A 57,671-nucleotide genomic window follows, 5' to 3' on the forward strand; every position below is an offset into this window, starting at 1 on the left:
AGCGGAACGGGCTACGAGGCCTGCGGCCTGCGGCCGTTCTCCAGCTCCACGGTGCCCTCGCCGGTCCGCAGCACCCGGCACGCCTCCACGGTGCGCAGGCCCAGGGATCCGAGCAGATGCTCCGTCAGCTCGGCCGGGTCCACCAGCCGCCACGAGATCAGCTCCTCTTCCTGGAGCTTGATGGAGGCGAGCTGCGCGGCGTCGAGCACACCGCCGTCGTAGAGGTACGCGACGAGCGGGGGCCGGCCCTCGCCGGTCGACCAGTCGACGGCGAGCAGCCGGCCGAGCGGCAGGTCGATGCCGATCTCCTCGGCGCTCTCCCGGCGGGCGGCCGTGCGCGGGGACTCCCCCGTGTCGGACTCGATAGTGCCGCCCGGCAGCGCCCAGCCCTCCCGGTAGTTGGGCTCGACGAGGAGCACCCGGCCCTCGGCGTCCCGGAAGAGGGCGGCCGCTCCGGCCAGCACCCGGGGCAGGCTCGCGATGTAGGTGGCGTAGTCATCGGTGGTCGTCACGCCGCAACCCTACCCAGCCGCCCCGGGGCCGGGGATCACTCCTCCGCGGCGCCGCCGCCCGGCGGGCCGTCCTCGCGGTCGCGGTTCCTCGATTCCGCCACCCGGCGCAGGCGGGGGTGGCGGGCCGGGCCCTGTTCGGTGATGGCGTCGCCGACCATGGCCTTGACCGCGTCCCGGAGTCCGTGGAGGGCGTGGTGGCGGACGGGGCCAGCGCCGGGGTCCTCGCGCAGCTCCTTCACCAGGGCCCAGCACAGGAGCAGCATCACGACCACGAACGGCAGCGCGACCAGGATGGTGGCCGTCTGGAGGGACTTCAGGCCGCCCGCGACGAGGAGCACGGCGGCCACGGAGGCCATCAGCACGCCCCAGGTGACCACGAGCCAGGTCGGCGGGTGCAGGGAGCCGCGGCTGGTGAGCGAGCCCATGACGAGGGAGGCGGAGTCGGCGCTGGTGACGAAGTACGTCATCACCAGGAGCATCGCGATCCACGAGGTGACCGTGCCGAGCGGGAGCGCGTCGAGCATCGCGAAGAGCGTGGCCTCGGTGCCCTCCTTGGCCTTGGCTGCCATGTCGGCGACGCCGGTGGAGTCGAGGCGGATCGCGGTGCCGCCCATGACGCAGAACCAGACGACGGTGGCGCCGCTGGGCACCAGGAGCACGCCCACGAGGAACTCGCGGATGGTGCGGCCGCGCGAGATGCGGGCGATGAAGGTGCCGACGAAGGGCGCCCAGGAGAGCCACCACGCCCAGTAGAAGATCGTCCACGCGCCGAGCCACTCGCTGTCGGTGAAGGCGCCGGTGCGGGTGGCCATCGGGAGCAGTTCGTGCAGGTAGCTGCCGATGCTCGCCGGGATCACGTCGAGGATGTAGACGGTCGGGCCGAGGACGAAGACGAAGGTCATCAGGGCCGCGGCGAGCACGATGTTGATCGTGCTGAGCCATTTGACGCCCTTGTGCAGCCCGGAGAAGGCGGAGAGCACGAAGGCGGCGGACAGGGAGCCGATGATGATCAGCTCGACCGTGGTCGAGTCCTCGATCCCCGTCGTGATGTTGAGCCCCTTGGCGACCTGGAGGGCGCCGAGGCCGAGGCTGGTGGCGGTGCCGAAGACGGTCGCGAAGACGGCGAGCAGGTCGATGGCCTTGCCGGGCCAGCCGTTGGCCCGCTCCTCGCCCATGAGGGGGACGAAGGCGGAGCTGAGGCGGTTGCCGCGGCCCTTGCGGAAGGTCGCGTAGGCGAGGGCGAGGCCGGCGATGCCGTAGATCGCCCAGGGGGTGAGGGTCCAGTGGAAGAAGGAGTAGTCGAGCGCGGCGCGGGCGGCGTCGCCGCTGCCGGGGGCCGCGCCGGAGGCCGGGGGCGGGTTCAGGTAGTGGGTGAGCGGCTCGCCCACCCCGTAGAACATGAGCCCGATCCCCATGCCCGCACTGAACATCATCGCGATCCACGCGAGGTTCGTGAACTCGGGCTCCGAGTCGTCCTTGCCGAGGCGGATCCGGCCGAAGCGGCTGATCGCGAGCACGACGCACATGACGAGGAACACATCGGCGGCGATCACGAAGAGCCACGCGAAGTTGTTCAGCACCCAGGCCAGCGCGGTGCTCGACGCGGAGTCGAAGGAGCCCTTGCCCAGCGCCGCCCAGGCGACGACGGCCAGGACGGCGATGACTCCGATGGTGACGACGGTGAGGTCGGGAGTTCCCTCAGTGCCGTCGGCGGGGCCTGCCGACCCCCCACCTGGGGAATCCGGACGTGGCTGTTCCAGTGAATCCGTGCTCATGCGGCCACACTATGCAGGCGTATATCCCTATTTAGGGGTATGCCGCGCCGGGTGTGGCCCAGGCCACCCATGGGCATAGGAGGATCCTCCGGATAGGCTCATGGACGGCGCGACTGCACTGTTCGATAGCAAGGGATTAGCAAGGTGACGGACGGAGCAGTAACTGAGACCGCGCGCGTGCTCATCGCCGCGGACAAATTCAAGGGCTCGCTCACGGCCGTTCAGGTCGCGGAGCGGGTGACGGCCGGCCTTCGCAAGGCCGTACCGGGCGTGGAGATCGAGACCCTCCCCGTCGCGGACGGCGGCGACGGTACGGTCGCGGCCGCCGTGGCGGCCGGTTTCGAACGCCGGGAGGTACGGGTCACCGGACCGCTCGGTGACCAGGTCACGGCCGCTTTCGCCCTGCGCGAGGGCACCGCGGTGGTCGAGATGGCGGAGGCCTCCGGGCTCCAGCTGCTGCCGGCGGGTGTCTTCGCCCCGCTGACGGCGACCACCTACGGCTCCGGCGAGCTGCTGAAGGCCGCACTCGACGCGGGAGCGCGCTCGATCGTCTTCGGTGTGGGCGGCAGCGCCACCACCGACGGCGGTGCGGGCATGCTGGCCGCGCTGGGCGCGGTGTTCCTGGATGCGAACGGTGAACCGGTCGGTCCGGGCGGCGGCGCGCTGGCGGCTCTGGCCTCGGCGGACCTGTCGGGCGTCGACCCCCGCATCAAGGAGATCGACTTCGTCCTGGCGAGCGACGTGGACAACCCGCTGACGGGTCCGAAGGGCGCTCCGGCGGTCTACGGCCCGCAGAAGGGGGCGTCGCCCGAGGACGTGGCGACGCTGGACGCGGCCCTGGCGCACTTCGCGGTGGTGCTGGAGAAGTCGATCGGCTCCCTGGCCGCCGAGGCGGCGGTTTCGCCCGGCGCGGGCGGAGCGGGCGGCATCGGCTACGGGGCACTGCTGCTCGGCGCCTCGTTCCGTCCCGGCATCGAGCTGATGCTCGAGGTGCTCGGCTTCGCGCCGGCGCTGGAGCGGGCCACGCTGGTCATCACCGGCGAGGGTTCGCTGGACGAGCAGACCCTCCACGGCAAGGCCCCGGCCGGTGTCGCGGCGGCTGCTCGCGCGGCGGGCAAGCCGGTCGTCGCGGTCTGCGGCCGCCTGCTGCTCACGCAGGAGGCGCTGGAGGCCGCCGGCATCCGGAAGGCCTACCCGCTCACGGACCTGGAGCCGGACCCGGCGGTGAGCATCCCGAACGCGGGGCCGCTGCTGGAGCGGGTGGCGGAGAACATCGCGGCCGACGTCCTCTGACGAGGCGTCCGCCCTACCCGGCGGCCCGGATCCCCTGACGGGGGTCCGGGCCGTCGGCGTGTGCGGGGCGCCGCCGCTCCGGCTCGGCCGGTACCTGGGGGGTTCCCCTACCCGCCCTTCCACCGTTCCCCGGGCTCCGCCCGGACCCCTCCTGGGGCTCCGCCCCAGACCCCGGTCCTCAAACGCCGGACGGCTGGAAAGACCGAACGCCGGGGGGCTGGAAAGATTCACGCGCCGGACGGGCCGGAAGCCTTGGCCGCCGTGAGGAGCTGGGTGGTGGTGACGATGCGGGCGAAGCCGCCGCCCTGGAGGTTGACCGCGGTGGCGGTGACCAGCTGGTCGGCCGTCAGCCGGGGTGCGTCCGGGCCGGGTTCGGCGGCCAGGTCGAAGGTGTGCGTGGCGTCGAGCGGCACGAGGACGTCGTAGCCCAGGTTCCCGGCCATCCGGGCCGTGGTCTCGACGCACATGTTCGTCTGGATCCCGGCGATGACGAGCTGTCCGACGCCCTGGGCGGTGAGCCAGTCGGCGAGGTCCGGGGTGCCGTAGAAGGAGGAGTTCACGGACTTGGTGACGTGCAGCGCGGCCCGGTCGGCCCGCTCGGCGACGAAGTCCTTGAAGGCGTAACCGGGCTGGTCCGGCGCGAGGACGGAGCCGGCCATGCGGGAAGCGTGCTGCACGAGAACGAGGGGCCGGCCGGTCTCCTGCCAGGCGTCCATCAGCGCGGCGATGTTGTCCTCGGCGGCCGGGTTGCTGCGCGGTCCCCAGAAGTCGGGGTCGTCGAAGCCCTGTTGGACGTCGATGACCAGCAGGGCGCTGTTCGCGGCGATCTCGATGCCGGTCGCGATCGCGGGGCTCGCAGTGGCCGTGGCGGTCGTCGCCGTGGTGGTCGTCGTGGCCGTGGTGGTCGTGGTCGCCGTGGTCGTGCTCTCGTTCTTCATGGCTTCATCCTGGGCGGACGCTCCCCTTCGGACCAGTACCACCCGGCCCCCGAACCGATGGGATCCTGCCAATGTGGCAGATCCGGGCCCGGAGTGGCCCGAAGTCCGGCTCCGCCGCAGGTCGGGGGCCTCGCGGTGGCTTCCGCCGGGGGCTCGGCCCTCCCCTTCGGCGGGGCCTCCGTGGCAGACTCACGGCCATGCACCGCGTTGCGATCGTCGTTCAGCCCGGCATCCGCGCTTTCGACCTGGCCGTCATCACCGAGGTCTGGGGGCACGACCGCGGCCACCGCGGGGTGCCGCCCTTCGAACTGCGGCGGTGCGCCCTCGACACCGGCCCGATCCCGCTCCCCGGAGGGCTGACCCTGACCCCGGACCGCGGACTCGACTGGCTCGCCGACGCCGACCTCGTCGTGGTCCCCGCGCTGGACCGGCCCGGTGACCCGACGCCCGAGCCGGTCCTCGCCGTCCTGCGCGACACCCACGCCCGGGGCATCCCGGTGGCCGCCCTGTGCGCCGGCGCCTTCATCCTCGCCGAGGCCGGGCTGCTGGCCGGCCGCCGGGCCGTGACCCACTGGTCGCTGGCCCCGGCGCTGGCCGGGCGGTACCCCGCCGTGCGCGTCGAGGAGGCCCCGCTCTACGTGGGGGACGACGGGCTGTGGACCTCCGCCGGGGTCGCCTCCGGAATCGACCTCTGCCTGCACCTGGTCCGCGAGGCCCACGGCTCCGAGGCCGCCGCCGCCATCGCCCGCGCCATGGTGACCGGCCCCTTCCGCACCGGCGAGCACGCCCAGTACCTGGACCGGCCGACCCCGGTCGCCGACCGGACCGCCGAGGCGCTGGCCCTCGTACGGGAGCGGGCGCTCGGGCGGCTGCACGAGGCACTGGACGTGGCCACGCTGGCCCGGTGGGCCGGGATGTCCCCGCGGTCCTTCGCGCGGCACTTCGCCGCGGCGACCGGCACCACCCCGCACAAATGGCTCCTGGGTCACCGTCTGGACGAAGCCCGCAAACTGCTGGAGCGCACCGATCATCCGGTCACCGAGGTGGCCCGGCGGGCCGGATTCGCCAGCGAGGTCACCTTCCGCCAGCACTTCACCTCGTACGTCGGCACGAGCCCCCGCGCGTACCGTGCGGCCGCTACCGCACCAGGACCCCCGGGGCCTCCCCCAAACACCGCCGACAGTGTTAGAAATGGCTCATGACCGGACGTTTTGGCCCACCCAGGGGCTCCGGAGGAGCGCCCGAGGACGGGCCCTCGCCCGAGGACGGGTCCCCACCCGGAACCGGGCCCGGACACGAACCGGGAACCGGCCCCGGACAAGGCCCCGGACACGGGCCCGGCAGCAGTCGCGTGCGCCGCCTCGCACACCGCCTCACCCGCCCCCTCTCCCGGCTGTTCTCCCACCTCTCGCTCGGTGCCCGCAGCGTCGCCGGCCAGGTCTTCGCCCTCCAGGCCGTCCTCGTGCTCGTGCTCATCACGGCCGCCGCCTCGGCCCTGTTCTTCCAGGCGCGGTACGACAGCCAGCGCGACGCCCGCAACCGCTCCCTCGCCGCCGCCGAGGCCTTCGCGCACGCCCCCGGGCTCCCGGCGGCCCTGGAGTCCGCCGACCCCACCGCCGTGCTCCAGCCGCTGGCCGAGGACGCCCGCCGGGCGTCGGGCGTCGATTTCATCGCCGTCATGACCACCGACGGGGTCCGGTACACCGACTCCCGCCCCGAGCTGATCGGCCGGCGCGCCACCGGTGACCTCTCCCGCGCCGCGGCCGGACAGGCCTTCACCGAGACGTTCCAGGGGAAGCCGAGCGACGTGGTCCGCGCCGTGGTCCCCGTACGGGACTCCGCGGGCGCGGTGGTCGGCCTGGTCGCCACCGGCATCGAGGTCGAGAACGTCGGCGACGTGGTCGAGGGCCAGCTGCCCCTGCTCCTCGGCGCGGCCACCGGCGCCCTGCTCCTCGGCACCGGCGGCGCCGCCCTCGTCAGCCGCCGGCTGCGGCGCCAGACCCGGGGCCTCGGCGAGGCCGAGATGACCCGGATGAACGAACACCACGAAGCGGTTCTGCACGCCGTCCGCGAGGGCGTCCTGATCATCGACGCCGAAGGCCGCCTGCTGCTCGCCAACGACGAGGCCCGCCGCCTCCTCGACCTGCCCTCCGACGCCGAGCTGCGGCACGTGGGCGACCTCGGCCTCGATCCGCCCACGGCCGCGCTGCTGGCCTCCGGGCGGGCCGCCACCGACGAGGTCCACCGCTCGGGCGACCGGCTCCTCGCCGTGAACGTACGCCCGACCAAGCCCCACGGCGGCCGCCCGTCCGGCACCGTGACCACCCTGCGCGACTCCACCGAGCTCGCCGCGCTCTCCGGCCGGGCCGCGGTGGCCCGCGACCGCCTCCAGCTGCTCTACGACGCCGGCGTGCGCATCGGAACCACCCTGGACGTGGTCCGCACCGCCGAGGAGCTCTCGGAGGTCGCGGTCCCGCGGTTCGCGGACTTCGTCACCGTCGAGCTGCTGGAGCCGGTGCTGCGCGGCGAGGAGCCCGGCGGCGGCACGCACACCGAGATGCGCCGGGCCGCCATCAGCGGGATCCGCGTCGATTCCCCGCTCCAGCCGGTGGGCGACGTCATCCGCTTCGTGGTGCCGACCGCGCCGATGGCGACCGCCCTGGACGCCGGGCGGGCGGTGCTCGCCGCCGATCTGCACGCCGCCTTCGGCTGGCGGGCCCAGGACCACGACGGCACCCGGGTGGCCCTGGACTACGGGCTGCACTCGCTGATCTCCGTACCGCTCCAGGCCCGCGGGGTGGTCCTCGGCATGGCCAACTTCTGGCGGGCCGACACCCCCGAGCCCTTCGACGAGGAGGACCTCTCCTTCGCCGAGGAGCTGGCGGCGCGGGCCGCGGTCTCCATCGACAACGCCCGCCGCTTCACGCGCGAGCACGCGGTGGCGGTGACCCTCCAGCGCAGCCTGCTGCCGCGGGTGCTGCCCGATCTGAGCGCCGTGGACGTCGCGTTCCGCTACCTGCCCGCGAAGGCGGGGGTGGGCGGGGACTGGTTCGACGTGATCCCGCTCGCCGGGGCCCGGGTCGCGCTGGTCGTCGGCGACGTGGTGGGGCACGGGGTGCACGCCGCCGCCACCATGGGCCGGCTGCGGACCGCGGTGCACAACTTCTCCACGCTCGACATGCCGCCCGACGAGCTGCTGGGCCACCTCGACGAGCTGATCAACCGGATCGACCAGGACGAGTCCTCGGCCGACGAGGACTCCGGGGAGGGCGAGTCCTCGGGCGTCACCGGCGCCACCTGCCTCTACGCGGTGTACGACCCGGTGTCCGGCCACTGCGCCATGGCCAGCGCCGGACACCCCGGCCCGGCACTGGTCGCGACCGACGGGCGGGTCGAGTACCCCGAGCTGCCGATCGGGCTGCCGCTGGGCGTCGGCGGGATGCCCTTCGAGGCCGTGGAGCTGCGGCTGCCCGAGGCGAGCCGGCTCGTGCTGTTCACCGACGGGCTGCTGGAGGACCGCGACCGGGACTTCGACACCGGCCTCGACCTGCTGACCGAAGCCCTGTCACGGCCGGACCGCAGCCCCGACCAGGCCTGTGCCGACGTACTGGCCGCGCTGCTGTTCCCGGCGCCGAGCGATGACATCGCCCTGCTCATCGCCGACACCCGGCGGCTCCCGGCCGAGCGGATCGCGGAGTGGGAGGTGCTCCCGGACCCCTCGGACGTGTCCCGGATCCGCCGTGCGGGCTCCGCGCAGCTCACCGCGTGGGGCCTGGAGGACGTCACCTTCACGGCCGAGCTCATCCTCAGCGAGCTGATCACCAACGCCATCCGCTACGGGACCCCGCCGATCCGGGTCCGGCTGCTCCGCGACCGCACCCTGATCTGCGAGATCTCCGACGGCAGCAGCACCTCACCGCACCTGCGCTACGCGGCCACGACCGACGAGGGCGGGCGCGGCCTGTTCCTCGTCGCCCAGTACGCGGAGCGCTGGGGCACCCGCTACACGGACCGCGGCAAGGTGATCTGGGCGGAACTCCCCCTGACGGGCGCGGCCGAGCCGGCGCCCCCGGACGTCGTGGACCTGGACGCCCTGGAGGACCTGGCCTGGTAGCCGGGAGGCCGCCGCGCCCTACGACAGGCTCTGGAGCCGGGCGGCCAGCCGGGCCTTCGCCTCCGGCCATTCTTCGGCGAGCAGGGAGAAGTACACGCTGTCGCGCCAGGTGCCGTCCGGGCGGCGGCGGTGGCGGCGCAGGACGCCCTCGCGCTGCGCTCCGAGGCGGGCGATCGCGGCCTGGGAGCGGGTGTTGAGGTGGTCGGTCTTGAGCTGGACCCGGCCCATGCCGAGGTCCTCGAAGGCGTGGGTGAGCAGGAGCAGCTTGGACTCGGTGTTGACGGCGCTGCGCCAGTACGCGCGCCCGTACCAGGTCCAGCCGATCTCCAGGCGTTCGTCCTCCGGGCTGATGTCGAGGTACGTGGTCCAGCCGACGGCCTTGCCGCTCGCGAGGTGGATGACGGCGAAGGGGAGGTAGTCGCCCTCGAGCACGGTGTCGAGCACGGCGCCCAGCTCCTCCTGGGTCCGGGGCGCGGGGCCGCCCTGCCAGCGCCAGACCTCCTCGTCGCGGCCGCCGGCCTCGTACAGGTCGGGGAGATGGCTCCTGGTCAGCGGCTCCAGGCGGACGTGGCGGCCGGTCAGGACGACGGGGGAAGGCGACTTGGCAGACATGGCGGAAAAGATAATCCCAGTTTGCGCTAGAGACAAGTCACTATTGCTCTAGAGCAATCACCGCATGCGGGCCAGCAGCACCGCCACGTCGTCCTGCGGGGCCTCCGGGAGGAGACGTTCCAGGATCGTGTCGCACAGGGCCTCCAGCGGCTCTCCCGCGCCCCTCAGGGCGCCCGCCAGCCCCTCCATGCCCTCGTCCAGGTCCCGGTCCCGGGACTCGATGAGGCCGTCCGTGTAGAGCACCAGCAGGCTGCCCGGCTCGAGCCGGACCTCCTGCGTGCGGAACTCCCGCCCGCCCGTGCCGAGCGGGGTTCCCGGCGGGCCGTCCAGGAAGGTCACGGCCCCGGCGGCCGTGACCACGGCCGGCGGCGGGTGCCCGGCCCGGGCGATGACGCACGCTCCCGTCACCGGGTCGTGGACGGCGTAGACGCACGTGGCCATCTCGTCCTCGCCGAGGTCGGCCACCACGGCGTCCAGCGAACGGAGCATCTGCTCCGGGGTCACCTGATGCCGCGCCAGGGTCCGTACCGCCGTGCGCAGCTGGCCCATGACCGCCGCCGCGTGGATGCCGTGGCCCATCACGTCGCCGATCACCAGGCCGGTCCGGCCGTCCGGCAGCTCGATCACGTCGAACCAGTCCCCGCCGACGTCGTGGTCGCTGGCCGGCAGGTAGCGGCCGGTCAGCTCCAGGCCGGCGACCTCGGGGAGCACGTTGTTGGTGAGGCTGCGCTGGAGCGTCAGGGCCGCCGCGCGCTGGGTGGTGTACATCCGGGCGTTGTCGATGTTCAGGGCCGCCCGGGCCACCACCTCGTCGATCAGCACGCAGTCCTCGTGGTCGAAGACCTCGCGCCCGCGCACCCGGGTCACCACGACCACCCCGAGCACCCTCCCGCGGGCCACCAGCGGGACCATGCGGGCACAGCCGAGGGTGGCCAGGTACGCGCGCAGCGCGGACGCGCGCGGGTCCTTGATCAGGGCCGGGATGTCGGCGGTGAAGAGGTTCATCGCCACGCCTTCGGTGATGACCTGCTCGTAGGCGGTGCCCGCCGGGATCTGGAAGGTCTGCCCGGCGGTCAGTTTGGCGGTGGGTGCTCCCGGGTCCGGGAAGAGGGAGGCCAGGCGGCGCAGCACGCCTCGCGTCGAGGCCCCGGCCTCGTCCGGGTCCAGTACGGCTTCCAGCAGCTGTACGTCGGCCGAGTCCGCGAGCTGCGGTACCAGCACCTCCACGATCTCCTGGGCCGTCTGCCCCAGGTCCAGCGTGGTGCCGATGCGGGTACCGGCCTCGGAGAGCAGGGCGAACCGGCTGCGCGCCCGCTCCGCCTCCGCCTGGGCGCGCTGCCCGTCGGTGATGTCGATGAGGGAGGCGATCAGGCCGAGCCGCCGCCCGGATCCGTCCAGCAGCGGGGCGTAGGAGCAGGACCAGGTCCGGTCGTGGTCGGGGTCGGCGGGGGTGCGGCCGGTGCGGCGGACGTCCACGACGGCGGAGCCGCACTCCAGCACCTTGCGCATGAGCCGTTCGAGCGCGGAGGCGTTGACCCCGGGCACGACCTCGGTGAGCCGTTTGCCGACGTGCTCGGCGGCGGACACCCCGTTCATCCGGGCGAGGGCGTCGTTGACGCGCAGGAAGCGCAGGTCGGGGCCGAGGGTGCCGAGGCCGATCGGCGACTGGGTGAACAGGCTCTGCAGCGCGGCGAGCGAATCGCGCATCCGCAGGACCTCGGAGGTCTCCACGGCGATCAGCATGGAACCGGTGCGCCCCTGCGGATCGGGCGAGGGCAGGATCCACATCTCCATCGGGACCTGGTGCCCGTCGCGGTGGCGCACGGGAAGGGTGCCGACGACCGTCTCCCCGGCCTGGACCCGGCGGGTCAGCTGGTCGGCGAGCGCGTGGTTGGCGTCGGGGACGAGCACGTCGGAGCCCGGCCGGCCGAGGATGTCCTCGGGGCGGTGGCCCAGCAGGTCCTGGGCGGCCAGCGACCACTCGACGACGAGCCCGTCGGCGTCCTCGCGCCACAGGGCGATCGGCAGCAGCTCGCTCAGGACGCCCGCGTACCCGACAGCAGCCACCGGCTGGTCCGGTACCTCGCTCGTCTCCTGGTACGTGTCCAATGCGCCGACCTCACCCCAGGGGGCCCTGTTCCTACCGATTCACCCTAGCCGAGGCTGCACTGACCGGCGCTGCGTCGGGTCGGCCAGGCCCTGCGGGGCGTGTCCCCCACCCACCCGCAGGGTCCGTCCGTTACTCCCAGTCGTCCCAGGGCGGGTCGATGTCCTCGTCCTCCGGGCCGAAGAGCGACTCCTCCGCCCGTGGGGCCGGCGTGGACTGCGCGGGCACGGCGCCAGCGGCGGCCCGTGCGGCCGGAGCCGGGGTGGCCGCGGCGGCCCGGGCGGGTGCCGCCGGGGCGGCTGCGGTCTCCCCCGCGCCCGGCTCGGGCTGCGCGCCGCCCAGGGTCCGCAGGATGCCTTCGGCGTACTTGGCGAGCTTCGCCTCGCCGACACCGCTGATCGTGCCCAGCTCCGCGACCGTCCCGGGCAGCTGGGTCGCGATCTCCCGCAGCGTCGCGTCGTGGAAGACGACGTACGCCGGCACGCCCTGCTCCCGCGCGGTCTCGGCGCGCCACGCGCGGAGGGACTCGAACACCGGCACGGCGGCCGCCGGCAGGTCGACCGGTACCCGGCCGCCCTTCCCGGAGCGCGATCCGCCGGACTCCCTGCGGGAGGAACCGGCGGGCGGCGCCGTCTCCTTGCGCATCGGGACGCTCCGGCGCCCGCCGAGCACCTCGCCGCTGGCCTCGGTCAGCACCAGGGTGCCGTAGTCGCCTTCCACGGCCAGCAGTCCGAGCGCCAGCAGCTGCCGTACGACCCCGCGCCATTCGTTGGTGCCCAGGTCCGCCCCGATGCCGAACACCGAGAGCCCGTCGTGGTCGAACTGGATGACCTTGGCCGTCTTCTTGCCCTGCAGGATGTCGATGATCTGGCCGGCGCCGAACTTCTGCCGGCGCTCCTTGGCCAGCCGCCACACCGTGGACAGCAGCTTCTGTGCCGCGACCGTCCCGTCCCAGGACTCGGCCGGGGTCAGGCAGGTGTCGCAGTTCCCGCAGTCCGGGGCACCGGTCTGTCCGAAGTACGCCAGCAGCCGCACCCGGCGGCAGCCGACCGTCTCGCACAGGGCGAGCATCGCCTCCAGGTGTCCGGCCAGCGCGCGGCGGTGCGCTTCGTCGCCCTCGGAGCCCTCGATCATCTTGCGCTGCTGGACCACGTCCTGGAGCCCGTACGCGAGCCAGGCCGTGGCGGGCTCCCCGTCGCGGCCGGCGCGGCCGGTCTCCTGGTAGTAGCCCTCGACCGATTTGGGCAGGTCCAGGTGGGCCACGAAGCGCACGTCCGGCTTGTCGATGCCCATGCCGAACGCGATCGTGGCCACCACCACGACCCCGTCCTCGCGGAGGAACTTCGACTGGTTCGCCGCGCGCGTCCGGGAGTCCATGCCCGCGTGGTAGGGCACGGCGTCGATGCCCTGCTCGACCAGGGCGGCCGCCGTCTTCTCCACCGAGGCCCGCGAGAGGCAGTAGACGACCCCGGCGTCGCCGGGGTGCTCGGTGCGGATCAGCTCCAGCAGCTGCTTGACCGGGTTGTTCTTCGCCACGATCCGGTACTGGATGTTGGGCCGGTCGAAGCCGGCCACGAAGTGGCGGGCTTCCTCCAGGCCGAGGCGCGCCGCGATCTCGGCGTGCGTGGCCTCGGTGGCCGTCGCGGTGAGCGCGATCCGGGGCACCTTCGGCCAGCGCTCGTGCAGCATGGACAGCGCGAGGTAGTCGGGCCGGAAATCGTGGCCCCACTGGGCGACGCAGTGTGCTTCGTCGATGGCGAAGAGCGAGACCGTGCCCCGGTCGAGCAGCCGCTGCGTCCCTTCGGTGCGCAGCCGCTCGGGTGCCAGGTAGAGCAGGTCGAGCTCGCCGGCGAGGAAGGCCTGCTCGACCGCGCGCCGGTCGTCGGACAGCTGCGTCGAATTGAGGAACCCGGCCCGCACTCCGAGCGCGTTGAGGGCGTCGACCTGGTCCTGCATCAGGGCGATCAGTGGGGAGATCACCACTCCGGTGCCCGCTCTGACCAGCGCCGGGATCTGGTAGCAGAGCGATTTGCCGCCGCCGGTGGGCATCAGCACCAGCGCGTCGCCGCCGCCAGCCACGTGCTCGATGATCTGCTGCTGCTCGCCGCGGAACGAGTCGTACCCGAAGACGCGGTGGAGCACCTGCTGGGCGTCGGGGATCTCGACGGCTGCTTCCGAAGGGGTCATCCCAGAAGCCTAGCGACCTCCTCGGACACATCCGCCCGGATCCCCTCGACCCTGTGGATATCCGGGAGGTACGCCACGGCTCCGCACGCGGCGGCGCGGCCGGGCCCCTCGACGGCCCGACCGGTGACACAGTGGAAGACCTCCCGTATCTCCCGGCCTCCGAGAGGAACACGCGATGTGGCAGCCCGACGGGTGGGACGTGCGCGTCCGCCTCGGCGTCCTCACCCCCCACGCCGATGTCGGCCCCGAGTCGGAGCTGCGCGCCATGGCTCCGGCCGACGTGGGCGTGCACGCCGCGCGGGTGCCGTTCCGCGCGATGGGGCGCGGCGGCGCGATGGACCCCACCATTCCGCTCGCCCCCGTACGGGCCTTCGCCGAGCCGCCGCACGTGGACGATGCCGCCGAGCTGCTGGCGGCCGCCCCGGTGTCGGTGATCGCCTACGCCTTCACCAGCTCCGCCTACGTCATCGGCCCGCGCGGGGAGGGGTACATGCTGGACCGGCTGCGCGAGCGCACCCACGGGCTTCCCGTGGTCGCCACCTGCGCCGCCACCGCCGAGGCGCTGCGGGCGCTGAAGGCCGGCCGGCTCGCCCTCGTGGACCCGCCGTGGTTCGACGAGACGCTGAGCGACCTGGGCCGCGGGTACTACGAGGACGCCGGGTTCGAGGTCCCGTACGCCGCCCCCTGCGGCCTTCCCAGCGGGCAGACCCTCATCGGGCCGCGGGCTCTGCACGACTGGGTGGCCTCGCACGTCCCCGACACCGCGGACGCGGTCGTGATCGGCGGGAACGGCTTCCGCGCCGTCGGGGCGATCGCGGCCCTGGAGGCCACCCTGGGGCGCCCGGTCCTGACCGCGAACCAGACCCTCCTCTGGGCGGCCCTGCGCGCGGCGGCCACCCCGACCACCCCCGTCACGGACTACGGCCGGCTGTTCTCCACGCCCTGAGCGCCGCCCCGAGAGCCCCCGGGATCCTCCGGAACCTCGCCGGCCGCATGCGCGCCGTGCGGCCGGCCGAAATATGATGAGCCCGGGTCTTTCGCGCAGCGGAAGCAGAGGCACATGGACGTATCGCGGAGCGGTCCGTGACCCCGCGCCGGCCCGCCCGGCCCGCCAGCGCGGATCTGCTGAGCATGCTGGGCCGGCTCACCGCCCAGGCGCGGGCGGGAGCGGAGCTGCAGCAGGCCCGGGTGGAGCTGGCCGAGGCCCTGCAGCGCGAGCTGCTGCCCGCCTCCCTGCCCGTACTGCCGGGGCTGAGGACCGCGGCCCGGTACGCGCCCGCCCGGCGCGGCCTGGACATCGGCGGCGACTGGTACGACGGCTTCCGGGTGGCGGGTGGGGCCCTCGCCTTCTCCATCGGCGACGTCCAGGGGCACGATGTGGCGGCCACCGCCTTCATGGGGCAGGTCCGGGTGTGCCTGCGCGCCGTGGCCGCCGTCGTCCTCGATCCCGGCGAGGTGCTGAGCCAGGCCAATGACGTGCTGCTCTCGCTGGACAGCGAGCTGTTCGCGACCTGCAGCCTGCTCCGCTTCGATCCGCGTACGTGGGAGCTCCAGACGGCCCGGGCCGGCCACGTCCCCACCGTCTGGGCCACCGTCGACGGCCGGTACGGCATCGCCGAGGACGCCGGCGGTCCGCCGCTGGGCACGGTCTCCGGGGCCCGGTACCCGGTGACCCGCCGGAGGCTGACGGAGGCGGGCTCCCTCGTCCTGGTCACCGACGGGGTGGTCGAAGGGCCGTCGTTCCCGATCGAGGTGGGGCTGGAGCACGTGGCCCGGATCGCCGGGGACGGGGCGGGGGCCGATCCCGACGAGCTGGCCGCCGAGGTGATGAAGGTGACCGACTTCACCGGCCACGCCGACGACGCCGCGGTGCTCGTCCTCAGCCACGACGCGGCCGCACCACGCTGACCCGTCCCCGTCCCTGTCCGTCCCCGCCCCACGCCCGCAACCGGCCGCCCGTCCTCGCGTGTCACGCCCTGCCGGGGCGCCCGGGCCGTTGTCTGATGCAGTGGTGCGCACCGTGGAATGGCGACGTCCGGCCGAAGCCCTCCTTCGGATCCTCGGGGTCGCCGTCGCCTACTACGCGACCGGTCGGCTCGGCCTGCTGCTGCACGTCGGTGTCGACGGGGCGGTGGTCACACCCCTGTGGCTGCCCACCGGCATCGCCCTCGCCTGCCTGCTGTGGTTCGGGCCCCGGATCTGGCCGGGCATCGCGCTCGGGACCTACCTCGCCATCGAGCGGATCAGTGCGTTCGATCTCGTCGACATCGGCATCATCGCGGGCAACACCCTCGCTCCGCTGTGCGCCTACGCGCTGCTGCGCCGGGTGGACTTCCACCCCGCACTGGACCGGCTGCGGGACGGGCTGGCGCTGGTCTTCCTCGGTGGTCTGGTGCCGATGCTGATCAGCTCCACCACCGGGACCTGGACGCTCGTGCTCACCGGCGACCTGCCGCTGCCGAGCTTCTGGCCGGTGTGGTCGGCCTGGTGGGCCGGCGACACGATGGGCATCCTCCTGGTGACCCCGCTGCTGCTGGTCATGCGCCGGACCCCCCGGCTGCCCCGGGACCCGTCCCGGGCGGCCGAGGCGGCGGCTCTGGCGGTCACGGTCGCCGCCGTCACCCTCACGGCCACCCGCAGCTCCCTGTCCCTGCTCTTCCTCGTCTTTCCCCTGCTGATCTGGGCCGCGGTCCGCTTCCGGCTCCCCGGCAGCGCCCCGTGCGCCCTGCTCGTGTCCGTCATCGCGATCACGGCGGCCACCGACCGCACCGGGCCCTTCGCCGGCCACACCCTCTTCGAGGTCATGGTCAACCTCCAGGCGCTCAACGGGGCGGCCGCCCTGACCGCGCTGCTGCTGGCGGCCCTCGTCACCGAGCAGGACAACGTCCGCCTGAAGATCGAGGAGGTCTGCGAGGACCTGGCCGACGTGGTGGCCCGACTGGCCCCGCCGAAGGACTGACCGAGGACACCCCCTAGGCCGGCAGGACCGCCCGGGGTCCGTCCGCCGGGTCGAGGACCGCCGCGATGCCCCGGGCGAGGCAGGGGATCCGGTGCGCCGGGATTCCCGCGATGTTGATCCGCCCCGAGGTGGTGCCGTAGATGGCGTGCCGGCGGCGCAGCCGGAGCATCTGCTGCGGCGTGAGCGGCAGCATGGAGAACATCCCCTTCTGCCGGGCCAGCGACCGCGCCTGTTCCGCACGGCCCAGCGCGCTCAAGTGGGCTGCCAGGTCGGCCCGGTTGGCCATGATCCGGCCCCGCATGACGTCCAGTTCCGCCCGCCAGGCGGCCCGTAGGACCTCGTCCTCCAGGATCGTGGTCACGACGGCCGCGCCGTGCTCGGGCGGCATCGAGTACAGCGTCCGGGCAGCGTTCTGCAAGGCCGTCTCGGCGTGCCGCACGGCCTGGGCGGAGGCGCCGAGAACGATCGCGCAGCCGACGCGGTCGCTGTAGAGGCCGAAGTTCTTGGAGCAGCTGACCGCGATCAGCATTTCCGGCACGCGCGCCGCCAGCATCCGCGTGGCCAGCAGGTCGGCCTCCAGGCCGTCGCCGAGCCCGTGATAGGCGAGGTCGACGAAGGGCACCCAGCCGCCGCGGACGGCCGACTCGGCCAGGGCCTCCCAGTCGTCGAGGAGCGGGTCCACGCCCGTGGGGTTGTGGCAGCAGCCCTGGAGCAGGACGACGTCGTCCCGCCGGGCGTCCCGCAGTTCCCGCAGCACGCCGGCCGTGTCGAAGCCGCCCTCGGCGTCGCGCCAGCCGTACGGACGGACTTTCAGCCCGGCGGCCTCCAGGATGGGCCGGTGGTTGACGTAGGCCGGATCGCTGACCCACACCGTGGCGCCCGGGCGGGTCCGCCAGATCAGGTCGGCCAGCAGCCGCAGCGCGCCGGAGCCCGCGACGGTCTGGACGGCCGCGGCCCGGTCGGCCGGTCCGCCCGGGCCGGGGCCCAGGACGAGGTCCAGCAGGGAGCGGTTGAAGGCGGCGTTGCCGGAGAGCCCGCGGTACTCCTTGGACTCCGAGCGCTGTGCCAGGCGGATCTCGGCCTCGCGCACGGCGGCCATGACGGGCGTGGTTCCCGTCTCGTCCCGGTAGACGCCGAGGACGAGGTTCAGGCGTTCGGGCCGGTCGTCGGCGCCGAACTCGTAGGTCAGGTCCCACAGCGGGTCGGTGGGCGGCGGCGGGAGGAGCTCAAGCATCTGCGGGAACCTCGGATCGGGGGCGGCGGTTGGCGAGGACGACGCCGGAGGTGATGAGGGGTACGCCGATGAGCACGGCGAGGCTCGGAGACTCACCGAGCAGGGGGACGGCGAGCAGGACGACGGCGACGGGGCTGAGGCTGCCGACGACGGAACTGCGCTCGGCGCCCAGCCTGCGGATGGCGAAGGCGTACAGCAGGCCCGCGCACAGGCCGACTCCGAGGCCCTGCACCACCAGGAACAGCAGGATGTCGCTGCCCGCGGCGTGCGCGATGCCCGTCGGGAGCGCTCCCGTCAGGACCAGGACTCCGATCACCGCGAAGGAGGGCAGGCACAGCAGGCCGATCGATCCGACGGGATCGAGGTCCACCTCGCGCAGTCCCACCGTGTAGAGGGCCCACAGTCCGCTGGCCACCAGGAGCGTGCCGGTCCCGGCGAGTACGTCCGTGTCCACCGGAACGACGTGCCGCCAGACGAGGGCGACCACACCGGACGCGATCAGCGCGAGCCCGGCCGCCTGCGTTCCCCGGGGAACCCCGTGGCCGCGGCGGACCATGATCCCGGAGACGAACAGGGGGACCATCCCGGGGACGATCGACCCGACGAAGGCCGCGGAGGTCAGCGCACCGCCGTGCATCGCCGCCAGGAAGAAGGGCACCCCCGCACCGCAGACGATCTTGAGTGCGACGCCCGGCCGCACCGCGGCGATGCGGCGGCGGCGCCGCCACAAGGCCGGGAGCAGGACGAGGAGGGGGACGCCGAACCGCAGCAGGGCCGCGTCGGCCGGCAGGAGGGAGGAGGTGCTCAGGGCGCGGGCGCTGAGCGCGAAGGCCGCCCAGATCGCCACGGTCAGCAGGAGGGCCAGCATGCCCTCGGCTTGCGGGGAGAGCCCGAAGCGGCCGGGGTGTCCGGCCTTCGGGCCCGCCGCGTCGGGAGGCGCGGTCGCCGGGGTGGTGTTCGTCGCGACCAAGGAAATTGCTCCAGCCTCTGAGAGCGGACCGGTCCGGCCCGTTCGAGGGCAACGCTAGAGCTTCGGGCGGGGCAGTCGATTGCCAGTTCTGCCTCTCAGACATACGTTTGGGGCAGAATCTGCCAAGGAGCGGCCGTGGATGCAGTCGATCTGCAAATCATCAGGGAATTGCAGGCCGACGGGCGCCTGTCCAACCAGGATCTCGCCGACCGCGTCCGGCTCTCCCCGTCGCCCTGTCTGCGCCGGGTTCGGCGCCTGGAGGAAGCGGGCCTCATCCGCGGCTACACCGCCATGGTCGACCAGGTCGCCTTCGGACTCCCGGTCACCGTGTTCGTCCGGATCCGCCTCGAACGGCACACGGCGGAAGCGGTGAGGCTGTTCGAAGAGCACGTCGCGGTCATCGAGCACATCCAGGACTGCTACCTGATGGCGGGAAGCAGCGACTACCTGCTCCGTGTCGTCATCGAAGACCTCGAAGCCTACGAAGCCCTGGTGCGCCACCGGATCCACGCGATCCCCGGTATCGCCTCGATCGAGTCGAGCTTCGCGTACGGCAGCGTCAAGCAGTCCCGGACGTACCCGCGGCCCGCCCCGGGCACGTCGAGGCGGGCACCGGCCTCCTGAGCCGGTCCCGGGACTGCCCGCTCGCCCGGTCACCCGCTCACGGGACTCACCCGCTCACGGGGCCCGGCCGGTCACCCGCCGATCGGGCGGAGGCGGAGGCTGCGGCGAGGTGGCGGGCGACCTGGGCGGGGTGGGTGAGCTGGGGGTAGTGCCCGGCCCCGTCGATCTCGGCCACCGGGTGGCCGACGGCCTCGACCAGCGGATCGGCCGAGCCCACGACGATCCGGACCGGGACGGTCACCCGGTCCAGCAGCGCCCGCGACCGCCGTCGTCCGGAGACGTCGGTACGCACGGCCGCGACCACGCGGTGCGCCACGCCGCGACGGCGCAGGTCCGCCGCGGCGCTCTCCACCTCCGGCCCCTCGGGGACACCGAGCGTCCGGGCCAGCCGGGCCGCGGACATGCGGCGCATCAGCGCCGCGGCCAGGCCCGAGCGGGCGAGCCGGGGAGCGGGTGCCTGCAGGAACGCCGGGGAGATGAGCACGAGTCCGCCGATGCGGTCCGGGTGATCGACGGCGAAGCGCAGCGCGGGTCCGCAGGCCAGGGAGTGTGCGACCAACGTGGGACGGGTCCGCACCGGGCCCAGCAGGTCGGCCAGCCAGGCGTCCACCGGCCGATCCGTGGCGGCCGAGCGGCCCAGGCCCGGCAGGTCGGGGGCCAGGACCGGGCCGGGGAGGTGGGCGGCGAGGGGCGCCCAGAGGTCGGCGTTCATCGGCAGTCCGTGCAGCAGGACGTGGTCGGGGCGGTGCCGCTCTCCGCTCACCCAGGTACGGCCGCCCGCCACGTCGCGGAAGCCGTACGGTCTCAGCCAGGGCGATGCGGCGCCGAACCGGGCGGCCACGAGGTCGTCGGCCCACCCGCGCAGGGCTTCGGCGGCCGGGGGCATCTCCAGGCCGGCGCTCGCCGCGAAGGCGCGGGCGGAGGCCGTCGGGTAGCGGTCGGTGGACAGGAACGCCAGGGTCTCGGGGTCGGCGCCGGTCAGCTTGCGCGGCAGGCGCCGCAGCAGACCGGCGGGAACGGTCCGCCGAGGTGCCCGTACGCCGGTGTGGTCGGCGATCGTACCGATCAGCCCGGGCAGGAGCGGGGTGCTGTCGTCGAGCACCCAGTAGTGCTCCCCCGCGGGCGATGCGGGAACCTCCGCGAGGAACCGTACGAAGTAGTCGATCGTGGTGACCGGCAGGAAGGTGTCGGGGCCGCCGGGCAGGGCGGGAAGCCGGCCGTTCCACAGGTCCTCGACGAGGGAGGCCAGGCCGATGTACTGGCCCGGCCCGATCACGGTGCTCGGGTTCGCGATGGTCAGCGGGACCCCCAACTCGCGGGCCCGGGCGCGCACCGCGAGATCGCCTTCGACCTTCGATGCCTCGTACGCGCCCAGCCCGGCGCAGTCGGGGCGGCCCTCGGACCCGCTCACCCGGTACCCGCTGATGTGCACCAGCCGCCGCAGTCCGGGCAGCCCGGCGGCCCATTCGAGCACGTGGAGCGCCCCGGTGACGTTGGTCGCCCGCGCCTCCCGCTCGCCGAGGCCGAAGGCGAAGCGGCCGGCGGTGTTGTAGACGTCGCGCACCTCGGGCAGCCCTGAGAGCGGCTCCGTGATGTCGGCGGCGACGATGTCCAGCCCGCGGGTGTCGACGCCCTGGGAGGTCAGCCAGGGGGTGAGGGTGTCGTTGCGCACGGCTGCCGCCACCCGCTGCCCCCGGGTGAGCAGTTCGGCGACGAGCGAGCGGCCGATGAAGCCGGTCGCGCCGAAGACGATCGCGTCCATGAGACTCCTTGAATAGATCGGTCTACATATTTTGAGGTCAAAAAGAAGCCCGCCGGTCGCGGCGGGCCGTCTCAGGTCAGCAGGGTGCCGATCTGGCGGGAGACGCTGTCCAGCGGCCCCCTGCTGCGGTGCGCCCGGGCCAGCAGGAGTGCACCCTCCACCAGGGCCAGGATCGTGACGGCGAGGTCGTCGGCGTCCGGACGGCCCACCAGTTGTGCGTGCAGGGCCTCCTGCCACGAGGCGTAGACCTCCGAGCACGCCTCGTGCAGCGGATCGTTGGTGGCGGCCATCTCCAGCGCCACGGTGGCCACCGGACATCCCTTGCGCCAGTCCGACTCCTCCAGCCGGTCGCCCAGGTGCCGCAGCATCCCGTCGACGAACTCCGCCACGGACCCACTGGAGTCGGCCAGCCCCCCGAGGGATTCGCCGATCATTCCGCCGGCCCGCCGGACGGATTCGCCGACCAGCTGGTCCTTGCCGCCGGGGAAGTGGAAGTAGAGGGAGCCGCGGGGCGCGCCACTGGCCGCGATCACTTGGTTGAGCCCGGCGCCGAAGTATCCGCCGGCCTCGATCAGCTCCTGCGTCGCGTCCAGCAGTCGGTCGCGCGTCTCGGCACCCTTCTGTCCCATGGCGCGATACTAGACCGATCTACATATTCTTTCAATCGCCCCTCACGGTCCGGCCGGGCCGGTCAGGCATCCACCGCCGCCGCGAAGGCCGCGTAGGCCCGCTCGTCGAAGAGGACGAACCGCACCTCCTCCACCTCGGTCCGGGCCTCCCGTACGGTCTCCACCGCGATCCGCGCCCCGTCGTCCATCGGCCAGCCGTAGATGCCGGTGGAGATCGCGGGGAAGGCGACGCTACGGGCTCCCAGCCCGTCGGCGACCCGCAGCGACTCCCGGTAGCAGGAGGCCAGCAGCTCGGAGCGGTCCTCGTCGCGGGACCAGACCGGGCCGACCGTGTGGATCACGTGCTCCGCGGGGAGCCGGCCGGCCGTGGTGGCGACCGCCCGGCCCGTCGGGAGGCCCTTGCCGTAGTGGGAGCGGCGCAGGTCCTCGCAGGCGGCCAGGATCTCCGGGCCGCCGCGGCGGTGGATGGCTCCGTCGACCCCTCCGCCGCCGAGGAGCGAGGAGTTCGCGGCGTTGACCACCGCGTCGGCCTCCTCGGCCGTGATGTCACCCAGAACGAGCGTGATGCGCGGCATCGGATTCCCTTCCTTCGCAGGTGGTGCAGGGTATCGACTCCTCGACGCCCGCTTCCATCGAAATCAGCGCGCTGTGGTCTCGGTGGCATCGGCCTTCCGCGCGGGAGGGGTACGCGGCTCCGGCCGGGTCGGGGCACTGGCGGGAGCGGCCCCGGCCGCCGTCGCGGTGGGAAGGATGCGGCTCAGCAGCGGCCCGGTGAGTGCCGTGGTCGTCACCGCCATCACCACCATCAGCGAGTACAGCTTCGCGTCCAGGAGGCCGAGCTCCAGACCCACGCCGAGCACGACCAGTTCGGTGAGTCCGCGCGTGTTCAGCAGGGCGCCGAGCGCAGCCGCGTGGCGGCCGTCCAGCCCTCCGATGCGGGCGCCGACGTACGCGCCGGCGAACTTCCCGGTCACGGCCACGGCCAGGATGGCGGCCAGCTGGCCGAGGTCGGATGCGTTCAGGCCGGAGAGATCGACCTTCAGGCCGGACAGGACGAAGTACACGGGCAGCAGGAGCAGACCGCACAGCGGTTCGACCCGTTGCAGCACCCCGTCGCGGAGCGTGCCGTCGGTTCCCCGCGGCAGTACGGCACCGAACAGGAACGCGCCGAAGATGTAGTGCAGCCCCAGCCATTCGGTGAAGGCGGCCGAAACCAGGAGCCCACCGAGCACGAGGGCGAGGAAGTTCCGGTTGCCGGCCCGGCCGCCCGGCTCGTCCTCCGAGACCCCGCGGGCCGCCCGGCGGAGCAGCGGGCGGACCACGGCGACCATCAGCGCCACGTACGGCAGCAGCAGCGCCAGCCGCCAGTCGAAGCGCTCGCCCGTGGCGATGGCCACCACCACGGCGAGCAGCGTCCAGGCGAGCAGGTCGGTGATGGCGGCGCAGGCCAGGGCGGTGGCGCCGATCCGGGTGTGGGCCAGTTTGCGGTCGGCGATGATCCGCGCCAATACGGGAAACGCCGTCACGGACATCGCGACCGAGAAGAACATCACGAAGCCGACGGACGAGCCTTCGTGATGCGAGGACATCAGCGTCCACGCCAGTGCGGCGCCCATCACCAGCGGCAGCAGGGTCGAGCAGAGGGACGTCCACAGGGTGACTCGTCCCCCGCCCCGCAGGATGCCGAGGTCGAGCTCACTGCCGACGACGAACATGAAGAGCGCGACGCCCACTCCGGCGAGTGCGTTGAGCAGGGGCCGCACCTCGGTGGGGAAGACGACTCCGGAGAGCTGGCTGCCGAACAGGGTGGGCCCCAGCAGTACCCCGGTGAGGATCTCTCCGATCACCGCGGGCTGACCGAATCTGCGCGCCAGTGCCCCCATCGCCCGTGCCAGACCCAGGATCACGGCCAGGCCCAGGAAGAGGTGGACGGCCTGTGACTCGGTCACCGCTGCTCTCCGGGCGCATGCGGCTCATCGCGTCCCACGAACGGAGAGACAGAGCAACTGATCATCACGAAGACTCCTCACAACTTGTCGTGTACGGCACGTCGAAGCACGCACGTCGAAGCACGCACGTCGAAGCTCCGGTGGTTCAGGGCGACTTGGGAAGCTCACCCCGTTCGACCGGAGCCTCGTTGGCTACGTGACGGGCCGGCTCGGCCTCCTCACCGCCCGGCCGGATCGCACTCCTCGCCGCCCGGCCGGTTCGGCCTCAGAGACCCGCGGTACCAGGCTCCGACGCCCGGATGGTTCCCAGGAAGGGATGCCAGACGTGCTTCGGGTCGCTCTCCACCTCATTGATGACCGCCCGCATGGCGGTCAGGGCCCTGGGGTGCTCCTCGTACATGTCGCCCTGGAGGAGCTGTAGTACGTCCAGCCGGAACCTCGGGTGCTGCACGAAGACTCCGAAGAGGAGATTCAGCCGGTAGTAGATCGAGATGAACTCGTACCAGTTCCGCGTTCCGATCTTCTGGAGGCGAGCGTACTCGGCGAACTGTTCGGCGTCGTAGCGGTCGGCCTTGAAGGCCGCGACGATGTCCTCGCACGCCAGCCGGGCCGTGTTCATGGCGATGCCGACACCACTGGAGAAGATGGGGTCGACGAAGCGGGCCGCGTCTCCGACCATGACGAAGCGGTCTCCGCTGACCCGGTCCATCGAATAGCTGTAGTCGCCCTCGGCCTTGAACGGCCGTACCCGCTCACACTTCTTCAGCTCTTCCGCGAGGTCCGGCCGCGAGTTGACGAATTCCCAGAAGAACTCCTCGCGGTCCGCGTTGAGATTCCCGAAATTCTTCTTCTGGGTCACCACCCCGATGCTCGTGATGGTGTCCGTGATCGGTATTTGCCAGACCCAGGTGTCGCCGATCGGAAGGAAATGGACGTGAATGTTGTCGATTTCCTTGGGCGACTTGGCAAGCGCCTTCCGGTCGAGGCCCTCGAACCAGGTGTGGATGGCGTACTGGTTGAAGTGCGGGTCCGGCACCTTCAGCTTCTGCTGCCGGCCGAGAAACGTGCTGCGACCCGACGCGTCGACCACGACGCGCGAAGTGAAGTCCACGGAACGGGGGCCCATGCCGACGGTCACGGTCACCTTGTCCGGGTCGTCGAAATCGACCTTCTGCACGCGGACGTTCTGGAACACCTTCGCGCCCAAGGACTCGGCGTTCTTGAGCAGGATGAGGTCGAACTTCCCGCGGTCGACGTGGTAGGTGAAGATCCGGTCGACCCCCTCCTGCGCGCGCTCGCCGAAGGCGACCTCGGCATGGCCGTCGAAATCCAGGCCGTCGAAATCCAGCGCCAGGGGGGCCGCGTGGACCTTCCGGTACGTGTCCGGGGTCGTCCACGAGGCTCCGTACTTCTTGGGGAAGCCGGCCGCCTCGATCTCCGCCATCGCGCCGGTCTCCAGCAGAACGCGCGTGGTGGCCGGGACCAGCGACTCACCGACGTGCGGCCGGGGAAAGATCTCGCTCTCGAACACCGCCACCGAAAGCCCGGCCTTGGCGAGATACGAAGCGGTGGTGGAGCCGCCCGGGCCGCCCCCCACTACGATCACATCAAAGTCCACGGTCATTCCAACCCCTCTTCGAATGGCTCGACTCAATAACGCCGAATGGGCGTCGATCAACAGTCAATCCATGGAACAGTCGGCAGCGCAAGCTTCTTCATCAAAGGTGGTAGTGCCGCCTATCCGAAGTGCCACTCGCGTTCCGTCGGGGCAGAAGTTACATCGGGAATTCATGTCGCTTTGATCGGCCGGATATACGGATCGAGTCAGGGGATTCATCCCGCGAGGAGAAATCCGGGGCGCACGCCGCCGCCATTGACACGAACACCGTGGGTTCGGGCCCGGAGGCCCGCCGGACCGCTCCCGGCACTGGGCCGGCAGGGGGAAACCGGACCGTGTCGGGCGGCCGGGAGGGGGTTGTGATCACAGCCGTCCCTAGGTTTGCAGCGCGGCCGGGGCATCCGGCCGACGGGTCCCGGGGACCCCCCGGATCCACGGTGCGCACACCCCGCGGGAGCGAAACCCCCATGGCAATCCCCTTGATCAGGACGGCCGCCCGGCTGGGCCTCTGCGTCGTCACGGCCCTCGCCGTCTGTCCGCTGGTGTCGGCATCGGCGTCGGCGAGCGGGTCACCGGACCTCGTGGTCCCCCGGGACCATCCGACGATCCAGGCAGCGGTCGACGCCGCCGCCCCCGGTGACCGGATCACCGTCCGGCCGGGCGTCTACCGCGAGCAGGTGGTGATCGGCAAGAACGTGTCGATCACCGGGTCCGGCGACGGGAAGACGACGATCAAGGCCCCGCAGACGCTGACCCCCGGCGACGACGGCGCCAACTCGATCGTCGAGATCCACAACGGCGCGTCCGTCTCGCTGTCCAAGCTCTCCGTCAGCGGGCCGGGCTCCGGCACCTGCGACAGCGGCGCGCTCGGCGCCGGCATCCGCGTGCTCGGGGGTGCGAGCCTCGACCTCCGGCACGCCGCCGTCACCCACATCACCGACACCCCGGCCGCGGGCTGCTTCCGCAGCGCGAACGCCGTCCTCATCGGCGACCTGCCGACCGGTACGGGTTCGGCGACCATCCGCGACACCAAGATCACCGGCTACCAGGGTGGGGGCGTGATCGTCCTCAACGAGGGGTCCACCGCCACCATCGAGCGCAGCACCGTCACCGGGCACCCGACCCTGTCGACCGACGGCATCGAGTTCGTGGCGGGCGCGGTCGGCCGTGTCGTCAAGAACACCATCAGCGACAACGAGTGCCGGGAACCCGACCCGGGCTGCGGCCCCGACTTCTTCAACGAGTTCCAGCACGCGGGCATCGTCGCCGACGCGCCCGGCACCGTCATGGAGCACAACCGGATCGTCGGCAACCAGGTGGGCATCTACGCCGCCGGTACGGGTCTCACCATCGCCAACAACGACCTCCGGCGGAACTCGTACGTCGGAATCGCCCTCCAGGACGGTTCGTTCACGGTCCGGAAGGACCGGATCACGGGCGGGGTGCACGGTGTCGCGGTCATCGCGTCGGCGGTCGACACGGACGCGGTGCTCGACGGCGTGAAGATCACGCAGACCTCGGGCGCGCCGGTACAGACCTTCGAGTGCTGCGGCTTCACCGCCACGGCGACCGTGAACCCGTAGCGGCTTCCGGCCCGGGCCGCGTCGCGTCCACCCCTGCCCACCCCTCCCCCGCTACGCACCCTTGCCGTCCGCCTCCTCCAGGCGGGCGGCGAGGCGGGTGAGCGCCGGCAGGGCCGCGCGGAGCGCCGCGCGGTCGGCGTCGGGCAGGCCCGTCAGCGCGTGCTCCAGGCGGCGTTCGTGGGCGCGCGTCCAGGCGGCCAGTCGCAGCCGGCCGGCGTCGGTGGCGCTGACGGCGGCGGCGCGCCGGTCCTCGCTGTCCACCTCGCGCGTGACCAGCCCGTTCGTGGCCATGGTGGCGACGAGTCCGCTCACCGTGGACTGCGCGAGGCGCTGACGGGTCGCGAGTTCGCTGACGCGGACCGGGGAGTGTTCGACGCAGACCTGGAGCAGTTCCACCTGGGCCATGGGGAGCTGCTCCCAGGGGTACTCCGCACGGATCGAGGCGCGCAGGGCCCGGCGCAGCCGGGTGACGGCGGCGGTCAGCTCGCGGGCTTCGGGCGAGTCCGCGCCGGGCCGCGCGTCCGGGGCGCCGGGCGTGCCCGGCATGGGTGCCATGCCCACCACGCTACTCGCGCTCCGCCGCGGCGGCCGGGTACGCGGCGGCCGGGGCCGGGACGGCTCCCGGGCCCCTCCCGGAGCCCGGGACGGCCATCGCAACGGCCATGGCGACGGTCGCGGCCAGCAGGATCAGCACCGCGAGGCGTCCGCCGGCGCCGCCCGTGTGCAGGGCCAGGGTGACGAGGGCGACGCCGATCGCGGTACCGAGCCCGCGGGCCATGTTGATCAGGCCGCCGCCGGTGCCGGGAGCGTCCTTCGGCACCGCGCGCATCACCAGGGCGTTGTTGGCGGGGGCGAACAGGCCGAGTCCGAGGCCGAGTACGCCGAGCGCGCAGGCGAGCGGTACGGGTGCGGGGGGCAGGAAGAGCAGGGCGGCCAGGGCGCACCCGGTCAGCGCCGCTCCGTACAGGCAGCGCGCCCGGTCGGTGACGGCGGCGGGCAGCGCCCGGTCACCGCCCACCGCGCCGAGCGCGAACCCGGGGGGCAGCGCGGTGAGGGCCGTTCCGGCGACGAGCACACCGTGCCCGGACCCGAGGAGGAGTACGGGGACCAGCACCAGGGGGCCGAACAGGACGAGGTAGCCGCACAGCGCCGCCGCGAGCCCGCCCCGGATCCCGGGGGTCTTCAGCAGCGCGGGGCCGATCAGGGGTGCGGGGGCCCGCCGCTCCTGCCGGACGAGGGCGGCGGTGGCCCCGAGGGCCACCGCGCAGGCGGCCGGACCGGTCCAGGGCGGCACGTGCAGCCCCGACAGGGAACTGAGGGCGACCAGCAGGGCGGCGGTGGCGGTGGCGAGCCACAGGACTCCGGCCCGGTCGAAGCGGCGTACGGGGGCCCGGTCGCGGGTGCGCGGGAGCAGGTAGTGCCCGGCGGCCAGGGCGATCAGCCCGACGGGCACGTTGATCCAGTACGTCCAGCGCCAGCCGAGCCCGGCCACGAGGGCGGCCCCCACGGTGGGGCCGAGCGCCAGCCCGACGGCCTGGGCGGCGGCCTGGACGCCGAGCGCGGTCCGCAGCCGTGCGGCGGGCGTGCTGGTCTTCACCAGGGCGACGCTGTTGGCCTGGAGCATGGCCGCGCCCACCGCCTGCACCACCCGGAATCCGATGAGGGCGATGAGGGTCGGGGCGAGGCCGCAGGCCGCGGAAGCTGCGGTGAAGAGCGCGAAGCCGTAGAGGTAGGAGAGTTTGCGGCCGTGGGCGTCGGAGAGCCGGCCCACGGGCACCAACAGGGCCACGAGGGTGAGCAGATAGGCCAGCGAGACCCATTCGACGCCCGCGAGGGGAACCCCGAACTCGGCCCGTACCCCGGGATAGGTCATCGTCACGATGCTGGCGTCGAACTGGCCCATGAAGGCGCCGAAGCACACGGTGGCCACAGCCAGCCGCCAGGCGCCGGTGCGCGAGCGCACCCAGGCGGGCCGGGGCCGTTCCCGTACGAGAAGGGCGGGGGCGAAGGGGAGGGACATGAGGGCTCCTTTCGTGCCGGCCGTGCCGGATCCCCCACACACGAAGATTACATCGGGCACCGATGCATCTACCGCCGAAGAAAAGGCGGAAAGACCCGCCCGGCGGGGGCCATAAGGCCGGGACGCCGCTTCCACCACGACCGGACCGGTAATTCGCGGCGGAATTCTTTACGGATTTTCCCGGCATTTTTGGCTCCCTATACTTAACGCCGTCTTATTCGTTTTCCGTTCACCGTGGAGGCCGATCCGGCGCCGTGGCCCTGCTCTTCGACTTCACCAACGGGTTCCACGACACGGCGAACGCCGTGGCCACCGCCATCGCCATCGCCACCGGCGCCCTGCGCCCCAAGATCGCCGTGGCCATGTCCGCGGTGTGCAACCTCGCCGGTGCGTTCGTTTCGGTGGCGGTCGCCAAGACGATCTCCGGGGGCATCATCGACGAACACGCCGGAATGCGTCCGCCGGTCATCCTCGCCGCCCTGACGGGGGCCGTCCTGTGGAATCCGGCGACCTGGCTGCTCGGAATTCCCAGCAGTTCCTCGCACGCCCTCGTGGGCGGGCTGATCGGCGCCACCGTCGCCTCGGTGGGCCTCCAGGGGGTCAACGGGACGGCCGTGGTCGGCAAGATCCTCATCCCCGCCGCGCTGTCTCCGCTGATCGGCGGGCTCGTGGCGCCGCGGTGCGCGCGCCGGGCAGGTGCTCGCGGCCGCCCTGGTGTCCCTGGCGCACGGCACCGGCGACGGGCAGAAGACCATGGGCGTGATCACGCTGACGCTGGTCACCACGGGCTCCCTGCCCGCGGGGTCCGCTCCCCCGCTGTGGGTCATCGTGACCGCGGGGCTCACCATGGCCCTGGGTACCTACACGGGCGGCTGGCGGATCATCCGCACGCTCGGCACGGGCCTGACCCGGCTCGGCCCGCGGCAGGGCTGCGTGGCCCAGACGAGCGCGGCGGCCGTCCTGCTGGCCTCCTCGCACCTGGGCTTCGCGGTGTCGACCACGCACGCCGTCACCGGCAGCGTCGCCGGGGCCGGGCTCGCCACCCCCGGCGGGGTCCTGAGCCGGACGACCGTGCGGGCCATGCTCGTCTCCTGGGTCCTCACGCTGCCCGCGGCGGGGCTCGTCGCCGCCCTGGCCGTCCTGCTCACGGAGCAGGGCGCCTGGGGCCAGGACACCACGGCCGCCCTGCTGTTGTGCGCGACGCTCGCCTTCTGGGCCCGGTCCCGCCGTACGGCGGTCACCGCGCGGAGCGTCGCGCCGGAGCCGGCCGCCGCCACGGCCGGTTCCCCTGCCACCACGACTGCGGCCGCCTGAGCCCCGGTCCGCATCTCCTCACGTAAGGTCCCCGAGGTGAAGGAAACGGACGGCACGGTGGCGGCGGAGGGCCTGCGGTCCCGGATGACCGCCGGCTTCGGCGACGGAAGCATGGTCGTGCGCGCGGCGATCTCGGCGGGACTCGCCTGGTGGATCGCCTCCGTGCTGCTGCACTCCGACTCGGCCTCGCTGGCCCCCGTCGGCGCCATCCTGGCCACGCAGACCACGCCCTTCGCCACCGCACGCAAGAGCCTGCAGCGGGCGGCCGGCATCCTCTTCGGCTTCCTGCTCGGTGTGGCGGCCACCGCGTCGATCGGCACGAACACGGTGAGCGTCGTCCTCGTGGTGCTGGTCGGCATGTACGCGGGACGCGTGATGAACCTCGGTTCGCAGATGCACCAGATCGCGCTCACCGCCGTGCTCGTGATGGGCGCCGCCACCAGCTTCGGGTACGGGGCCGCCCGGCTGGAGGACAACGTCGTCGGCGTGCTCGTCGGCACGTGCGTCGGCCTCGCGCTGCCCGCCCCCGGTTTCACCCGCCGCGCCGGTGAGGAACTGGCCCGCCTGAACCGGCAGATGGCCGCGCTGCTCACCGAGATCGCCCACGGCCTGGCCGAGGACGGCTGGGCCGCGCGCACCGGGGACTGGGTCCGGCGGGCCCGCTCCCTGTCCAGGGAGCTCGACGCGGTGCGCCGGGCCGTCCGCGAGGCCGAGGACGCGATCCGCTGGAGCCCGCGCGGCCGGTTCGCGCGGCCCCGCCTGGACCGGCTCGCCGAAGCCACCCAGTGCCTCGACCACGTCGGGAACCAGGTCCGGGGGATCACCCGCGGCCTGTACGACCTGACCTTCCGCGAAGGCCGCCCGCCCGCCCTGCACTGGGCGCAGCACGAGGAACCCCTGCTGCCCCTGCGGGCCGACGCCCCGGCCGGGCTGGACGGGGTACTGGCCGCGCTCGCCGCGATGCTGGGCGGCCTGGCCGGCGTCCACGTACGGGAGGACGCCCCGCCGCCCGAGGCACGGGCCCGCCTGGCGGCCCTCCTCGGCGAGGCCGAGACCGGCTTCCTGCGAACCGCACTGGTGCAGTCCCCCGCCTACGCGGACTGGCGGGTCCTGTGCACCGCCGGGATCCTGGAGGACGCCCGGAAGATGCTCCACGAACTGGACCCCTCCCTCGGCCCCCACAAGGCCGCTTTCGGGTAAAGGCTGTCCCGTAACTTGAGGAAGCGGTCAGAAACTTTCGGCAGGGCAGGTCAGGTCAGGTTGGTCGGCCGGCCTGTGCGGTGTGGACCTGTCGATGTGTTTCGTCCCAGCGGCGCGGTATGAGTTGAAGCGTCGTCTGTACTGGTCAGCGGGGCTTTAGGTGTCCCATGGTGTCCCGCCGGAATGGGATGTGCGGCGGGCGCGGGGTGTGCTGGTCTCCCACCGCGAGGGACTGCAGAGAAACGGTCTGCCGGCCCGCGTCACCCTCACCACTCCGGGAGCCCCGAATGTCCACTACCGCTGTTGTCGTCACCGTCCTGACCGCCCTGTGGGTGGGATTCTCCGGCGTGTCGCTGCTGAGGCGCGCCGCGTTCGTCGTCGAGCCCCTGGTGGTCTACGGGGTGCCGCGTTCGTGGTGGACCGCCCTCGCGGTCCTCAAGCTCCTCGGCGCGATGGGTTTGCTGGTGGGGTTGGGGGTGCCCGTACTCGGTGGGGCCGCGGCGGCGGGCCTCATCCTCTACTTCCTCGGCGCGATCGTCACGGTCCTGCGGGCACGCTCGTACAAGACCGTCGCGTTCCCCGTCCTGTACCTGGCACCCGTCGTAGCCACAGCCACCCTGGCCTTCGCCTGAATGCCGTTCCTCAACGCGTCCCACCCGTCCGCGGACGGGTGGGGCCGTCTTCAGGACGGCTTCAGGCCGGCTTCAGGACGCCTTCGCGCGCAGGTGGCGCCAGACGGCCTTGGCCGCGTTGTGGCCCGACATGCCGTGTACTCCGGGGCCGGGCGGGGTGGCCGAGGAGCACAGGAACACCGCCGGGTGGGGCGTGTTGTACGGGGACAGGGTGAGCTTGGGACGCAGCAGGAGCTGGAGCCCGGAGGCCGCTCCGCAGGCGATGTCGCCGCCGACGTAGTTCGGGTTGCGGGCGGCGAACTGCGGCGGGCCCGCCGTGGCTCGGGCGAGCACCAGATCGCGGAACCCGGGGGCGAAGCGCTCCAGTTGACGCTCGACGGCTTCGGTGAGGTCGCCGTCCCAGCCCGCCGGAACGTGCCCGTACACCCAGAAGGTGTGCTTGCCCTCGGGCGCCCGGCCGGGGTCGACCAGGCTGGGCTGTGCGGCGATGAGGAACGGGGTGCGCGGGACCCGCCCGCCGGAGGCCAGTTGCAGGGCGGCGTCGATGTCGCGGGTGCGCGGACCGATCTGTACGGTGCCGGCCCGGCGCGGCTCCTCGGCGGTCCAGGGGACGGGGCCGTCCAGGGCGTAGTCCAGCTTGAACACGGAGGCGCCGTAGCGGTAGCCGTCGTAGACCCGGCCCAGGCCCGCGATGCGGGCCAGCGCGGTCGGGGAGGTGTCGAAGACGTACGCCCGGGCCGGCGGCAGGTCGTCGAGCCGCTTGACCTCGAACCCGGTGTGGACGGTGCCGCCGAGGTCGCGCAGGTACCCGGCGAGGGCGTCGGAGATCGACTGTGACCCGCCGCGCGGCATCGGCCAGCCGTTCGCGTGGGCGGCGAGGGCGAAGACCAGGCCGACGGCGCTGGTCCCGATCCCGCCGAGCGGGGCGATGACGTGCGCGACGAGCCCGGCGAACAGGGCGCGGGCACGGTCGTCGCGGAAGCGGCTCAGCAGCCAGGTGGAGGGCGGCAGCCCGGCCAGCCCGAAGCGGGCGAGGGTGAGCGGGTCACGGGGCAGTGCGGTGTCCGGCAGCGACATGAAGTCCCGGGCCAGGGTGTCCCACTTGCCGAGGAACGGATCCACCAGCCGCCGGTACGTGCCCGCGTCGCGGGGCCCGAAGGACGCGGCCGTCTCCGCGACGGAGCGGGAGAGCACGGCGGCCGTGCCGTCGTCGAAGGGGTGCGCCATGGGCAGCGGGGCGTGCAGCCACTCCAGCCCGTACTGCTTGAGGGGCATCGTGGAGAAGACCGGGGAGCCGGCGCCGAGCGGGTGCACCGCCGAGCAGGGGTCGTGCCGGAAGCCGGGGAGGGTGAGCTCCTCGGTCCGGGCCCCGCCGCCGACGGTGTCCGCGGCTTCGAAGACGGCCACCGAGAAGCCGCGCCGGGCCAGTTCCACGGCGGCCGTCAGCCCGTTGGGCCCGGCCCCCACCACGACCGCATCGAGGATCGACGGCACTTGCGACTCCTTCGTCCGGCGGCGCCACCGCCCCCAGGGTATTGCGCCTGTCCATAGGCGGATCCGCGATCCGCGCCGACTCCGTTCGCTCTGGGATGAGCGGCAGGCCGGCCGTGCGCCCGGCAGTGCGTACGGCAGCGGTGCCGGACGCGGGCCCGGCCGCCGTCCTACTCGCCCCGCAGCAGCTCCCGGATCCGTACGGCCGTGGCCTCGTCCCGGCCGACCGCGAACGGCAGCGCGTTGTCCCGGTCCACCCGGAAGGGGACCCCGTCGACGGTGCTCTGGGAGCCGCCCGCCTCGGCGACCAGCAGCAGCCCGGCCGCATGGTCCCAGGCCGAGGGCCAGTTGAAGGCCAGGCCGTCCATCTCTCCCCGGGCCACCTTCAGATACTCCAGGCCCGCCGAACCGCAGGGCCGGGAGGCCACTCCGGGCACGTCGAGGCGCGCCAGGACGCGCCGCTCGGCCTCCGTGGTGTACAGCGGGTGAGCGGTCGCGACCCGCAGTTCGGCGCCGGGATCCGGTGAACCGCTCAGGATCCGCTCGCCGTTGACGTACGCGCCCTGTCCGCGCACGGCGGTGGACATCTCCTCCAGCGCCGGGGCGAAGGTCCAGGAGGCGAGGAGCTCCCCACGGTGCGCGAGCGCGACCAGGGTGCAGAACTCCGGCTCGCCGTGCACGAACTGGCGGGTCCCGTCGACGGGGTCCACGATCCACACCGGGGCGTCGGCGCGCAGCGCCCCGTAGACCGCGGGATCGGCGTGCACCGCTTCCTCGCCGACCACGGCCGAGCCGGGCAGCAGCCGGGTCAGGGCCGCCGTGAGGTATTCCTCCGCCTTGCGGTCGGCGTCGGTCACCAGGTCGTGCGGGCCGCTCTTCTGGTCCACCTCGTGGTCCGCGAGCTGCCGGAACCTCGGCATGATCTCGATCGCCGCCGCCTTGCGCACGGCTTCGTCGACGTCGGACAGGTTCCGGGCGAGGAATTCATCGATCATGCCTCCAGCAAAGCACGCCCGGCTGACAAACCCCACCGCCGGACCCGGCGGGCGGCCGGCCCCCGGGTGGACCGCGGATGAACGCGCCGCCCGGCGGGCGGTACGGGGAGGTACCGGTCGGCAGCGGGCGGTGAGGACCGGGCCGTGAGGACCGGGCCGCGAGAACCGGGCGACGAGCACCGGGCGACGAGCACCGGGCCGCGAGGACCGGAACGTGGTCCGCCTCCTGGTGGGCTCCGGCCGCCCGTGCTACACCGGCCGGGCCCGGCCCTCCCCCCTCCCCCACACCACCGTATGGGAGCCCTTCATGCGCCGCCCCGCCCGCCGCCCTCTCCCCTCCCGCCCCTTCCTCCCCCTCCGCCGCGCCGCCGCCCTGCTCGCGGCCGCCGCCACCGCCGCGGCCGCGCTCGTGGTCACCGCACCCGCCGCCCCCGTGGGCGCCGCGTCCGTCCTGCCCTCGCTGCCCGCGCCGAACGCCGCCGGGCTGACCCTGCGGACCTGGTCGGTGGCCGCGGGCCAGAGCGAACGCATGGGCGATGCCTCCGTGACCTCCGCCGCGGTCTTCGCCGCGCACGGCGGCGCCCCCTCGATCGATCCGGTCCAGGTGCCGGTGCGGGTACGCATCCTGCTGCCGGAGGACTACCAGCGGGACCCGGCGCACCCCTACCCCGTGCTGTACCTGCTGCACGGCGGCTCGGGCGACGTGGAGCAGTGGTCGAAGACCGACGAGGGCAATGTCACGGCGAACCTGAAGGACTCCGCCTTCAAGGGCATCGTCGTGATGCCGGAGGGCGGCAAGGCCGGCTGGTACAGCGACTGGCCCGGGCACACGGACGGCTTCTTCGCCCCGCAGTGGGAGACCTTCCACGTCCGGCAGCTGGTCCCGTGGATCGACGCCAACTTCAACACCGTGCGGGCGGCCTCCGGGCGAGCCGTCGCGGGCGTCTCGATGGGCGGCTACGGGGCCCTGCGCTACGCCGGCCGCCACCCGGAGCTGTTCTCCGCCGTCGGCGCCTTCTCGCCCGGCACGGACATCTACGACCCGGGCGCGCAGAGCATCATCGCCAACTCCACCTGGCAGGCCGGGGCTTCGATCCTGTGGACGGGCCTGTTCGACGGGAAGTTCCGGGTGACCGGCGACACCCCGTACCGGATGGCCACGGTCTTCGGCCCGCCGAGCACCTGGCCCGGGCAGAACCCGGTCAACCTGGCGCTCGACGGCAAGTACGCCTCGTACAGCGGGAAGACGGCCCTGTACGCGGGCGGCACGGGCGGTACGGGCGAGAAGGAGATCGGCGCGATGACCGCGGCGCTCCACCAGGACCTGAAGGACCGCGCGGTCACCCACCGCTACTGCCGGGGCCCGGGCGACCACGCGTGGCCCTACTGGGGCCCGGAGCTCAGAGACTTCGTGGCCTACGCCTACGGCCCCGCACCAACCCCGCAGGCCCCGGCCCCCTGCCCGAACGGCTGGGGGCCGGAGACTCCGTAGCCCGCTCCGGGCCGGCCGGCGGCGAGGCCGCCGCCGACCACCACGGGCTGCCGGATCAGTGCTCGAACGCGCCGTCCTGGAGATACTGCGGGCCCTGAGCTCCCTGCGCGTACTGCGCGCCCTGCTCCGCGGACACCTCGTGCAGCCCCTGCGGCGCGACGCTGCTGTGGTTGTCCGCGAAGGCCGGGCCCGCGCCCAGCCCGGCCAGGGCGAAGGCGGCGGTGGCGGCTATGGCGGCGGCTCTGATGTTCATACTGGTCCCCCCGGGTCCGGCCGGCCCCTGGTCGGGCCGGCTCGGGAACAGGCTGTCAGGACCGCCCGGAGTCCTGCAACAGCATCGGGGCGATCCGCTCAGCGCGCCCCGGCGCCGAGGTCCTCCAGGAGCGAGCGCCCCGCCGCGCGGTGCTCGGCGGCCGCGGTGGGGTCCGTGTCGTCCAGCAGGACCGCGATCCCCTCGTGGGCCAGCGCCTCCTCGTGCCGGTACCCGAGCCCGGGGGCCAGCTCCAGCGTCTGCCGGTGCAGGCTCAGGGCCTCCTCGGGGAGTCCCGCGAGCCGGCAGGTTTCGGCGTAGGCACCGAGGAAGCGGACCTTCCAGTGTTCCTCGAACAGCTCCTCCAGCAGCGCGAACGCCTCCCGGTGACTGGCCAGGGCCTCCTCGTACCGGCCCATCCGGCGCAGCCCGACGCCCAGGCAGTTGAGGGACCACGCCTCGTTGTTGACGTGCCCGTCCTCGCGAGCCAGGGCCAGCGCCCGGTGCAGGTGCTCCGACGCCTCCTCGGGCGACTCCGCGGCGATGGCCACGCCGAGGGTGATGCGGGCCGTCAGGGTGGGCGGCCACGCGGGGTCCGGGTGGGACACCTCCAGCACCTCCCGGGCCCGCCGCGCCGCCTCCTCGCGGTCGCCGAGCTGGAGCAGCGCCCAGGCCTCCGAGGCGGCCGAGTGGGCCGCGCCCGCCGGGAGGCCGGCTTCCCCGTACAGCTTCCCGGCCAGCCGGAAGAGTTCGAGCGGCTCCTCGGCGCTCCCCCGGTCCCAGCTCAGATAGCCGCGGCGCAGGGCCAGTTCGGCTTCCGAGCGGGTGTCCCCCGCCTGGACCACCCGTAGCGCGGCGGCCTCGTACGCGGCTGCCGCCTCGGCCATCCGACCCGCGTTGTAGCGCGCGAAGCCCAGGTCGCTGTACGCCTCCGCCAGGCGCAGCGGATCTCCCAGGCGTTCGGCGGCGGCCAGCGAGCGCTCGAAGAGGTGGTTGAGGTGGGTCGTGCCGCAGCGCCGTGCGAAGTACGCCCGCAGGAAGCGCGGCAGCTCGCACACGTGCGTGTCCGCCCCGACGGCGACCGCCGTCTCGAAGGCGGCGATCATCGTCTCGTACTCCGAGGTGAGCCAGGCGCAGGCCGCGTGCTTGTCGGCGAACCGCGGCAGTTCGGCCGGGGGGCGGCCCGCGGAGGGCGGCCGTCCCGGCGAGAGCACCGGCATCGCGGCGTCGGCCGCGGCGGCCGCGTGCACGAAGTAGTCGAGGAAGCGGCCCAGCGCACGCTCCCGCTCGGCCGGGGAGTCCTGCTGCGCGCACGCGCCTCGCGCGTGCTGGTGCACCAGGTCGTGCAGCCGGTAGCGGCCCGCCGTCGGCTGCTGCACCAGGTGCGCGTCGACCAGGTCCTCCAGCATCTCCCGGGCGCCGCGCAGCGGTACGTCCGCCAGGGCCGCGGCCGCGTACGCGTCGAAGGACCCGCCGGGCAGCAGGCCCAGCATCCGGAACAACCGGGCCTGCGCCCGGTCCAGTTGCCGTACGGACATGGCGAAGGCGGTGTCGAACTCGTTCGCGCCCTCCGCCAGCCGCTCCACGAGGATGCCCACCGTCCAGCCGGGCCGGTGCCGCAGCCGGGCCGCGGCCAGCCGCAGGGCCAGCGGCAGGTGGCCGCAGAGCCGCAACACCTCGGCGGCGGAATCCGGTTCGCGGGCGAGGCGCCCTTCGGGGCCGCCCGGGTCTCCGCTGGCCCGGGCGAGCAGCTCCGCGCTCTCCCGCGGGCTGAGCACGTCGAGCGAGACCGGGGGCACTTCGTCCAGGCCGAGCAGCCGGTTGCGGCTCGTGATCAGGACGACGGAGTCGCCGGCGCCGGGCAGCAGCGGGCGGACCTGCTCCGCGTCGGCCGCGTTGTCGACGACCACGAGGGCGCGCCGGCCCGCCAGTTCCGCGCGCCAGCAGGCCGCCAGCTGTTCGAGGCCCTCCTGCGGGACCCGCTCGGACGGCACGTCGAGCGCCCCGAGCAGCATCCGCAGCGCCGAGTCCGGATCGAGGGGGTCCCGGCCCTCGGTGAATCCGTGCAGGTCCACGTAGAGCTGGGCGTCCGGGTAGTCGGCGGCGAGCCGGTGCGCGGCGTGCACCGTCAGGCAGGTCTTGCCCACGCCCGCCATTCCGTCGACGGCGACGCCCCGGTGGCTGCCCACCGCGGCGAGTACCGCGGCGAGTTCGCCCTCGCGTCCGGTGAAGTCGGGTACGTCGCGCGGCAGATCGTTGCGGGGTCTCGACTGGACCTGGCGGCTGGTCTTCGGGGGCGCCGGCAGCGGGTTGGCGGACCCGATCTCCCAGAGGGGCCGCAGCGGGCGGGGATCGCGTTTGACCAGCCGGCAGAGGGCGACCACCGCGGACCAGGGCGGCGCGGTCTGGCCGCTGAGGTAGCGCGAGAGCGAGGAGGAGCTCAGTCCCGCGTCCTTCGCGAGGGCCCGTACGCCGAGCCCGGAAAGCTCCTGGAGCAGCCGCAGCCGTGCGGCCAGCTCTCCCTGTGGGTCGGCCCCGGCCGACCGCCGTTCCATGTCCACGGTTCCCCCCGTATCCCTGTCCCGCCGCGCCCGAATTATCCGGGGCCGCATATCCGCTGGTCAAGGATGTTCCGCCTGTCCCAGGGTGTCCCACCGTCATCGCCGCGGCGGGCCGGTGCGGCTGTTATGGAGTCACACCCCGAGGGGGAGCCGGAGAACCGGAGCCCCGGAGGACCTGACCTTCACAAGAGGAGCACACCGAGATGCAGTCCCGCATGCAGAACCCCGCCGTCCTCCTGCCCGGCGCCATGCAGCCCATCCAGGAGCTCTTCAAGGCCGTGCACTCCGGTGGAGTGGACGGGCAGACCCTGGAGCTGGTCCACCTGCGGGTGAGCCAGATCAACGGGTGCAGCTCCTGCGTCGACAGCGGCGCCAAGGCCGCCCGCAAGGCCGGGGTGAGCGAGGAGCGGCTGGCCACGGTCGCCGTCTGGCGCGAGACCCCGTACTTCACCGAGGAGGAGCGGGCGGCCCTGCTGCTGGCCGAGGCCGCGACCCGGCTGGCCGACCGTTCCGACGCGGTGAGCGACGAGGTCTGGGACACGGCCGCCACCTACTTCGACGAGATGCAGCTCGCCTCGCTCATCCTGATGGTCGGTGTGACGAACCTGTTCAACCGGCTCAACGCCACGACCCGCCAGATCGCCGGCGCGTGGTGACGCCGGGCGCGCACCGCACCGCTTCCCCCTCACGACGATCCATCCCCACACCCTTGCTCCCGGGAGGAAACCCGCCATGACGAACACCCGCCAGACCACGAAGAGCACGACCCCGGCCGCCGGCTCGTTCGAGGGGTTCACGGACGAGGAACGCGCCGCGATGAAGGATCACGCCAAGGAGCTGAAGGCGGCCGCGCGCCGCGGATCCCGCGCCGACAAGGCGGCGGAGGAGGAGGCCTCCGTCGTCGCGAAGATCGCCGAAATGCAGGACTCCGACCGGGTGATGGCGGAGCGGATCCACGCGATCGTCAAGGAGACCGCGCCCGGCCTCGCGCCGAAGCTCTGGTACGGGATGCCCGCGTACGCCCGGGACGGCAAGGTGGTCTGCTTCTTCCAGAGCGCGGAGAAGTTCAAGGCGCGCTACGCGACGCTCGGCTTCAGCGACCAGGCCCACCTCGACGCGGGCTCCATGTGGCCGACTTCCTGGGCCCTGACGCAGCTGACGGCCGCGGACGAGGCGTTGATCGGCACGCTCGTGAAGAACGCGGCACACTGAGACGAAGACCGCCGCCCGTCGACCGCCGCCCGCCGACGCAGTACCGAGGAGAACGATCGATCGTGCTCGAGCCCCATGTCCTCACGATCGGTTCGCAGTTCACGCCCGCCGCGCAGGCACCGTCGGACGCGCAGGCACCGTCGGACGCTTCACCGGTCGCGTCGACGGCCGTGTGGCTGGTCGACACCGACGACCGGGACGGCGCGGCGGCCCGGCTGGCCCCGGAGGTCCTGGACCCGGAGGAGCACCGGAGGGCGGCAGGGTTCAAGCACGAGGAGGACCGGCGCCGCTACGTCGCCTCCCACGTGGCGCTGCGGGTGCTGCTCGGGTCCTGGCTGGACCTCGCCCCGGGCCGGGTACGGATCACCCGTGCACCGTGCCCCTCGTGCGGCGGCCCCCACGGACGGCCGGTGGTGGCGGACGGGCCCGGCGGGCCCGGCGGACCCGTCCACTTCTCCCTGTCGCACAGCGACCGGCTCGCGCTGATCGCCCTGGGCCCGGTGCCGGTGGGAGCCGACGTGGAGGTGCTGCCCCCGGTCTCGGCCGTGGGCGAGCTCGCCGGGCAGCTGCACCCGAGGGAATCCGCGGAGCTGGAGGCCCTGGACCCGGCGGAACGGCTCGCGGCCTTCGGCCGCGTCTGGGTGCGCAAGGAGGCCTACCTCAAGGGCCTGGGCATCGGACTCGCCCGGGGCCTCGCCCTCGACTACGTGGGCGCCGGCGACACCCCGGCGGACGGTTTGCCGGGCTGGTCCCTGACGAACGTGGCCGTCCCGCCGGGCTTCACCGCGGCCGTGGCGGTGGCCGTGGCCGTGGCCGTGGCGGTCTGAACGGCGCGACCGGCGCGACCGGCGCGACCCGCGCGGACGGCTACCCGCCGCCCCGCCTCAGGAGGTCCAGTGCGGCCCGCAGGTCGGCGGCGGCCCGGGCGGTGAGGGGCGCGCGCGCCCGCGGGTCGTAGCCGCGGGGTGCGCCTTCGACGAGGACGATCAGGGCCAGGTAGGCGCGGTACATCGCGATCCGCAGGCGCTCGCCGGCCGTGAGCGGGGCCGGCCGGTAGCCGGACAGGAAGGCCGGGTCCCGGGTGATGTCCTCGAAGAGCGCGGTGGACACCAGGTCGGCGAGCGGATCACCCCAGAAGGACCGTTCGCCGTCGAGGATTCCGGTGATTTCCAGGCGCCCGTCCCGCTCGGCGAGCAGGATGTTGCCCTCCCACAGGTCGAAGTGGACCAGCGAGGGGGTCCTCACCTGGTCGAGGAGCCGGCCCCGGGCGCGGACGAGGCCGAGGACCTCGTCGGGGTGGACGGGCAGCGGGGAGCGGAACCGGCGGGCGTCCGCGCAGACGTCGGCCAGCATGCCCTCGAAGGCGGTCCGCCAGCTCGCGGCGGCGCCGGCCGGCGGATGCGCGTACGGGTAACCGAACGAGGAACCCCGCACCCGGTGGAGTCCGCGGACGAGGCGCCCGAGGTCGGTACGGAGCCTGGCCTGGTCCCCGGCGCCGATCCCTGGGCGCAGCTGCGCCCAGGGATCGCCCTCCAGGTGGGTCATCAGGAGGTAGTCGCCGTCGATCGCGCTCCGGTCGAAGCGCGTGCTCGTAGGTCATGAGGGGCGTGCCCGCGGGTGGCGCGACCTTGAGCACGGCCGGCTCCCCTCCCGCGCCCCGGTCCAGGGTGAGCAGGTGGACGGAGTTGAAGGTGCCGCCGGCCAGCTCCTGGCTGCCGAGCACCCGGGTGTCCGGCCCCCGGGCGTGCGCGACCGCGCGGGCGATCTGTTCGTCGGTCAGTGTCCGCTTCATCGCGCGCGTCCTCCGGTCACCGGGAGCTTCCGGCGCCAGATCCACCGGGGAGAGCGCTCTCCCAACGGCGGCAACCTAACGCTCACCCTCGGCCGGAGTCAAGGAACCGGACGCGATCAACTCCCCTACGGACAAACCTTCTTCCCCGGTAAGTCCCACGGGTTGCCGTACAGGCCGCAGGGGTTGGCAGGCCACCGAACCCGACCGGGCCCCGATTCACGGATGTTGCTCCAAGGCGTTCCCTCACGGAGTGGCCTGGGCTAACTTCTGACCTCAACTCCCCCACCCCCCTCCCACCCCACCCTTCCCAGCTCCGGGCGGATCGTCATGAGTCGTTCCATCGTGTTGCGCGATGTCAGCAAGAGATACGGGCGCAGCTCCCTCGCCGTCGAGCGCGTCTCCCTCACCGTCGAGCCGGGCGAGTTCCTGGTTCTGCTGGGGCCTTCGGGCTGCGGCAAGTCCACCGTCCTGCGGATGATCGCCGGACTGGAGGAGATCACCGAGGGCGCGCTGTACCTCGACGGCGAGTACGCCAACCACATACCGCCGAGCGAGCGGGACATCGCGATGGTGTTCCAGAGCTTCGCGCTGTATCCGAACATGACGGGCCGCGCCAACATCGGATTCCCGCTCAAGCTGCGCGATCCCCGCGGGGATCACGAGCCGCAAGTGGAGGCCACGGCCCGGATGCTGGGCATCGAGGACCTCCTCGACCGCTTCCCCGGCCAGCTCTCCGGCGGCGAGCGCCAGCGGGTGGCGATGGGCCGGGCCATCTCCCGGCGGCCGTCGGTGTTCCTGATGGACGAGCCGCTCTCCAGCCTGGACGCGAAGCTCCGCGGCCACCTGCGGGCCGAGATCGCCCGGCTGACCGCCGAACTCGGCGTCACCACGGTCTACGTCACGCACGACCAGTCCGAGGCCATGTCCCTCGGGCACCGGGTGGCGGTCATGCGGGGCGGTGTCCTCCAGCAGGTCAGCTCACCACGGGACACCTACGCCCTGCCGGCGAACGTGTTCGTCGCGGCCTTCATCGGCACCCCCCGGATCAGCCTGCTCCAGGCCGTCGTCCACGCGCCGCTGGGCGCGGGCATGTGGATCGATCTGGGACGCCACCGGCTCGCGCTCCCCCAACCCCTCAGCCCCGACCACCAGTTGCTCCGGATCCAGCAGGGCCGTCCGGTCATCGTCGGGCTACGTTCGGAGGCGGTCCGGATCGCACCGCCGAGCCAGGCACGGCCGGGCGAGGCGGCCATGACGGGCATCGTCGAGCACGTCGAGTACCAGGGACACGAGGCGCTGGTCCACGTGGACACGGGCTCGCGCCCCGCGGTGGTGGCGGAACTGGAGGCGGCGCGGCACCCGGCAGCCGCTCCCCGGCGAAGCCCCAGGCGGCAGCAGAGCGGCCTGGGCCGGCTCAGGACCCGGGCCGTGGAACGGCTGTCCGGGTCGGTGGCGGTCCTGGACGCACCGCCGGAATCCCCCCGGGGGCCCGAGGCGGACGCCGCCCCGGATCGGCTGGGGGCGGTGCGCAGCGACCTCGTGGTGCGCACGGGACCGCACGTCCGGGTGCGGGTGGGGGCGCAGATCCCGCTCCTGGTCGATCTCGCGCAGCTCTACGTCTTCGACCATGCGGGTCAACGGGTGTCCCCGGCCGGTGACGGGGTCGCCCCTCTGGAGAGGTAGCGCCCGGATACGGGCCGGCCCACCGCGCGGGCTGCGGGGTGGGCCGGGCGGTCAGTGTGCCGCCCGTTCCTGCAGCGTGGTCCGCCAGGCCGGGAGCGGCTCCTCGCGTTCGGGTTCCGTGCGGTGTCCGCCGCGGGCGAAGAAGTCGGCGAGGGGCAGGATTCCCGCGCCGACGGTGACGGCGTCTGGGCCGAAGGTTCCCAGGTCGATGCGGACGTTGGCCGCCGGATACGACAGGGCGTAGGAGGTGGCGTAGGACCGTACGGATTCCAGGAAGCGGGTGCCGAGCTGCAGGCCGGCCCAGCCGCCGACGAGGATCCGTTCGGGCTGGAAGAGGTTGATCAGGTCGGAGAATCCCGCGCCGAGGTATTCGGCGGTCTCCTCCAGGACGGCCAGGGCGGTCGTGTCGGCCCGGGGGGCGGCGCCGTCGGGGCCCGGCTCGGGGTAGGCGGCGGCGAGCATCGCGGTCAGCGCGGTCTCCTCGTCGGCGTCGGCCGGCGGGCGTCCGCCGGCCTCGGCCCAGCGTTCCAGGAGGGCTTCGGCCCCCGCGTACGCCTCCAGGCAGCCCTGGGCTCCGCAGCGGCAGCGGCGCCCGCGGACGCGCACGGTCAGGTGTCCCCACTCGATGGCGCGGCCGGTCCGGGTGTCGTCGCTGACCACGCAGGCGCCGACGCCGGAGCCGAAGAGCACGACGACGGCGTTGTGCGCCCCGCGTCCGGCGCCGAACCACATTTCGGCCTGGCCGAGGGTTTTGGCCCCGTTGTCGATGTAGTACGGGACGGTTTCGGGCAGCAGGTGGGAGTCGCGCAGCATCCGCTCCAGGGGGACCGCGTCCCAGCCGATGGTCTGGCCGTGGACGACGGCGCCGTCCTCGGTCCGCGCGACGATGCCGGGGACGCCGATGCCGACGCCGAGGAGCCGCTCGGGTGCGATGCCGGCCGTGCGCAGGACCTCGGCGATGCCCTCGCGGAGGTGTCGCACCACGACGGTGACCTCGTAGCGGTCGATGCGGCGGGGCCCGGCCGCCTCCAGGGGGCGCTCCACGCGTGCGAGTTCGGTCAGGGTCAGGTCGAAGAGCTCGATGCGGATGCGGGTCTCGCCGACGTCCACGCCGATCATGTAGCCGCTGTCGGGGCTGACGCGGAGCAGGGTCCGGGGGCGTCCGCCGGCCGACTCCACGCTCCCGGCTTCCTCGACCAGGCCGTCGGTGACCAGCTCCGCGACCACGTTGCTGATCGAGCCGGAGCTCAGCCCCGTGGCGGGGCCCAGAGAGAAGCGGCTCAGGGGGCCGTCGAAATACAACCGTTGCAGAACAGCGGTTCGGTTCTCCCGCCGCAGGTCACGCACTGTTCTGCCGCTACGTACTCGCACTCTGTCCCCTGTCATCGATGCCCGTACCTGCAAGATACCTGCGTGAACGCTCTTGACGAGTCCTTCGCTTGAGGTTTAACTCACATCCTAAATTAAGCCATGTGGTTTTGGGGGCGAACCGCGGAACGTCCGCCCCCCACCCCGCAGTCGGCATCCCGTTCCTTCCTGAAAGGCCCATGGAGCCATGCGCAGAATCAGAGTCGCAGCGGTCGGCGCCGTCACCCTCTCCCTCGCCCTCGGGGCGGCTGCCTGTGGTGGGGGCGGCTCCACCGGCGGGACCGGGTCCAACGAGCAGCCGAAGACGCTGACCTACTGGGCCTCCAACCAGGGATCGAGCCTGGAAGTCGACAAGCAGGTCCTCCAGCCGGAGCTCGACAAGTTCGAGAAGCAGACGGGCATCAAGGTCAAGCTCGAGGTCGTGCCGTGGGGCGACCTGCTCAACCGCATCCTGACCGCGACCACCTCCGGCCAGGGCCCCGACGTCCTGAACATCGGGAACACCTGGAGCGCCTCGCTCCAGGCCAGTGGCGCGCTGCTCCCGTGGGACGCCAAGAACTTCGAGAAGGTCGGCGGCAAGGACCGGTTCGTGGAGTCGGCGCTGGGCTCCACCGGCGTCCAGGGCCAGGACCCGGCGGCCGTCCCGCTGTACTCCATGGCCTACGCGCTCTACTACAACAAGAAGGCGTTCGCCGACGCCGGCGTCACCAAGCCCCCGACCACCTGGGACGAGCTGGTCTCCACCGGCAAGCAGCTGACCAAGGACGGCAAGGCCGGGTTCGGCGTCGAGGGCTCCAACCTGTCGAACAACATCCACCAGGTCTTCGTCCTGGGCAAGCAGCACGGTGCGGACTTCTTCACCGCCGACGGCAAGGCCGACTTCACCTCCGACGGTGCGGTCAAGGCCGTGAAGCAGTACGTCGATCTGATGGCCGACGCGCAGATCGTCGCCAAGGGCAACGCCGAGTACTCCCAGAACCAGTCACTGAGCGACTTCGCCAAGGGCAAGACCGCCATGGTGCTGTGGCAGACCGCGTCGGCCACGTTCGCCGCGCAGGGCATGAAGGAGGACGAGTGGGGCGTGGTCCCCGCGCCCGTCCAGTCCGGCGCGCCGGGTCAGGGCACCTCCACCAACTCCATGGTCGCCGGCATCAACATGGCCGTCTTCAAGAACACCAAGAACATCGACGGCGCCACGAAGTTCGTGAACTTCATGACCGGTGACGAGGAGCAGAAGATCCTCAACAAGGCCTACGGCTCCATCCCGCCGGTGAAGTCCGCGCAGGCGGACCCCGCGTTCAACACCCCCGGCCTGGCCGTCCTGCGCGACACCCTCGCGAAGAGCGCCGCCGCCCTCCCCCAGGTCGCCGAGGAGTCGCAGTTCGAGACGGTGGTGGGCACCGCGGTCAAGGAGCTCTTCGCCGACACGGCGGCCGGCCGCCCGGTGACGCTGGAGTCGGTGAAGGCCAAGCTCGAGAAGGCCCAGCAGCAGATGCCCAAGAAGTAGGCACGGATACCGGATACCTCATGACCACCACCGCACCCCCTCGTACGGGCAGGCGGACGGTACGGAAGAACCAGCCCGGAGCGGCGCCGCGCACCCGCCGCTCCGGGCGGCTCCGCCGGATCTCCCTGCCGTACCTGCTGCTGCTCCCCGCACTCGTCCTCGAGCTCCTGGTCCACCTGATCCCGATGGTCATCGGCATCGTGGTCAGCTTCAAGGAGCTCACCCAGTTCTACCTGCGCGACTGGGGCAACGCGCCCTGGTCCGGCCTGGACAACTACGCCCTGACCGTCGATCTCGACGCACCGGTCGGCCAGGCGCTGCTCAGCTCCTTCTTCACCACGTGCCTGTTCACCTTCTTCTCGGTGGGCCTGTGCTGGCTGATCGGCACGGCGGCCGCGATCTTCATGCAGGAGACGTTCAGGGGCCGGGGCATCCTGCGCACCATCTTCCTGGTGCCGTACGCACTGCCCGTCTACGCCGCCGTCATCACCTGGGCCTTCATGTTCCAGCGCGACAACGGCCTGGTGAACCACGTCATCCACGACCAGCTCGGCCTCACCGACAGCCCGCCGTTCTGGCTCATCGGCGACAACGCCTTCATCACCCTGCTGGTCGTCTCGGTCTGGAAGGGCTGGCCCTTCGCCTTCCTGATCATGATGGCCGGCCTGCAGAACATCCCCCGCGAGATCTACGAGGCCGCGGCCCTGGACGGGGCGGGCGTCTGGCAGCAGATCCGCCGCATCACGCTCCCCTCGCTGCGCCCGGTCAACCAGGTCCTGATCCTGGTGCTGTTCCTGTGGACGTTCAACGACTTCAACACGCCGTTCGTCCTGTTCGGAAAGTCGGCGCCGGAGTCGGCCGACCTCATCTCCATCCACATCTACCAGTCCTCGTTCCAGACCTGGAACTTCGGCACCGGCTCCGCGATGTCCGTCCTGCTGCTGCTGTTCCTGCTCGTGGTGACCGGCCTCTACCTCCTGTTCACCTCCCGAGGAAGGAGCGCCACCGATGCCTAAGCACACTCAGGCGGTGCAGTCCCGGTCGCCCATGGCGCCCCCCAAGTCGTTCCTCGCGAGCCGGCTGGTGTTCCTGACGCTCCTCACCGGCTTCGTCCTGCTCCCGGTGTACGTCATGATCTCCAGTTCGCTCAAGCCGCTGCAGGACGTGTCGGGGAAGTTCCAGTGGATCCCCTCGGGCCTGACCGTCCAGCCGTACTTCGACATCTGGAAGACCGTCCCCCTCGGCGACTACTTCATGAACTCGCTGATCGTGGCCGGTTCGGCGACCGTCTTCTCCGTCGTCATCGCGATCTTCGCGGCCTACGCCGTCAGCCGCTACTCCTTCCGGGGCAAGCGGGTCTTCACCGTCACGGTGCTGTCGACGCAGATGTTCCCCGGCATCCTCTTCCTGCTGCCGCTGTTCCTCATCTACGTCAACATCGGCAACGCCACCGGGATCGCACTGTTCGGCTCGCGCGCCGGGCTGATCCTCACCTACCTGACGTTCTCGCTGCCGTTCTCGATCTGGATGCTGATCGGGTACTTCGACTCGGTCCCCCGGGACCTCGACGAGGCCGCCAAGGTCGACGGCTGCGGCCCGCTCGGCGCCCTCTTCCGCGTCATCGTGCCCGCCGCGATCCCCGGCATCGTCGCCGTCGCCGTCTACGCCTTCATGACGGCCTGGGGCGAAGTGCTGTTCGCCTCGGTGATGACCAACGACGCGACCCGCACCCTCGCCGTGGGCCTGCAGGGCTACTCGACACAGAACGACGTGTACTGGAACCAGGTCATGGCCGCCTCGCTCGTCGTGAGCCTGCCCGTCGTCGGCGGCTTCCTCCTCCTCCAGCGCTACCTCGTGACCGGGCTGACCGCCGGCGCGGTCAAGTAGCCCCTCCTCCCCTGACCTTCGAAAGGTTTGCTGTGTCGGATTCCATTGACCTCGGCGCCTTCCCCCAGAACTTCGCCTGGGGCACGGCCACTTCCGCGTACCAGATAGAGGGAGCCGTCAAGGAGGACGGCCGCGGGCCGTCCATCTGGGACACGTTCTCCCATACCCCCGGAAAGATCGACAACGGGGACACCGGCGACGAGGCCTGCGACCACTACCACCGGTGGCCCGAGGACATCGCCCTCATGAAGCAGCTGGGCACCGACGCCTACCGCATGTCGATCGCCTGGCCGCGCATCGTCCCCGACGGCTCCGGACCGGTCAACGCCCGGGGCCTCGACTTCTACGACAAGGTGATCGACGGGCTCCTGGAGGCCGGCATCACCCCCTCGGTGACCCTCTACCACTGGGACCTCCCCCAGGCCCTGCAGGACCGCGGCGGCTGGACCGTCCGGGAGACAGCCGAACACCTGGCCACCTACACCTCCGCCGTCGCGGAACGGCTCGGCGACCGCGTCACCCAGTGGGCCACCCTCAACGAACCGCTCTGCTCGGGCTGGATCGGCCACCTGGAAGGCCGCATGGCCCCCGGCCTGACCGACCTGACCGCCGCCGTCCAGGCCTCGTACCACCTGCTGCTGGGCCACGGCCTGGCCGCCCAGGCCATCCGTGCCGCAGCACCCGGCGCGCAGATCGGCCTCGTCACCAACCACTCCACGGTGGTACCCGCCACGGACCGGCCCGAGGACATCGCCGCCGCCGTCCGCATGGACGGGCACACCAACCGCTGGTGGCTCGACCCCGTCTACGGACGCGGCTTCCCCACCGACATGCGGGAGCTGTACGGGGTGGAGCTGCCCGAGCGCCCCGGCGACCTGGACATCATCGCCGCACCCCTCGACTGGCACGGCCTGAACTACTACTTCCCCGCCACCGTCACCGACGACCCCGACGGGCCGGTCCCCTTCGCCCGCGAGGTCCGCCTCCCGGACGTGCCGCGCACCGGCCTGGACTGGCAGATCGACGCCAACGGCATCGAGTCCCTGCTGCTGCGCCTCACCAACGACTACGGCGTGCGGAAGCTCTACGTCACCGAGAACGGCTCCGCGTTCCCCGACACCGTCGGCCCCGACGGCGCGGTCGACGACCCCGGGCGCACCGCCTACCTCGAACAGCACCTGGCGGCCTGCGCCCGCGCCGTGCGCCAGGGCGCCCCGCTCGCCGGCTACTACGCCTGGTCCCTGCTGGACAACTTCGAGTGGGCCTACGGCTACGACAAGCGCTTCGGCCTCGTCCACGTCGACTACGCGACCCAGAAGCGCACGGTGAAGACCAGCGGCCGCCGCTACGCGGACATCGTCCGCAGCCACCGCGGGCTCCACGCGTAAGTCCGGCGGCCTGGCGGCCTGGCGGCCCGGCGGCCCGGCGGCCCGCCCACGGTCCCGGCCGGATTCCGTTCCCCGCCGGCACCGTCGACCGTCCTCGCCCCTCCCTCCGCCCCTCCCTCCAACCCCTCCCCCCGGCCCCTGCCCCGCCCCCTCGCCGCCCGCAGAACGCTCGGCCGGAACACCCGGCCGAGCCTGCGGCGGTGGGCCCGGGCGGACGGATGAAGCATCCGGAACTTCCCCTGCCATATGCCTACCGGCCTGCGCGTTCCGGTGCTTATGGTGTGGCTCCGGACCATCCCGGGCCCAGCACCCTCCCGGCTCCCCACGGGAGGGTTGCCGTGCGTCCGGGTTCGGCCCGGCCCCGTGCTCGCGCAGAACCCGACGAGCCCCCGGGCCATCAGGCCGTTCGCGGTGAACACCCCCGCCCGCGCGCCGGAATGCCCCCTCAGCAGCCGTGGCACGACCACCCCACGGCTGCTCACGGCTGCCCGCCGCTGCCCACCCGCAGCATGACCGGGGCGGCCCAACCCCTCACCGGACGACGGAATGTGACAGGTCGTGAGAGATCCGTCCGTCTCCACCTCGGAACTTAATGAAAGCTGAAAGAAAAGGCGTCACGCTCCTTGACCGGCCGATCGCGTTACGGGCAAGGTCTGGAGAGCGCTCTCCCGTTTCAGGTTCGTTAAAGGAGCACCAATGCCCACTGGCATACCTGTCGATGCGTTGCCCCGCGGACGACGGCCCGCCTCCCCCCGGAGGGGGATCGCCGGGGCGGTCACGACCGCTCTCTTCGGCAGCCTGCTCGCCCTGGCACCGGTGGCCCCCGCCGCCTCGGCCGAGCCGGCGCCGGTGTCCCAGGGCAAGGCGGTGACGGCCTCCAGCCAGGAGCACTACGGCACCCCGGCCACCGACGCCGTCGACGGCAACGACGGCTCGCGCTGGTCCAGCGCCGCCTCCGACGCCCAGTGGCTTCAGGTGGACCTCGGCGCCGCCACCGAGCTGAGCAAGGTCGTGCTGCAGTGGGAGGCCGCCTACGCCAAGGCGTACCGGATCGAGTTGTCGCTCAACGGCACCGACTGGTCCACGGCGCACTCCACGACCACCGGCGCCGGCGGCACCGAAACCGTGAACATCACCGGGACCGCCCGCTACGTCCGCATGCAGGGCGTCTCCAGGGCCACCGGCTACGGCTACTCGCTCTGGGAGTTCAAGGTGTTCGGCACCAGCGGCGGCGACGGGGGCGGGCCGACCCTGCCGGGCGGCGGCGACCTGGGCCCCAACGTGCACGTCATCGACCCCGCCACGCCCGGCATCCAGGACAAGCTGGACCAGGTGTTCCGCGAGCAGGAGTCGGCGCAGTTCGGCAGCGGCCGGCACGCCTTCCTGTTCAAGCCGGGCACGTACGACAACATCAACGCCCAGATCGGCTTCTACACCCAGATCGCCGGGCTCGGCCTGAACCCGGACGACACGACGTTCAACGGCGACGTGACCGTGGACGCCGGCTGGTTCGGCGGCAATGCCACCCAGAACTTCTGGCGCTCCGCGGAGAACCTCGCCGTCAAGCCCGTCAGCGGCACGAACCGCTGGGCGGTGTCCCAGGCGGCTTCCTTCCGCCGGATGCACGTCAAGGGCGATCTCAACCTCGCCCCCGCCGGGTACGGCTGGGCCAGTGGCGGCTACATCGCCGACAGCAAGGTCGACGGCACGGTCGGCCCGTACTCGCAGCAGCAGTGGTACACCCGCGACAGCGCCATCGGCGGCTGGACCAACGGCGTGTGGAACATGACCTTCTCCGGTGTCGAGGGCGCTCCGGCCAACTCCTTCCCGGAGCCCCGCTACACCACCCTCGACACCACTCCCGTCTCCCGCGAGAAGCCCTTCCTCTACCTGGACGGCAACGAGTACAAGGTCTTCGCACCGGCCAAGCGCACCAACGCCCGCGGCACCAGCTGGGCGGGCGGCGCGGCGCAGGGCGAGTCGGTCCCGCTGAGCAAGTTCTACGTGGTCAAGCCCGGAGCCACGGCCGCCACCATCAACAGCGCGCTCGCCCAGGGCCTGAACCTGTTGTTCACGCCCGGGATCTACCACGTCGACCGGACCATCAACGTCAACCGCCCCGGCACGATCGTGCTGGGCCTGGGCCTGGCGACCGTCATCCCGGACAACGGGGTGACCGCGATGAAGGTCGCCGACGTGGACGGGGTCAGGCTCGCCGGCTTCCTCATCGACGCCGGACCGGTCAACTCCCCGACCCTGCTGGAGGTCGGCCCGGCCGGTGCTTCGGCCGACCACTCCGCGAACCCGACGACCGTTCAGGACGTCTACATCCGCGTCGGCGGAGCGGGCGCCGGCAAGGCGACGACCAGCATGGTCGTCAACAGCGACGACACCATCGTCGACCACACCTGGGTGTGGCGCGCCGACCACGGCGAGGGCGTGGGCTGGGAGACCAACCGCGCCGACTACGGGGTGCGGGTGAACGGTGACGACGTCCTGGCCACGGGTCTGTTCGTCGAGCACTTCAACAAGTACGACGTGGAGTGGTACGGCGAGCGCGGAAAGACGGTCTTCTACCAGAACGAGAAGGCCTACGACGCCCCGAACCAGGCCGCCATCCAGAACGGCGCCACCAAGGGCTACGCCGCCTACCGGGTCGACGACTCGGTGACCACCCACGAGGCGTGGGGCCTGGGCAGCTACTGCAACTACAACGTGGACCCGAACATCCGCCAGGACCACGGCTTCAAGGCCCCCGTCAAGCCCGGAGTGAAGTTCCACAGCCTCCTGACGGTGTCGCTCGGCGGCAACGGCCACTACGAGCACGTCATCAACGACACCGGGGCGTCCACGGTCCCGGCCGGCACCTCGACGGTTCCCTCCACGGTGGTCTCCTTCCCCTGAGCCGCCCCGCCTCCCCCACCGGTTCCGGCGGTCCCCCGCGGAACCGGCCCCCACTCCCCGGGCCCGGTTTCCACCCTGCCACCGCGGCCCGGGGGCATTCCCCCGCAATTGACACCAGGAGCCGCAATGTTCCCCCCTCCCTCCACCAGAACCAGTCCCCGCCGCACGCGCTGCGCGGCCGCCCTCGTCACCCTCGGCGCGCTCTTCGCGTCCTCGCTCACCCTGGCCGGCGCCCCCGCCGCGGTCGCCGCGGAAACCCTGCTCTCCCAGGGCAAGCCGGCCACCGCCTCCTCCCAGGAGGGCGAGGGCTACTCCGCGGCCGCCGCGTTCGACGGGAACCTCACCGGTACCCGCTGGGCCAGCCAGTGGCGCGACGCCGAGTGGATCCAGGTCGACCTCGGCGCGAGCCGCAGCCTCAGCCGCGTCGTCCTCACCTGGGAGGGCGCGTTCGGCAAGAACTACGAGATCCAGGTCTCGGACGACGGCACGAACTGGCGCACCGCCAAGTCCGTCACCGGCAGCGACGGCGGCACCGACGAGCTCGCCCTCTCCGGCAGCGGCCGGTACGTACGGATGAACGGCCTGGTCCGCTCCGGCGGTTACGGCTACTCCCTCTGGGAGTTCCAGGTCTACGGCACCACCACGCAGGAGCCCCCGGTCCAGGGCGCCGTGCGCGTGGCCGGCTCCCAGAGCAACTGGCAGCTGACCGTGGGCGGGCAGCCGTACACCGTCAAGGGCCTGACCTGGGGCCCTTCCTTCGCCGACGCCCCGAAGTACATGCCCGACGTGAGGTCCATGGGCGTCAACACCATCCGCACCTGGGGCACGGACGCGTCGAGCAAACCCCTGCTCGACACGGCCGCGGCGAACGGCATCCGGGTGATCAACGGCTTCTGGCTGCAGCCCGGCGGCGGACCCGGCTCGGGCGGCTGCGTCAACTACGTGACGGACGCCGCGTACAAGAGCACCATGCTGACCGAGTTCGCGAAGTGGGTGGACACCTACAAGTCGCACCCGGCGACGCTCATGTGGAACGTCGGCAACGAATCCGTGCTCGGCCTGCAGAACTGCTACAGCGGCACCGAACTGGAGGCACAACGGGGCGCCTACACCACGTTCGTGAACGACGTGGCCAAGAAGATCCACACCATCGACCCGGACCACCCGGTCACCTCGACCGACGCCTGGACGGGGGCGTGGCCGTACTACAAGCGCAACGCCCCGGACCTCGACCTGTACTCGATGAACTCCTACGGCGACATCTGCGGGGTGAAGCAGGACTGGGTGGACGGCGGTTACAACAAGCCCTACATCATCACCGAGACGGGACCGGCCGGCGAGTGGGAGGTGGCGAACGACGCGAACGGCGTTCCCGATCAGAAGACCGACGTGCAGACCGCCGAGGGCTACACCACCGCCTGGAACTGCATCACCGGCCACCAGGGCGTGGCCCTGGGCGCCACGATGTTCCACTACGGCATCGAGCACGACTTCGGGGGCATCTGGTTCAACCTGCTGCCCGACGGGCTCAAGCGGCTGTCGTACTACGCGGTGAAGAAGGCGTACACCGGATCGACCGCGGGCGACAACACGCCGCCGGTCATCAGCAGCATGGTCGTCGACAAGGCCTCCAACGCCCCGGCCGGGGGCGAGTTCACCGTCCGCGCGAACATCAGCGACCCGCAGAACGACCCGCTGACGTACAAGGTCTTCCTCAGCGGAAACTACGCGAACGGCGACAAGCGCCTGGTCGAGGCGCAGTGGCGCTCGACGGGCAACGGGACCTTCGCGGTCACCGCTCCCGAGAAGCTCGGCGTCTGGAAGGTGTACATCCAGGCGGAGGACGGCCACGGCAACGCGGGCATCGAGACCAAGTCCGTCAAGGTGGTCGCCCCGCCCGTGAGCGGCACGAACGTGGCGCTGAACAAGCCGGCCACCGCCTCCTCCTTCCAGGCCGGGTACGGCGACTGCCCCTGCGCTCCGGGCAACGCGACCGACGGCAAGGCCGGTACCCGCTGGGCCAGTGACTGGAGCGACCCGCAGTGGATCCAGGTGGACCTCGGTGCTTCCACCGCGATCCGCACCCTGCAACTGGTCTGGGACCCGGCCTACGCCAAGTCCTACGAGGTGCAGCTCTCCGACGACGGCACCAACTGGCGCACGGTCCACTCCACCACCACCGGCAACGGTGACATCGACACGATCAACGTGTCGGCGACCGCCCGCCACGTGCGACTGAACCTGACGGCACGCGGCACCGCCTGGGGCTACTCGCTCTACGAGTTCGGCGTCTACAGCTGAGCACGTGACGGCGCGGCACTGAACGCGGAGTACCGGCTGCCCTGACCCGGTCGGCCCTCCGTACGGGCCCGGCCCTCCCCGTCCGAACAACGGGGAGGGCCGGGTCTTCTCCCATGGGTGAGGAGCGGATGACGTGAATGGGGTGGGGATGGGCGAGGACATGCTCGATCGACTGCTGGAGAAGCTCGATCTGGTGCAGAAGGTGCGGCTGCTGTCGGGGGCGACGACGTGGCGGACGGCGGGCGAACAGGCCGTCGGCCTGCGCGAGATGGTGACCTCCGACGGTCCCGCAGGGGTGCGGGGAGAGGCCTGGGACGAGCGGCTGACCTCCGCCCTGCTGCCCTCGGCGTCCGCGATCGGCGCGCTGTGGGACGAGGACCTGGTCGAGGAGCTGGGGGGCCTGCTCGCTTCGGAAGCGGTCCGCAAGGGCGTGGACGTCGTCCTGGCGCCGACGCTCAACCTGCATCGCACGCCCCTGGGCGGCCGGCACTTCGAGTGCTTCTCGGAGGATCCCCTGCTGACGGGCCGCACGGGCGCGGCGCTCGTCCGGGGCATCCAGGCGGCGGGGGTGGCGGCCACGGCCAAGCACTACGTGGCCAACGACTCCGAGACCGGGCGGATGCACGTGGACGTGCGCGTCTGCGAGCGGGTGCTGAGGGAGGTGTACCTGGCTCCGTTCGAGGCTGCCGTCGGGGCGGGCGTATGGCTGGTGATGGCGGGCTACAACAGCGTGAACGGCGCGACCATGACCGCCAGTCCGCTGCTCGCCGAGCCCCTCAAGGGCGACTGGGGCTTCGACGGGGTGGTCGTCTCCGACTGGGGCGCGCTGCGTTCGACCCTGGAACCGGCCCTCGCCGCACTCGACCTGGCGATGCCGGGACCGCAGGGCCCGTGGGGGGCGTCCCTCGTCCAGGCCGTGAAGGACGGCCGCGTGCCCGAGCGGGCCGTCGACGAGAAGGTGCGGCGCCTGCTGCGACTGGCCGAACGCGTGGGGGCGCTCGCACCGAGCCGGCGGCCGCGCACCCCGGCATTCGGGCCGGACGACACGCGGGCGCTGCTGCGCCGCACCGTGGCCGCCGGATCCGTGCTGCTGAGCAACCGCGAGGGGCTCCCGCTCGACCCGTCCTCGCTGGCAAAGGTCGCCGTCATCGGCGTGCACGCCGCCTCCCCCCGGGTGCAGGGCGGAGGCAGCGCGGGGGTCTTCCCCTCGCACGTGGTCACTCCGCTCGACGGGATCCGCGCCCGGCTGGACGGTCTGGCCCAGGTGGTGCACGTACCGGGTCCGGGACTGGACGTTCCCCCGGCGCCCCTCGACACCGGCTGGTGCAGCGACCCGCGGTCGGGTGAGCCCGGTGTGCTGCTGCGCCTCCTGGACGAGGCGGGCCGTGAGCTGCACGCGGAACACCGGCTGTCCGGGCGGCAGTTGGAGCCGCCCGTGGTTCCCGCCGCTCGGACGGTGGAGATCAGCGCGCTCGTACGGCCGGGGGCGACGGGGGAATGGACCTTCGGCATCGCCGGCTTCGGCCGCATGGAGCTCGTCCTCGGCGGCCGGACCGTGCTGGAGGGCGCGTTCCCCTGCACCACCGACGACCCGGCCGTCGTCCATGTGAACCCGCCCCTCCACACGGTGCGGGCGACCCTGGACACGACGGAGCCCGTTCTCCTGACGGCCCGGCGCGAGCTGGTCCCCGGCGCCGGGCGCGCCACGATCGTCGCGGCGGCGCCCCCGGATCCGCAGGCGGCGGCCGCGCTCGCCGAAGCGGTGCGGGCGGCCCGCGACGCGGACGCGGTGATCGTGGTCGTCGGCACCACCGAACACACCGAGACCGAGGGCCACGACCGTGGCGACCTCTCCCTGGGCGGCCACCAGGACGCACTGGTCCGCGCCGTCGCGGCGGTCAACCGGCGCACCATCGCCGTGGTCAACAGCGGCGGGCCCGTCGAACTGCCCTGGCGCGACGAAGTGGGCGCGGTGCTGCTCACCTGGTTCCCCGGGCAGCAGGCCGGCGCCGGGCTCGCCGACGTCCTGTTCGGGGACGCCGAGCCGGCCGGCCGCCTCCCCACCACCTGGGCGGCCGCCTTGTCCGACGCACACGTCACCCACGCGCACCCCGTCGACGGCCGGCTCGCCTACGGGGACGGCCTGCACATCGGGCACCGGGCCTGGCTCCGCACCGGCAGGCGGCCCGCCTACTGGTTCGGCCACGGTCTGGGCTACACCACCTGGGAGTACGAGGCGGTCCATGCCCCGGCGCAGGTCACGGAAGGCTCCCCGTTCACGGTCCGCGTCCGGGTGCGCAACACGGGCGACCGGCCCGGCCGCGAGGTCGTTCAGGTGTACCTCGCCCGCCCGGAATCCACCGTCGAGCGTCCGGTCCGCTGGTTCGCCGGCTACGCCGCGGTCCACGCGGAAGCCGGCGCGTCGGCGACCGCCGTCGTGGAGGTGTCGCCGCACGCGCTGCGGCACTGGTCCGAAGCCGAGGAGGCCTGGCGCACGGAGCCCGGCAGGTACCGGATCACGGTGGGCCGCTCGGCCGGCGACCTGGTGTGGAGCGGGTCACTGGAGATCAGCGGAACGACGGGATGATGTCGGCGCCGTACGCGTCGATGGTCGTTTCCCGGGCGTCGTGCATGTCGTAGAGGGCGAACTGGTCGACGCCCAGGGCCTGCAGGGCGCGGAGCTTCTCGATGTGGGCCTCGGCGGGGCCCAGCAGGCAGAAGCGGTCGACGATCTCGTCGGGGACGAAGTCGGTGGACGGGTTCCCGGCGCGGCCGGCCTCACGTCCCTCGGCCAGGTCGCGGATGACG

The 57,671-nt window shown here is 72.5% G+C and carries 44 protein-coding genes and 1 pseudogene (1 of these 45 cut by a window edge); 23 read left to right on the top strand and 22 right to left on the bottom strand.

Annotated elements, in window-relative coordinates; all coding sequences use genetic code 11:
• Positions 1-11: 11 nt before the first annotated feature.
• Both AC3IX6_RS05700 and AC3IX6_RS05705 read right to left on the bottom strand, forming a co-directional pair.
• Entirely contained in the window at positions 12-512 is a 501-nt protein-coding gene (locus tag AC3IX6_RS05700; RefSeq protein ID WP_489369146.1) for an NUDIX domain-containing protein, read from the bottom strand.
• Positions 513-547: 35 nt separating this feature from the next.
• A complete protein-coding gene (locus AC3IX6_RS05705) occupies positions 548-2,287 on the bottom strand; it encodes a BCCT family transporter (protein WP_489369147.1) in 1,740 nt (579 codons plus the stop codon).
• A 144-nt stretch (positions 2,288-2,431) separates the two neighbouring features.
• Here AC3IX6_RS05705 and AC3IX6_RS05710 point away from each other — a divergent pair, with 144 nt between their 5' ends.
• On the top strand, positions 2,432-3,580 hold the full coding sequence (locus AC3IX6_RS05710; RefSeq protein ID WP_489369148.1) for a glycerate kinase: 1,149 nt from the start codon (positions 2,432-2,434) through the stop codon (positions 3,578-3,580).
• 227 nt (positions 3,581-3,807) lie between these two features.
• On the opposite strand, the gene AC3IX6_RS05715 is transcribed toward AC3IX6_RS05710, so the two are convergent.
• Entirely contained in the window at positions 3,808-4,413 is a 606-nt protein-coding gene (locus tag AC3IX6_RS05715; RefSeq protein ID WP_489371348.1) for a cysteine hydrolase family protein, read from the bottom strand.
• 302 nt (positions 4,414-4,715) lie between these two features.
• On the opposite strand from AC3IX6_RS05715, the gene AC3IX6_RS05720 reads away from it, so the two are divergent.
• Both AC3IX6_RS05720 and AC3IX6_RS05725 read left to right on the top strand, forming a co-directional pair.
• Positions 4,716-5,720, top strand: coding sequence for a GlxA family transcriptional regulator (locus tag AC3IX6_RS05720; protein ID WP_489369149.1), 1,005 nt, complete (start codon positions 4,716-4,718; stop codon positions 5,718-5,720).
• Positions 5,717-8,632, top strand: a complete 2,916-nt coding sequence (locus AC3IX6_RS05725) for a SpoIIE family protein phosphatase (RefSeq protein ID WP_489369150.1) — start codon at positions 5,717-5,719, stop codon at positions 8,630-8,632. The genes AC3IX6_RS05720 and AC3IX6_RS05725 overlap by 4 nt, the downstream gene beginning before the upstream one ends.
• 18 nt (positions 8,633-8,650) lie before the next feature.
• Here AC3IX6_RS05725 and AC3IX6_RS05730 read toward each other — a convergent pair whose 3' ends face one another.
• The 3 genes from AC3IX6_RS05730 to recQ all read right to left on the bottom strand — a co-directional run bounded on the left by AC3IX6_RS05730 (position 8,651) and on the right by recQ (position 13,538).
• Positions 8,651-9,244, bottom strand: a complete 594-nt coding sequence (locus AC3IX6_RS05730; protein WP_489369151.1) for a GNAT family N-acetyltransferase — start codon at positions 9,242-9,244, stop codon at positions 8,651-8,653.
• A gap of 57 nt (positions 9,245-9,301) precedes the next feature.
• Positions 9,302-11,353, bottom strand: a complete 2,052-nt coding sequence (locus AC3IX6_RS05735; protein ID WP_489369152.1) for a SpoIIE family protein phosphatase — start codon at positions 11,351-11,353, stop codon at positions 9,302-9,304.
• A gap of 130 nt (positions 11,354-11,483) precedes the next feature.
• Positions 11,484-13,538 (bottom strand): DNA helicase RecQ, encoded by a 2,055-nt coding sequence (gene recQ, locus AC3IX6_RS05740; RefSeq protein WP_489369153.1) that lies wholly within the window; start codon positions 13,536-13,538, stop codon positions 11,484-11,486.
• 175 nt (positions 13,539-13,713) lie between these two features.
• Between recQ and AC3IX6_RS05745 the strand changes: the two genes are divergently transcribed.
• From AC3IX6_RS05745 to AC3IX6_RS05755, 3 genes are all read left to right on the top strand, one after another.
• A complete protein-coding gene (locus AC3IX6_RS05745) occupies positions 13,714-14,484 on the top strand; it encodes a maleate cis-trans isomerase family protein (protein ID WP_489369154.1) in 771 nt (256 codons plus the stop codon).
• Between the two features lie 137 nt (positions 14,485-14,621).
• Positions 14,622-15,446 (top strand): PP2C family protein-serine/threonine phosphatase, encoded by an 825-nt coding sequence (locus AC3IX6_RS05750; protein ID WP_489369155.1) that lies wholly within the window; start codon positions 14,622-14,624, stop codon positions 15,444-15,446.
• A 100-nt stretch (positions 15,447-15,546) separates the two neighbouring features.
• A complete protein-coding gene (locus tag AC3IX6_RS05755; RefSeq protein WP_489369156.1) occupies positions 15,547-16,497 on the top strand; it encodes an MASE1 domain-containing protein in 951 nt (316 codons plus the stop codon).
• 13 nt (positions 16,498-16,510) lie between these two features.
• On the opposite strand, the gene AC3IX6_RS05760 is transcribed toward AC3IX6_RS05755, so the two are convergent.
• Positions 16,511-17,731: an amino acid aminotransferase gene (locus AC3IX6_RS05760; RefSeq protein ID WP_489369157.1), complete on the bottom strand. Its 1,221-nt coding sequence runs from the start codon at positions 17,729-17,731 to the stop codon at positions 16,511-16,513.
• On the bottom strand, positions 17,724-18,701 hold the full coding sequence (locus AC3IX6_RS05765; RefSeq protein ID WP_489369158.1) for a DMT family transporter: 978 nt from the start codon (positions 18,699-18,701) through the stop codon (positions 17,724-17,726). Before AC3IX6_RS05765 ends, AC3IX6_RS05760 begins: the two co-directional genes overlap by 8 nt.
• Positions 18,702-18,836: 135 nt before the next feature.
• Here AC3IX6_RS05765 and AC3IX6_RS05770 point away from each other — a divergent pair, with 135 nt between their 5' ends.
• Entirely contained in the window at positions 18,837-19,325 is a 489-nt protein-coding gene (locus tag AC3IX6_RS05770; RefSeq protein ID WP_489369159.1) for an Lrp/AsnC family transcriptional regulator, read from the top strand.
• A 46-nt stretch (positions 19,326-19,371) separates the two neighbouring features.
• Here AC3IX6_RS05770 and AC3IX6_RS05775 read toward each other — a convergent pair whose 3' ends face one another.
• The 5 genes from AC3IX6_RS05775 to AC3IX6_RS05795 all read right to left on the bottom strand — a co-directional run bounded on the left by AC3IX6_RS05775 (position 19,372) and on the right by AC3IX6_RS05795 (position 25,343).
• Positions 19,372-21,087: an alpha/beta fold hydrolase gene (locus AC3IX6_RS05775; RefSeq protein ID WP_489369160.1), complete on the bottom strand. Its 1,716-nt coding sequence runs from the start codon at positions 21,085-21,087 to the stop codon at positions 19,372-19,374.
• Between the two features lie 71 nt (positions 21,088-21,158).
• Positions 21,159-21,716 carry a TetR/AcrR family transcriptional regulator gene (locus AC3IX6_RS05780; RefSeq protein ID WP_489369161.1) on the bottom strand — a complete coding sequence of 186 codons (558 nt, stop codon included), beginning with the start codon at positions 21,714-21,716 and terminating at the stop codon, positions 21,159-21,161.
• Between the two features lie 62 nt (positions 21,717-21,778).
• Entirely contained in the window at positions 21,779-22,291 is a 513-nt protein-coding gene (locus AC3IX6_RS05785) for an O-acetyl-ADP-ribose deacetylase (protein ID WP_489369162.1), read from the bottom strand.
• Between the two features lie 63 nt (positions 22,292-22,354).
• Complete coding sequence (locus tag AC3IX6_RS05790; protein ID WP_489369163.1) at positions 22,355-23,665, bottom strand: cation:proton antiporter; 1,311 nt, start codon at positions 23,663-23,665, stop codon at positions 22,355-22,357.
• Between the two features lie 265 nt (positions 23,666-23,930).
• A complete protein-coding gene (locus AC3IX6_RS05795) occupies positions 23,931-25,343 on the bottom strand; it encodes an NAD(P)/FAD-dependent oxidoreductase (RefSeq protein WP_489369164.1) in 1,413 nt (470 codons plus the stop codon).
• A 407-nt stretch (positions 25,344-25,750) separates the two neighbouring features.
• On the opposite strand from AC3IX6_RS05795, the gene AC3IX6_RS05800 reads away from it, so the two are divergent.
• Positions 25,751-26,866, top strand: a complete 1,116-nt coding sequence (locus AC3IX6_RS05800; protein ID WP_489369165.1) for a right-handed parallel beta-helix repeat-containing protein — start codon at positions 25,751-25,753, stop codon at positions 26,864-26,866.
• Between the two features lie 51 nt (positions 26,867-26,917).
• On the opposite strand, the gene AC3IX6_RS05805 is transcribed toward AC3IX6_RS05800, so the two are convergent.
• Together AC3IX6_RS05805 and AC3IX6_RS05810 are read right to left on the bottom strand one after the other, a co-directional pair.
• A complete protein-coding gene (locus tag AC3IX6_RS05805) occupies positions 26,918-27,421 on the bottom strand; it encodes a MarR family winged helix-turn-helix transcriptional regulator (RefSeq protein WP_489369166.1) in 504 nt (167 codons plus the stop codon).
• A 10-nt stretch (positions 27,422-27,431) separates the two neighbouring features.
• Entirely contained in the window at positions 27,432-28,886 is a 1,455-nt protein-coding gene (locus AC3IX6_RS05810) for an MFS transporter (RefSeq protein WP_489369167.1), read from the bottom strand.
• Between the two features lie 254 nt (positions 28,887-29,140).
• On the opposite strand from AC3IX6_RS05810, the pseudogene AC3IX6_RS05815 reads away from it, so the two are divergent.
• From AC3IX6_RS05815 to AC3IX6_RS05825, 3 genes and pseudogenes are all read left to right on the top strand, one after another.
• A pseudogene (locus AC3IX6_RS05815) lies at positions 29,141-30,200 on the top strand (inorganic phosphate transporter).
• A 36-nt stretch (positions 30,201-30,236) separates the two neighbouring features.
• Positions 30,237-31,400 (top strand): FUSC family protein, encoded by a 1,164-nt coding sequence (locus AC3IX6_RS05820; protein WP_489369168.1) that lies wholly within the window; start codon positions 30,237-30,239, stop codon positions 31,398-31,400.
• 287 nt (positions 31,401-31,687) lie between these two features.
• Positions 31,688-32,032 carry a DoxX family protein gene (locus AC3IX6_RS05825; RefSeq protein ID WP_327308983.1) on the top strand — a complete coding sequence of 115 codons (345 nt, stop codon included), beginning with the start codon at positions 31,688-31,690 and terminating at the stop codon, positions 32,030-32,032.
• Between the two features lie 72 nt (positions 32,033-32,104).
• Here the strand turns inward: AC3IX6_RS05825 and AC3IX6_RS05830 are convergent, their stop codons facing one another.
• Together AC3IX6_RS05830 and AC3IX6_RS05835 are read right to left on the bottom strand one after the other, a co-directional pair.
• Positions 32,105-33,526, bottom strand: coding sequence for a phytoene desaturase family protein (locus AC3IX6_RS05830; protein ID WP_489369169.1), 1,422 nt, complete (start codon positions 33,524-33,526; stop codon positions 32,105-32,107).
• Between the two features lie 167 nt (positions 33,527-33,693).
• The gene (locus AC3IX6_RS05835) at positions 33,694-34,518 is read right to left on the bottom strand and encodes an inositol monophosphatase family protein (protein ID WP_489369170.1); all 825 of its coding nucleotides are present in this window, start codon (positions 34,516-34,518) and stop codon (positions 33,694-33,696) included.
• Between the two features lie 214 nt (positions 34,519-34,732).
• Between AC3IX6_RS05835 and AC3IX6_RS05840 the strand changes: the two genes are divergently transcribed.
• Positions 34,733-36,010, top strand: a complete 1,278-nt coding sequence (locus tag AC3IX6_RS05840) for an alpha/beta hydrolase (RefSeq protein WP_489369171.1) — start codon at positions 34,733-34,735, stop codon at positions 36,008-36,010.
• Between the two features lie 55 nt (positions 36,011-36,065).
• Here AC3IX6_RS05840 and AC3IX6_RS05845 read toward each other — a convergent pair whose 3' ends face one another.
• Together AC3IX6_RS05845 and AC3IX6_RS05850 are read right to left on the bottom strand one after the other, a co-directional pair.
• On the bottom strand, positions 36,066-36,263 hold the full coding sequence (locus AC3IX6_RS05845) for a hypothetical protein (RefSeq protein ID WP_489369172.1): 198 nt from the start codon (positions 36,261-36,263) through the stop codon (positions 36,066-36,068).
• A gap of 98 nt (positions 36,264-36,361) precedes the next feature.
• Complete coding sequence (locus AC3IX6_RS05850) at positions 36,362-38,815, bottom strand: tetratricopeptide repeat protein (RefSeq protein ID WP_489369173.1); 2,454 nt, start codon at positions 38,813-38,815, stop codon at positions 36,362-36,364.
• A 209-nt stretch (positions 38,816-39,024) separates the two neighbouring features.
• Here AC3IX6_RS05850 and AC3IX6_RS05855 point away from each other — a divergent pair, with 209 nt between their 5' ends.
• From AC3IX6_RS05855 to AC3IX6_RS05865, 3 genes are all read left to right on the top strand, one after another.
• Positions 39,025-39,477, top strand: coding sequence for a carboxymuconolactone decarboxylase family protein (locus AC3IX6_RS05855; protein WP_489369174.1), 453 nt, complete (start codon positions 39,025-39,027; stop codon positions 39,475-39,477).
• Between the two features lie 76 nt (positions 39,478-39,553).
• Positions 39,554-40,033, top strand: a complete 480-nt coding sequence (locus AC3IX6_RS05860) for an iron chaperone (protein WP_489369175.1) — start codon at positions 39,554-39,556, stop codon at positions 40,031-40,033.
• A gap of 62 nt (positions 40,034-40,095) precedes the next feature.
• Entirely contained in the window at positions 40,096-40,860 is a 765-nt protein-coding gene (locus AC3IX6_RS05865) for a 4'-phosphopantetheinyl transferase family protein (protein ID WP_489369176.1), read from the top strand.
• A gap of 40 nt (positions 40,861-40,900) precedes the next feature.
• Here the strand turns inward: AC3IX6_RS05865 and AC3IX6_RS05870 are convergent, their stop codons facing one another.
• The gene (locus tag AC3IX6_RS05870; RefSeq protein ID WP_489371349.1) at positions 40,901-41,599 is read right to left on the bottom strand and encodes a phosphotransferase family protein; all 699 of its coding nucleotides are present in this window, start codon (positions 41,597-41,599) and stop codon (positions 40,901-40,903) included.
• A 553-nt stretch (positions 41,600-42,152) separates the two neighbouring features.
• Here AC3IX6_RS05870 and AC3IX6_RS05875 point away from each other — a divergent pair.
• The gene (locus AC3IX6_RS05875) at positions 42,153-43,508 is read left to right on the top strand and encodes an ABC transporter ATP-binding protein (RefSeq protein WP_489369177.1); all 1,356 of its coding nucleotides are present in this window, start codon (positions 42,153-42,155) and stop codon (positions 43,506-43,508) included.
• Positions 43,509-43,559: 51 nt separating this feature from the next.
• Here the strand turns inward: AC3IX6_RS05875 and AC3IX6_RS05880 are convergent, their stop codons facing one another.
• Complete coding sequence (locus tag AC3IX6_RS05880) at positions 43,560-44,879, bottom strand: ROK family protein (protein WP_489369178.1); 1,320 nt, start codon at positions 44,877-44,879, stop codon at positions 43,560-43,562.
• A 184-nt stretch (positions 44,880-45,063) separates the two neighbouring features.
• On the opposite strand from AC3IX6_RS05880, the gene AC3IX6_RS05885 reads away from it, so the two are divergent.
• The 7 genes from AC3IX6_RS05885 (at position 45,064) to AC3IX6_RS05915 (ending at position 57,450) form a co-directional block, all read left to right on the top strand.
• Positions 45,064-46,383, top strand: coding sequence for an extracellular solute-binding protein (locus AC3IX6_RS05885; protein ID WP_489369179.1), 1,320 nt, complete (start codon positions 45,064-45,066; stop codon positions 46,381-46,383).
• 20 nt (positions 46,384-46,403) lie between these two features.
• Positions 46,404-47,399 (top strand): carbohydrate ABC transporter permease, encoded by a 996-nt coding sequence (locus AC3IX6_RS05890; protein WP_489369180.1) that lies wholly within the window; start codon positions 46,404-46,406, stop codon positions 47,397-47,399.
• 31 nt (positions 47,400-47,430) lie between these two features.
• On the top strand, positions 47,431-48,270 hold the full coding sequence (locus AC3IX6_RS05895; RefSeq protein WP_382970814.1) for a carbohydrate ABC transporter permease: 840 nt from the start codon (positions 47,431-47,433) through the stop codon (positions 48,268-48,270).
• A 32-nt stretch (positions 48,271-48,302) separates the two neighbouring features.
• Positions 48,303-49,658 (top strand): GH1 family beta-glucosidase, encoded by a 1,356-nt coding sequence (locus AC3IX6_RS05900; RefSeq protein ID WP_489369181.1) that lies wholly within the window; start codon positions 48,303-48,305, stop codon positions 49,656-49,658.
• 696 nt (positions 49,659-50,354) lie between these two features.
• Positions 50,355-52,562, top strand: coding sequence for a discoidin domain-containing protein (locus AC3IX6_RS05905; protein WP_489369182.1), 2,208 nt, complete (start codon positions 50,355-50,357; stop codon positions 52,560-52,562).
• 126 nt (positions 52,563-52,688) lie between these two features.
• Positions 52,689-54,863, top strand: coding sequence for a discoidin domain-containing protein (locus tag AC3IX6_RS05910; RefSeq protein ID WP_489369183.1), 2,175 nt, complete (start codon positions 52,689-52,691; stop codon positions 54,861-54,863).
• Positions 54,864-55,011: 148 nt separating this feature from the next.
• Positions 55,012-57,450, top strand: coding sequence for a glycoside hydrolase family 3 C-terminal domain-containing protein (locus tag AC3IX6_RS05915; RefSeq protein WP_489371350.1), 2,439 nt, complete (start codon positions 55,012-55,014; stop codon positions 57,448-57,450).
• Here the strand turns inward: AC3IX6_RS05915 and AC3IX6_RS05920 are convergent.
• Positions 57,431-57,671: the 3' end of an LLM class flavin-dependent oxidoreductase gene (locus tag AC3IX6_RS05920; protein ID WP_489369184.1), read on the bottom strand. Its footprint extends 353 nt past the window's final position; 241 of the gene's 594 nt are visible here — the last part of the coding sequence; its start codon lies off the right edge, out of view — the gene reads right to left on this strand; it ends in the stop codon at positions 57,431-57,433. The genes AC3IX6_RS05915 and AC3IX6_RS05920 overlap by 20 nt on opposite strands.

The sequence above is a fragment of the Streptomyces sp. GL_141 genome (genome assembly GCF_057834385.1).

Bases quoted from the DNA above. Each gene is read 5' to 3' on its own strand.
- AC3IX6_RS05705 (WP_489369147.1), bottom strand. From the start codon at position 2,287: ATGAGCACGGATTCACTGGAACAGCCACGTCCGGATTCCCCAGGTGGG.
- AC3IX6_RS05720 (WP_489369149.1), top strand. From the start codon at position 4,716: ATGCACCGCGTTGCGATCGTCGTTCAGCCCGGCATCCGCGCTTTCGAC.
- AC3IX6_RS05725 (WP_489369150.1), top strand. From the start codon at position 5,717: ATGACCGGACGTTTTGGCCCACCCAGGGGCTCCGGAGGAGCGCCCGAG.
- AC3IX6_RS05730 (WP_489369151.1), bottom strand. From the start codon at position 9,244: ATGTCTGCCAAGTCGCCTTCCCCCGTCGTCCTGACCGGCCGCCACGTC.
- recQ (WP_489369153.1), bottom strand. From the start codon at position 13,538: ATGACCCCTTCGGAAGCAGCCGTCGAGATCCCCGACGCCCAGCAGGTG.
- AC3IX6_RS05745 (WP_489369154.1), top strand. From the start codon at position 13,714: ATGTGGCAGCCCGACGGGTGGGACGTGCGCGTCCGCCTCGGCGTCCTC.
- AC3IX6_RS05760 (WP_489369157.1), bottom strand. From the start codon at position 17,731: ATGCTTGAGCTCCTCCCGCCGCCGCCCACCGACCCGCTGTGGGACCTG.
- AC3IX6_RS05775 (WP_489369160.1), bottom strand. From the start codon at position 21,087: ATGGACGCGATCGTCTTCGGCGCGACCGGCTTCATCGGCCGCTCGCTC.
- AC3IX6_RS05780 (WP_489369161.1), bottom strand. From the start codon at position 21,716: ATGGGACAGAAGGGTGCCGAGACGCGCGACCGACTGCTGGACGCGACG.
- AC3IX6_RS05785 (WP_489369162.1), bottom strand. From the start codon at position 22,291: ATGCCGCGCATCACGCTCGTTCTGGGTGACATCACGGCCGAGGAGGCC.
- AC3IX6_RS05800 (WP_489369165.1), top strand. From the start codon at position 25,751: ATGGCAATCCCCTTGATCAGGACGGCCGCCCGGCTGGGCCTCTGCGTC.
- AC3IX6_RS05805 (WP_489369166.1), bottom strand. From the start codon at position 27,421: ATGGCACCCATGCCGGGCACGCCCGGCGCCCCGGACGCGCGGCCCGGC.
- AC3IX6_RS05810 (WP_489369167.1), bottom strand. From the start codon at position 28,886: ATGTCCCTCCCCTTCGCCCCCGCCCTTCTCGTACGGGAACGGCCCCGG.
- AC3IX6_RS05825 (WP_327308983.1), top strand. From the start codon at position 31,688: ATGTCCACTACCGCTGTTGTCGTCACCGTCCTGACCGCCCTGTGGGTG.
- AC3IX6_RS05835 (WP_489369170.1), bottom strand. From the start codon at position 34,518: ATGATCGATGAATTCCTCGCCCGGAACCTGTCCGACGTCGACGAAGCC.
- AC3IX6_RS05845 (WP_489369172.1), bottom strand. From the start codon at position 36,263: ATGAACATCAGAGCCGCCGCCATAGCCGCCACCGCCGCCTTCGCCCTG.
- AC3IX6_RS05850 (WP_489369173.1), bottom strand. From the start codon at position 38,815: ATGGAACGGCGGTCGGCCGGGGCCGACCCACAGGGAGAGCTGGCCGCA.
- AC3IX6_RS05855 (WP_489369174.1), top strand. From the start codon at position 39,025: ATGCAGTCCCGCATGCAGAACCCCGCCGTCCTCCTGCCCGGCGCCATG.
- AC3IX6_RS05860 (WP_489369175.1), top strand. From the start codon at position 39,554: ATGACGAACACCCGCCAGACCACGAAGAGCACGACCCCGGCCGCCGGC.
- AC3IX6_RS05875 (WP_489369177.1), top strand. From the start codon at position 42,153: ATGAGTCGTTCCATCGTGTTGCGCGATGTCAGCAAGAGATACGGGCGC.
- AC3IX6_RS05885 (WP_489369179.1), top strand. From the start codon at position 45,064: ATGCGCAGAATCAGAGTCGCAGCGGTCGGCGCCGTCACCCTCTCCCTC.
- AC3IX6_RS05890 (WP_489369180.1), top strand. From the start codon at position 46,404: ATGACCACCACCGCACCCCCTCGTACGGGCAGGCGGACGGTACGGAAG.
- AC3IX6_RS05895 (WP_382970814.1), top strand. From the start codon at position 47,431: ATGGCGCCCCCCAAGTCGTTCCTCGCGAGCCGGCTGGTGTTCCTGACG.
- AC3IX6_RS05905 (WP_489369182.1), top strand. From the start codon at position 50,355: ATGCCCACTGGCATACCTGTCGATGCGTTGCCCCGCGGACGACGGCCC.
- AC3IX6_RS05910 (WP_489369183.1), top strand. From the start codon at position 52,689: ATGTTCCCCCCTCCCTCCACCAGAACCAGTCCCCGCCGCACGCGCTGC.
- AC3IX6_RS05915 (WP_489371350.1), top strand. From the start codon at position 55,012: ATGGGCGAGGACATGCTCGATCGACTGCTGGAGAAGCTCGATCTGGTG.